The sequence below is a fragment of the Pseudomonas sp. G5(2012) genome, from assembly GCF_000408945.1.
Lineage (GTDB): Bacteria > Pseudomonadota > Gammaproteobacteria > Pseudomonadales > Pseudomonadaceae > Aquipseudomonas > Aquipseudomonas umsongensis.
This window is the reverse complement of record NZ_APIO01000063.1, coordinates 1-57,131: the sequence shown is the minus strand read 5'-3', so window position 1 is coordinate 57,131 and position 57,131 is coordinate 1. Positions and strand designations below refer to the sequence as shown.

Here is a 57,131-nt window from a genome sequence, read left to right as displayed (position 1 = left end):
TTGCCCATCAGCGTGCATCCGTTACTGGTGCTGCTGCCGAGCGCAGCGCTGCTCGGGCTGGCGGTGAACATCACCGCGGCCAGCTTCAAAAAATATCTTTGATTGCCAACCAGTGCGTGGCGGTGTTTGAAATCCCCCTGCGGACTGCACATGCTGCCGACCGAGGTACAGGTCGAACAGAGGATTAGCGCTTACGACGCGGTGGCGCCAGCAGCTCCGACCGTCCGATCGTCACACCTGACTTCTCTGCGGGCTCGGGGTCGGAGAATCCTGCCGCCGCGATGGCAACATCCAGCCCCCTGAATTGCACCGCCCGTTTGGGATCGCGCAGTGACGACATGCCTTGGTTCCACGCATGCACCATCTGCTTGGCAACGGTGTGCCAGCGAGGCTCGTTCCTGGCCGCCTCGATCACCTCCTCACCCACGATCACGGCCGATTCGCACAGGCGCTCGATCATCTCGGCATAGCGCCGTGGTGCGATGCCCAACCGCGCATTGAAGAATCGCTCCAGCGTCTTCCCCGCCGCCCAGGTCTGGCGGCCGTCGATGGGCAGACCCGGAGGGTTGTTCGCGTAACGCGGGTAAGCCTGTGTCGTCACGATATCGTAGACAGGTGTGTAGCCCACGTCAGTCAGCGAGGTGTAGTACAACGCGATGTTCTTTGCATGACAGTCGGCATTGCGTACCACGTAGTTGATCAGCAGGTGCCAGCCGAGCTGCTCCAATTGCGCACGTACCTGCGCTGCCGGCAGATAGGCGCGCGTGGCATTGAGGATCTTCTCGGTGGTGGTCGCGTACTTCTCGTGCGGCGGCAAACCCAGCAGACCACAAGCGTCTTCGAGCCCGTGGGTGGGAACGCCGCGCTCATCGACGTCGAAGCGCTCGACCACCAGCACACGACCGTCGTCAGACATGCGCGTCTTGGCAACCGGCACGACATTGAGCCGCTCCAGCACACGCATGCTGTAGAACTCGTTGAAACCGAGATAGGGCGTACTGTCGTCCGAGCCCTTGATAATGTGATGGCTGGTGCGCAGCGTGGGTTTACCCAGCGGATCGGTCACGCCAGACAGAGCGTCTTGTGGCGCGATGAATTTGGGCACCACGCCCGAGATCGACGCGCGCGCGTAGCGGCGCACCAGCGCGGCGAAGTGCTCGGTGGTGTTATCGGCTGTCAGCAGGCGCTCGACCTGCAGCGGTTCCATATCGGCCCCCGGCTTGCCGCCTTCGGGCGTGAGCGTGACCCGTCCGATACCCATGCCCCCGACCACGGCCAGCAACGACAGATCGGTGCCATCGAGCAGCGGACCGAACTCCTCTCGAATGATGCCGAGCAGGTAGCCTTCGGGCAGGTTCTGGCGGAAGAAGGGATGCAGGTCGCGCGGCCAGCGCCAGGGTTCCTCGCGCACCGGCATGGTCAGGCTGACGAAATCGGCTGGATCGGTGCCGGGAAGGTACTTCAGGACGTACTCGTCACGCTCACGATAGAGCTGGGCCGTCGTCTTGCCGCCGACCTGCACGTCAAGCCTCATGAGGCATCACCTCGGCGTTGTTCGGCCAGGATGTCCTCTACCGTGCGTACATGGCCGGGTCTCACGAGCTTCAGGTCGTAGCCAGCCGCTTCGAGCAAGCGAACCAGGATCGATACGCTCATATCACCCTTGGCCAGGGTCTCCATACGGGCTACCGTAGAACGTGCAACGCCGGCCCGCTGAGCGAGTTCTTCCTGGCTCAGGTCGGCCTCCCGGCGAGCGGTTTTGAGCATCTCGGAGACGTCAGAAAGCGTTGTCACTGTAGCCCCCAGGCATCAAAATTATTCTATAAAGGCAATAATGTAGCCCAAAAGGCACAAAAACAAAAATTACTCACATACCCCAATCCGCATTGAGTGCCAACCTACCCCAGCCGTTCACCCCTGTCCCGGCATGATCCGTTCGTGGCTCGTCGTGATCGAGCACAGCCACCGACATCTCCACGCCTGCGTAGCCAACAAGCCGATCATGACCAATCCCGCATTCATTGCGGCATCAACCTCAATACATGAAGAACATTTCGCCATTCCTCGCACATCGTGGATTGGCAAATGTCGATGCGACTTCTCTCACCAGCCAACAGGCACCCCGCGCCCGGTCTGATCCTGGCACTGCTGCTCGGCCTGCATGTTTCCGGCCACGCCTGCGCCGACGACTCCACGCCCGAGCACGCCCGACTCGTCGCCGCACTGCGTCAGCTCGACAGCATCGAACGGCTCGTCGCTCAGCAAGCCGCGCAACCGCACGACGAACGTGCCCGCTACCACTTCGACTACGCCCGCCTCGCCGCCGACCTCGAACGCATGCGCGCCGGCATCCGCGACTACCTGAGCCCATCGCGTGCCCAACCGCGTGACCCCGCCGTGCTGCTCGGCGACTACCGCCAGAGCGTAACCCCGCCTCCTGAAGCGGACGCCGCGCCATGAACGCCGCGCAGACCGCCGCCTTCCAGGCCAACAGCGGCGTCACCCCGTCCGATGTGTCCGTCGTGCTGATCGGTGCGGTGTTCGCCGTGCTGCTCGTGTGGGGTGTCTGGGCGATGCGCTCGGCCTACGTCGGCTGGGCAGATGAACAGCTTTCCCAACGTCAGTTCCTGGTCGTCGTGGTGCGCTTTGTCGTGCTGTACCTGGCGCTGACCTTTTTCCTGCTCTCGTAAGAGGTCGCCATCATGCAGCCGCTCTACCCTGTCTTGCGCCCCCACCGCTTCGCCCACCGGGTCACGCTGTCGATGCTCGGCGTACTGGGACCACGCGCCCATGCCGCCCTGCCCACCCTGGAAAGCCCATCGCGCGGCACTGGCACGGGCATCATGCAAACGCTGCAGAACTACGGCTACGACATCGTGATGCTCATTGCGCTGCTGGTGGTGGCCTCGATGTTCGTCGGCGTGTGCTACCACGCCTACACCCGTTATGCCGAAATCCACATCGGTCGCTCGACCTGGGGCCAGTTCGGCCTGACCGTGGCCGTTGGCGCAGTCCTGCTGGTCGTCGGCATCTGGCTGCTGACCGAAGCCATCGGCGTTCTCTGAACCGAGGATGCCGGCATGACTGAAGACATCCGCCCGGACGGGACGGTGGCATTCCTGCCCCACCGTCTCAACCGTCACCCGGTGGTGGTTCGCGGGCTGACGGCGAATGAACTGTGGGTCTGCGCTGGCTCGTCAGGTGTGATCGGCCTCGCCACCGGAATTCCTCTGGCCGTCCTGTTCGCGACTATAGCCATCGTCCCCACGACCATCCTGCTGACGGTCGCCGCTGGCATTTTCATCGGTGGCGGTACGCTGCGCCGGCTCAAGCGTGGCCGCCCCGAAACCTGGCTGTACCGGCAGTTGCAGTGGGGGATCGCCGTTCATCTGCCGCTCCTCGCCCCCTTCAGCGGCGGTCACAGGCTGGTGATTCGCTCCGGCTGCTGGAGCACACGCAGGAGCAAAGCGCTGTGAGCCGGTTCAAGAACGAGGTGCTGCGGCTCGAAGCCCACATCAAGACCCTGCGCATCGGGGCTGTCGTGCTCGCCGTGCTGGCGCTGGTCATGGGTGTCGGCTGGTGGAACGCGCCGCGCGACCTGACCATCCATGTACCGCCGGACCTGCGCTCCGGCAGTACGCGCAAGTGGTGGGACGTGCCGCCCGAGAGCGTTTACGCCTTCACCTTCTATGTGTTCCAGCAGCTCAACCGCTGGCCCACCAACGGCGAAGAGGACTACGCGCGCAACCTGCATGCGCTCTCTCCGTACATCACCCCGGCCTGCCGCGCCTTCCTGCAGGCCGACTACGACTACCGCCGCAACACCGGCGAACTGCGTCAGCGGGTGCGCGGCATCTACGAGATTCCGGGTCGCGGCTACGGCGATAACCCCAGCGCACGGGTGCGGATCCTGTCTGATCGGGACTGGGTGGTGACGCTCGACCTCAGCGCGGACGAGTACCACAGTTCGGAACAGGTCAAGCGGGCGCTGGTGCGCTACCCGATCAAAGTCGTGAGCGTGGATGTCGACCCGGCGCACAACCCGTTCGGTCTCGCGCTCGACTGCTACGAGGGAGCCCCACAGCGCATCGCCACTCCCGCACCGGAGACACCCGCCCGCAGCGGCCTGGGGCAGCAAGGAGAAACGCCATGAAACATCGAGCTCTCACCTGGCTGGGCGCGCTGGCCATGCTGGCAACGCCCATCGCACAAGCGGTGGAGATCCTGCGCTGGGAACGCCTACCGCTTACCGTACCGCTCGTGATCGGCCAGGAACGCATCGTGTTCGTCGAGCGCAACATCCGCGTGGGCGTACCCGCATCGGTTGGCAACCGCCTGCGCGTGCAGAGCGCCGCCGGTGCCCTCTACCTGCTGGCGAGCGAACCAATCGAGCCGGTACGGCTGCAACTGCAGGACGCCGATACCGGCACCGTGCTCCTGCTCGACATCGCCGCCGAGCCCGCTCAAGAGGGCCAGCCGCCCCTGGAGCCGGTGCGCATCATCGAGACCGCATCACCCGCCGCACGCACTGATGCAAGCGAAGCAGGCAACGACAGCGCCGCGGCTGCCCAGCCCGTGCGCGAGACACCGCAGCCCGTCGTCCTGACCCGCTACGCGGCGCAGAACCTCTACGCACCGCTGCGCACCGTCGAACCCGTGTCGGGTGTCACACGCGCCACTCTGCGCCGTGACCTCCCGCTGGACACCCTGCTGCCGACGCTTCCGGTGCAGGCCCAAGCGCTCGCGGCATGGCGTCTGGACAGCCTGTGGGTCAGCGCCGTGCGCCTGCGCAACACCGCCTCGCACTGGATCGACCTCGATCCGCGCGCGCTGCAGGGCCACTTCCTCACCGCGACCTTCCAGCATTCGACCCTGGGGCCGCGCGGCACGCCGGACGACACCACCGTCGTCTACCTGGTCACCCGTGGGCACGGGCTGGTGCAGGCCCTGCTGCCGACCCTTGCACCGGTCGATGCGTCACTCAACCTGCCGGTGCCGCAAGCACCCGGCTTCGACGATGGAGGCCGCAATGCACAGTAACGGCCTGCTCAAGTGGTTGATGATCCCGCTGGCGCTCTTGTTGCTGTTCGTCGGTGTCAGGCTGTTCTCCGGCAGCAGCGACGCGCTCATGGCGCCGGAGGAAGCGGTCCGGCTCACGCCCGATGAAGCCAAAGCGCTCGGCATCGAGGGCGACACCCCGCGCGACACCGTGGCGACCTTAGTCGCCCAGGTCCGCCAACTGCGCACCGAGCTGCAGACCGCGCTGAGCGACAACAAGACCCAGCGCGAAGAAAACCAGCGCCTGCGGCAACGCGAAGGTGCCATCGACCGGCGCATCCAGAGCGCACTCGAAACCGAGCGCAACCAGTTGCACCAGGACCGCGAACAGGTCGCCAGCGAGCGACAGCAAACCCAAGGCCTGCTGCAGCAATTGCAGCAGCGCCTCGACAGCATTGGCAAGGATGACCCCGCCGACCTGCCGGTGGGCCTGGGCCTTGAACCGGGCGACGGCCTGGGTGGCGACGCGCTGCGCTGGATCGAGCCGGACGACCGGCGCGACGACGGCCAGCAGCGCACCTCCGGCAATGCCGGCGACCCCAGCTTCCCGACCCGCTTCGGGCCGGCACAGAAGACCCTCGAAACCACAGCTGCCTCAGTCGTCGATTCCGGCCGCCGCGCGGCGGGCGTACCGGAGACGACGGCCGTCTACACCGTGCCGAGCAACGCCACGCTGATGGGCTCTATCGCCATGACGGCACTGATCGGCCGCGTGCCGATCGACGGAACCGTCAACGATCCCTACCCCTTCAAAGTCCTGATCGGGCGGGACAACCTCACGGCGAACGGCATCGACATTCCCGACGTGACCGGTGCCGTCGTCAGCGGCACGGCGTCCGGTGACTGGACCCTCTCCTGCGTACGCGGACAGATCCGCAGCGTCACATTCGTCTTCGAGGACGGCACCATCCGTACCATTCCAGAAGACGGCCAACGCGGTGCAAACCGCCAACAGAACAACAACGGCAACAACACGCAGGACGGCCTGGGCTGGATCAGCGACCCGCACGGCATCCCCTGCGTCAGCGGCCAACGGCGCAGCAATGCCCAGCAGTACCTCGGCACCCAGGCGCTGATCACCGCCGCCGGTGCCGGCGTCGCGTCGTTGATCGACTCCGACAGCGGCCAGGTCTCCTACATGAGCAGCGACGGCTCTGTCGGCACCGTGGGCATCGGCGCGAACGAAGCCATGGGCCGCATCCTCGCCGGTGGCGTGCAGGACATGTCCGCCTGGGTCAATAAGCTGTACGGCCAAGCGTTCGCGGCGGTCTACGTCAAGCCCGGTGCCAAGGTGGCCGTACATCTCGAAGAACCCTTGACCATCGACTACGACCCGAAAGGTCGCCGGGTCGATCACCGCCTTGGAGGACTGCCCCATGTGCAAGATCTGGACTGACGGCCTGGCGTTGCTCGGCATCGCGCTCGTGCTGGGTGGTTGCGCCACCAGTAAGGAGGATCTGTTGCCACACGACGACAGGACCATGCTCGACATCTGGAACGTCGAAACCAGTGGCAGCGCGGGCGGCGGTCCGGCGGCCCGGCAGTTGCTCGATGCGCGCCAGGCCCTGCGCCGGCCGCTGACCGAGGCCGACGTGCAGGCCACGCCGGGTGTGCAGGCGCGCTACACCCGCACGGCGGCCAACGAAATCCACCGGCAGTTTCACCGGCTGCCGAACCCCGATCTGCTGATGTATGTGTTCCCGCACCTGGCCGGCAGCGACCCGGTGCCGGTGCCCGGTTACACCACAGTGTTCCCCCTGTATCAGCGGGTGCAGTACGCACTGCCTGGCGAACGGGTGGAGGACTACTGATGGCCTGGCCCCTGTTCAAGCGCCGGCCGCAGACCGAGGCACCGGGTCCGCCTGCTGATGCCTGGAGTCGTCACGTCGAGGCGCTGCGCGCCCACGGCATTGCCGAGCCCGGCACCACACATACCCGGCACCGGCCCGCAACCCAGGCTGACGAGCAGGCGTGTTACGACGTCGCTCCCTCTTTTACCGACCTGCTACCGTGGGTGGAATACCTGCCCGAATCGGGGTGCGTGTTGCTGGATGACGGCACCTCGGTGGCGGCCTTGTATGAGCTGCTCCCGGTCGGGACCGAGGGACGTGAACCCGACTGGCTGCTTCAGGTCCGCGACACCCTGGAGAACGTGCTGCAGGACTCATTCGACGAACTGGAGGACAACCCCTGGGTCGTGCAGCTCTATGCCCAGGACGACACCAGTTGGGATCGCTACCTGGATGAGCTGCGCGGCTACATCCAGCCCCGCGCCCAGGGTACCGCCTTCACCGAGTTCTACCTGCGCTTCTTCGCCCACCACCTGCAGGCCATCGCCAAGCCAGGTGGGCTGTTCGAGGACAGCACCGTCACCCGCCTGCCCTGGCGCGGCCAGGTGCGGCGCACGCGGATGGTCGTCTACCGTCGTGTCGGCCAGGCACCGCAGCGCCGCGGGCAGACGCCCGAGCAGGCCCTCAACCGGGTCTGCGACCGCCTCGTCGGCGGGCTGGCCCATGCCGGCGTGCGCGCCCAACGCCTTGGCGCGGCAGACATCCACGCCTGGTTGCTGCGCTGGTTCAATCCCAATCCAACCCTGCTCGGCCCCGCCGCCGAAGACCGCGAGCGGTTCTATGCACTGACCCGCTACCCGGACGAACAGGAGCCCGGCGAGATCGAGCTGGCCAGCGGCAGGGATTTCAGCCAGCGCTTGTTCTTCGGCCAGCCGCGCTCGGATGCCGCTCAGGGCTTGTGGTACTTCGACGGGATGCCGCACCGCGCGATCGCCGTCGATCGCCTGCGCACACCGCCGTCGACCGGCCACGTCACCGGCGAAACCCGCAAGGGCGACGCGATCAACGCCCTGTTCGACCAACTGCCGGAGGACACGATTCAGTGCCTGACGCTGGTCATCACCCCGCAGGATGTGCTCGAAGCACACCTCAACCACCTCGGCCGCAAGGCCGTGGGCGACACCCTGGCCTCGGAACAGACCCGCGCCGATGTGCAACAGGCCCGTGGCCTGATCGGCAGCGCCCACAAGCTGCACCAGGGGGCACTCACCTTCTACCTGCGCGGCCGCGACACGGCGGAGCTGGAGGCCCGCGGCCTGCAACTCGGCAACGTGCTGCTCGGTGCCGGACTGCAGCCGGTGCGCGAAGAAGATGAGGTCGCACCGCTCAATACGTACCTGCGCTGGTTGCCCTGCGTCTACGACCCGGCGAAAGACCCACGCCAGTGGTACACGCAACTGATGTTCGCCCAGCACGCCGCCAATCTGGCACCGTTGTGGGGGCGCAGCCAGGGCACGGGCCACCCGGGTATCACCTTGTTCAACCGCGGTGGCGGCACCATCACCTTCGATCCGCTGAACCGCCTCGATCGGCAGATGAACGCGCACCTGTTCCTCGCGGGGCCGACCGGCTCCGGCAAGAGCGCGACCCTCAACAACCTGCTCAACCAGGTCACCGCCATTTATCGGCCACGGCTATTCATCGTCGAAGCGGGAAACTCGTTTGGCTTGTACGGCGACTTCGCCGCGCGCCTGGGGCTCACCGTCAATCGCGTGAAACTCGCCCCCGGGGGCGGAGTCAGCCTCGCCCCGTTCGCCGATGCGCACCGGCTGGTGGAAACACCCAGCCAGGTACAGACGCTCGACGCCGATGCGCTGGACGAAGACGAAGACGACGCGGCGGCAGACGGCGACGAGCAGCGCGACGTGCTCGGCGAGCTGGAAATTACTGCGCGGCTAATGATCACCGGCGGGGAAGACAAGGAAGAAGCGCGCATGACGCGCGCGGATCGCAGCCTGATCCGCCAGTGCATCCTCGACGCCGCCCAGCATTGCGTGACCGAGCAGCGCGCAGTACTCACGCGCGACGTGCGCAATGCGTTACACGAGCGCGGCCGCGACACGACCCTGCCCGAGAGCCGGCGTATGCGTCTACTGGAAATGGCCGATGCGATGGACATGTTCTGCCAAGGCAGCGATGGCGAGATGTTCGACCGGCCGGGCACGCCGTGGCCCGAAGCCGACATCACCATCGTCGATCTCGCCACCTACGCCCGCGAGGGCTATAACGCCCAGCTCTCCATCGCCTACATCTCGCTGATCAATACGGTCAACAACATCGCCGAGCGCGACCAGTTCCTGGGTCGCCCGATCATCAACGTGACGGACGAGGGACACATCATCACCAAGAACCCTCTGCTCGCGCCCTACGTGGTGAAGATCACCAAGATGTGGCGGAAATTGGGCGCATGGTTCTGGCTGGCGACGCAGAACCTGGACGACCTGCCCAAGGCCGCCGAACCGATGTTGAACATGATGGAGTGGTGGTTGTGTTTGAGCATGCCGCCGGACGAAGTGGAGAAAATCGCCCGCTTCCGCGAACTCACCCCGGCACAGAAAGCCTTGATGCTCTCGGCGCGCAAGGAATCTGGAAAATTCTCGGAAGGCGTGATTCTGTCGCGCAGCACAGAACTGCTGTTCCGCGCAGTGCCACCCAGCTTGTATCTTGCGTTGGCACAGACCGAACCCGAAGAGAAAGCCGAACGTCACCAACTCATGCAGGAGTACGGCATCAGCGAGCTGGATGCCGCCCTCAAAATCGCTGAAGTCATCGACCGGGCGCGCGGTATCACTCCACTGTCGCTGGACTGGGCCACCCACTGAGGAACGCCACCATGAACAAGGCCCCCATATCTGGCAACATGCACCCACTCCATCGAAGCCGACCTATCGCAATGCCTTTGTCCTACGAGGTCGTACAGCTCTTCACGTCGCCGCAGGGCCATCTGGTCGAGATCAAACTTCTCGATCGACAGGACGACAGACCGGAGCCCGCCCACGAATGGCTCTGGGTCACCGATCAGTCCGTTACCACGCTGCGCCCGCGGCTCAGCGATGGCGAAACGCGGCAGGTGCGAACTTTCCGCGAAGCGCGCCTGCAGCTCGATGGCCAGCGCGCCGAGCTGACATGGTTCAATGACGAGCAGTTCGCCCTCACCGCAAGCCCGATGCGGGCGCTGCCCACCCTGCAACACCAGCTCATCCACAACCATCTGAGTTGAAGCTTTGGCTGGCCAGGGTCTCTCATGGGCAGGACAACCAGCGCTCATTGCCCTCGGTTGATCTCCTGCTCCAGGGAGGACAGGCGCTCGACGATGCGATCGAAGGGCAGCGTCTCACCGTAGAACATCTGTGCGGCCAGCATCGCCTGGTAGTCCTCCCGCAAGGCGTTGAGCAGCGCCGGTTCCGGCACCAGCCTCAGCCCGCCCGTCATGCAACGGCCATAGTGGCTGTAGCCGCTGCGGTAGAACGTCTCCTTGATGTTCAGCACGTCCCGCAGCAGCTCGGTGTCGGGCACGGCCTGGCGGCCGACGTCATGGTCTGCCAACCGTGCCAGATCGTACCAGTGCCGCGACAGCCGCTCGGCACCTGTGCGTATCTCCGGGCGGTGGCACTCGACATGGATCAGCGTGGCCTTCTCCCAAAAGGTGCGCATGGGTGACAGCACGGCAACTTCAGCGCTCGGGAACACCAACTCCGGTACATACGTGGCCATGTCCGGCACGATGGTTAGCGTGTTCTGCGGCAAGGTGGCGTTGCGGCCGCCGAATTCGATCAGCACGCTCGGACGCAGATAGGCATCCGTGTTTTCCACGGCGCTCGGGTAGTAGAGCCAAAGCTTCTCCCCATCCTCGCTGACCTCGATGGTGATCTCCCACCCTGGCACGCCCTGCGCCAGCGCCTCGCGCAACGCCGGCACCAGTTCGCGGCTCACATGCTCCGCCAGCGCCGCCTTGAGCGTGTCGGACAAACGCCGGCGCTGGTTGCTGCCGAGCGTCGCCAGCTCGGGCACGTCATCAACCAGGCTGCGGTAATCAATCGTGACGTCAATGTCCTCGGAAAAGCGCTCGATGGCCTGGTAGACCTTGGACAGCGACGTGCCCCCCTTGAAAGCCATCGGCTTGCGGCACGGCAGGCTGAACAGAATTCCCAGCGCCTGGCACAACCAAATGTCCTTCTCCAGGATTTCGGCACGCCGCCCCAGCACGGGTGCCAGGCCGTTCAGCAGTTCAGCCTGCTCTGCCAGGGGAAGCTCGAAATAACGCTCGGGGCTATCGGCCATACGCAACCTCGCCACGCTCGTAGCCGATCAGCGCAGCGATCATCCAGGCCGGCATCACAGTCTTCGCCTTACGCAGGGCCTCGAACTCGCCGCCCGGCAGCTTCTCGGCGATACGCCGGAAGGTGGCCGGGGTGACCTGGTGCCGCCCCAGGTACCACAACGCGGACAGCGCCAGTCCCGCCGGACGACCCGCCAGTGCCAGCTTACGCGGTGCCACATGCTGCAGACGTACGACCAGCTTGCCCAAGCGAACCGTGTGCGACGACCCCGAGGTATAGAACACCGGCTGCGCCGGTACCTGCGTCGAAAAGCCGAGCCGCCGTGCTGCCTCAGCGCCATGCACCTCGATGGTCGCGCCCTCGCTCGCCGCGAGCGTCTGCGCCACCTTCTCGGGTGCAGGCATGGCCTTCACTCCGAAGCGCCCGATCCTGGGCACGCTGTACAGGCCATGGCCGATGCGCTCGATCTGGCCGGCCTTGGTGAGCCTCATCAGGGCCTGATCGATGGCCGCACGCGACCCCAGCCCAGCGAACAGGGCTGGAGTAAAGGGTTCGCCAGCAGGGTGTGCGGCAATGTGTTCGCGTATGGCTTTAGCAGTGGTCATGAAGGACCTCCATTTGTTAGATATTTTGCATATAAATCTAACAACCTGCAAGCAGTCAGCGGAATAGCTTCAATAAGGAAGACAGCGCTCTGCCGCATTGGCACCCAACCTGCGCGCGAAGAGGTGCTCGACTCATGCCCTCGCCCCGCCCCGCCTGGCTGGTGGCTGCTGTGGCGCTGATCCTGGCGCAGGCCTGGCACCTCGGCACGCTGCCGCCCCCCTCCTCCTGCGAATGGCACCCGGACAGACGTGCAACTACCGACCGGGCCTGTCTGGACAGCGGCCACCCGCAGGCCGCCCAAGCTCTGTGCGATGGCATCACCGCCACACCGGCGCTATACGCCTGCGCGAAGAGCTCAGCGACCAGTCCCTGCTGTTGCTCGGCCCGTTGGAAGGCGATGCACTGGTGTCCGCGTTCAATCCGCTCTCGATCCGCGAAGAGTCTGGGCCCACCACCCTCTTTTCGCCCTTGGCGCGACAACTGCGGATCAGCCGCCCTCAAATCGGGGCGACCTGCTTGCCGATTCGTTGTAGTTCCCTGCCCTGGGTTGCGTTCGACTAGCGCCGCAGTCCACAGAGAATGTCCGCCGTTGTTGTCGGCGACATGCCCAGGTAGCCCTGGTCTTCAAGGTTACGGCGCTGCCGCGCTGACCATCCCGTTCGCTGCGCATCCATGAAGGCGAACACACCACCGCCCGCCATGCGGTGGACGGATGCCCATTTATCAGCCGTTTTCTCAATCATCCCCCGGAGGGCTTGCCCTCTTACGGGGAAACCTCCGTCCCTTTGGTTTCAGGAGGTTTCCCATGCCCATGTCACTCACCGTCATCGACGCGCAATCGCGCATTTCATCATCTAACGAGAACGACAACCGCATCATCCAGCAGGCCATCTCGCTGTTGGAGCATCGGCTGTTCGCCCAGGGTCCACTGTTGCAGAGCCCGCAAGACGCACAGGACTACCTGCGATTGGCGCTGATGCAGGAGCCGAACGAGGTGTTCGTTGCCTGCTTCCTTTCTTCGCGGCATCAGGTCATCGCTTGCGAAACGCTGTTTCGAGGCACCATCGACAGCGCCACAATTCATCCCCGCGTGGTCGTCCAGCGCGCTCTGGAGCGCAACAGCGCGGCCCTGATCATCGCGCACAACCACCCCTCGGGGGACACCGAGCCGTCCTCTGCGGACAAGGTGCTCACCCAGCGTCTGAAGACGTCCCTGGAGTGCGTGGATATCCGCCTGCTGGACCACTTCGTCATTGGCAGGGGTATTCCCTTCTCGTTCGCCGAGGCCGGCCTGCTGTAGCCCACGGCGTCACTCACGGGAGCCTTGCGGCTCCCGTTGTTCTTCACGCGCCCCAGGACATTAATCGGGCAGTGGCCGTTCCCGTTTGTTTGTCGCCGCGATTTCCCTCGTCGAGTCAACTACCGCCACAACCAACTCACGGTAGTTCGACATGCCAGCGCCGCATCCTTGCCTGCCTCCATTGCACAAGTACCCACTTGCCGCAGCGCTTTACGCCGGGCTGCTCAGCCCACTGGCGCAGGCCGACGACATCCTGGTCATCACCGACAGCCAGCATCCGGTAAAGGTGCCCATCAGCGCTCGGCTTATCGAGCTGGATCAACCTGCTCGAATCAAGGCCGAGTTGGGTGCCCATCTACCTACCGACCCTACGCGCGGTGCCGCCCTCGTGCAGCGGCGGCTGAAAGACGGTGGCAACGCTCTACAGACGCGTATTGGTACTGCTTATCAAGGCGTGGTGGATGCCTGGAGCCTGGGAATCGTCACAATCCCCGCTGTAGTGGTCGACCAACGTTATGTGGTTTATGGCGAGCCGGACGTCGCCAAGGCGGTTGCGCTCATCGAAGCGCACCGGAGGACGCAGCCATGATGTGTTCTCGCCGCCTGCGCGCCGGCATCGCCGCCATCCTGCTGACGACGGGAGCCCCGTCGTTCGCGCTCAACACTGCAACCATCGCCTCCTCGACGCTCTCGCCGGACTGCCTGGAGTATCGCGTTGCCGGAATCTGCTTCTGGCTGTTCTGCACGAATTTCGGTTGTTCCGTGGAGACCTCGGTCAAGGTCAGGCACTACGTACCCGACGCGGTGGTGTCCAGCTATTCCAATACCGGTGCCAATCCCTGGGGTGAGGTTCAGTCGATGAGCCAACCCAATGCCACGGCACAAGCCGGCGGCGACGGCACCACGAACGAGGACCACGAAAACAACCTGGCGAAGTTCAAGAACGCCGACGTGATCGGCCATCCCGGCGGCTATGTGTTCAGCCAGTTCGCCTCCAGCTTCGGCTACAGCTGCGAAGGTGCCGGTACCGCCTTCATGCCTTACCTGCTGAGCACCCTCGACACCATCGCGTGGCGCTACAACGTGCCCGAAATGGCGTACCCGGAAGCCCTGATTCCCGGCGAGCGCGAGATCGGTACGCGCGCAGGGCGCAATCTCTGGGGCAACGTCTATCCACGCGGCGGGTTCCTGCACCAGACCGACGACTACAAGTCCGCCGCGGTGGTGGCTCAGCGCGCTGGCGACATCGTGACGCGACGCGGCCAGCTCCACGTGTATCAACCGCTGCTGGTCAACGCCCGGGACGGCTACTGGCCGGCCGGCGCACTGATCGAGAGCGACGCGGCGACGGGCAAGTGGCAGGAGCTGACCCCCACGCGGTCGCGCTCCTGCGCGGTCTTTCCTCACACCGAAACCCGCGTGCAGGCACAGCGAGGCGACTACGCCTGGGCGCTGTGGCGCCCCTATAGCTGTTGCCGCAGGCGTGGCCAGACATTCCTTGGCAGCACGGATTTCAATTGAGGCTAGCCATGACGATCCACCCTGCTATCACGTTCTCCGAAACGCTGCGCACTGCCCTGCTGGCCGCCGCTCTGGTCCTGGCCTGCACCGGTGCATCCGCCCAGACCAGCGTCAACCAGTATGGCGCGCAACACCAGGGCGCCGTGATCGGTGGCGACGTGCTGTATTCGATTGGCGGCGGGCGCGCCGTGTCGATGACGCCCGTATCAAACATGCGCGCCATCGGCGTAGGCGTTGGCTGGAACAGCAACCTGACCTGCGGCGACATGTCGATTTCCACGACCATCCAGAACCAGTTGAACGGCTTGACCAACGGGTTCCAAACCATCATGTCGTCGGTCATCCAGAACGCCACGGCCGCCGTGGCGTCATTGCCGGCATTGATCATCCAGAGGGCGGATCCGGGGCTCTACAACCTTCTCACCAACGGCGTACTGCAGGCCCGTCTGGATTTCGATCGCTCCAAGCTAACCTGTCGCGCCATGGCGGAGAAGATGGCCGACGTGGCCGGCGGCCAGGTTGGCTGGAGCCAGCTCGCCGACGGCATGGTGCTCAAGCAAGCCGTCGCCAGTACCGACGCGGTATCCGCCATCGAGCACACCGAAACGAGCCGGGGCAACGAAGGGGTGACCTGGGTCGGTGGCGACAATGCGGGAGGCGTCGGGCAGCGCCCGATCCGCGTCGTCAGCGACGTCACCCGTGCCGGCTACAACCTGGTCAACGGGCGCGATGTCGACGACACCAGCTCGATCGATCCGAGCAGTTGCGCCGGCAACCTGACCTGCCAGACCTGGAGCTCGCCTGCGGCTGCCGCCGCCTGGGCCGTGCGGGTGCTGGGCGAACAGGAGCAGCGCACCTGCGAAACCTGCAGCAAAACCGTTACCACGCCGGGAGTCGGCTTAACGCCGCTGATTCAGGAGGAGTACGAAACCAAGCTGGAAGCGCTGCAGGAGTTGATCAGCGGCAGCCGCCCCCTGAGCTTCGACAACCTGCAGGCGGCCGGCAGCGCCTCTCTGCCCATCACCCGCGGCGTGATCGAGGCGCTGCGCGACGAACCGGACCAGGACATTCTGGCTCGACGCCTCGCCTCGGAAATCGCGCTGTCCAGTGTGCTCGAAAAAGCACTGCTGCTGCAGCGCACGCTGCTGACCGGGCGCAAAGAGCCAAACGTCGCGGCCAACGAGCTGGCGCAGAAAGCGGTTTCACACGAGAGCGACCTGCTCGACCGCGAGATCCACAACCTAAAGACCGAGCTGGAACTGCGCCGCGAGCTGGCGAGCAATTCGCCCACCGCCATCATCCAGCGTCACAGCGCACGCTCTGCCGGCTCGCGCGGCATCTATCAAGGCGACCCGACCCGCGATCGGCTCGATCAGCTGCAGCGCCCAGCGAGCGGTGGAGGCACCCCGTGAGCATGAGCGCGGGGCGATCGCAGCACTGGCTGCGGCGCGTGGCCCTGGTGCTGCTGTGGGCCATCCTGCTGCTGGTGGCAACGGTCGCCGCCAATGTCGTCGGCATCCACCTGGCCGGCAGCATCGAGGGCTGGCAGCAATGGCTGACGGCGCATACCGGCCATTTCCTGGCCTGGCGGCTGTGGCTCTATGCCGGCACCGCCTGGGGCTGGCTCTGGATGCGCCGCCGGGTGCTGGCACGCGAGCCGGAAGCCGGCAAGCGCCTGCTAAGGGCCGAAATTGCCGCCATCGCTGCGGTGGCGGCACTGGAAATCGGCCAGTTCGTACAGGCCGGATGAGCGGAGACGGCAATGACCCTCTACACCACCGATTACCTGGAGTATTACCTAACCCTGGTAAGCTGGATCGTCCACAACGGCATCTGGGCGGTGCTGGTCGCCAGCGGCGTATTCGCCATTCCGTTTCTGGCGATCATCCTTCAGGAATGGCTCAAGGCCCGCGCCGAAGGTGCCGACGAAGGCAACAAAGGCGCACTGTCGGCCGTGCGCATCGAGAACCGCATCTTCGTCGCCATCGTGGTCATCCTGTTCGCCGGCATCCCGTTCATCGACGTGGATTTCAACACGCTCCGGTTCGATCGCACCCGCTCCATCCAATGCCAGGTGAACGTCCCGGAGCCTGCGCAGACGGGCTGGTCGCAGTCTTTCAGCACGCTCAACAACCAGTCGGCCAAGGTGCCGGTGTGGTGGTTCTTCATGCACGCGATTTCGCGCGCCGTGACCGGCGCCTCGGTTGCCGCTATTCCGTGCGGGACGGACTTACGGCAGATCCGTATGGAGGTCGATGCCACGCGCATCGACGATCCGGTGCTGGCCCAGGAGGTGAGCGATTTCACCCACGACTGCTACGGGCCAGCGCGTGCCAGGCTCTTCATGAATCGCCCGGACCTGGACGAGGAGCAGATGTACGACGTGACCTGGATCGGCTCACGCTTCTTCCTCGACACGCCGGGCTACTACGACACCTACCGCGCGAAGACGCCACGCGAGGGTTGGCCTTACGACAGTGCCCGCGACGCTGGGCTGGCCGAGGTGCCCAGCGGTGCGGGTTATCCGACCTGCAACCAATGGTGGTCCGACGGCACGAATGGACTGCGTGCGCGCCTGCTCGGCCAGGTCGACCCCAGCCTGCTGACCCGAATCGGCGGCTGGGCCGGCTTCCTGTCCCAGGATCAGGTCAACGATTCGGTAATCCGTGCCATTGCGTCACCCCGGCAGCAGAAACTCAACCAGGGTGCGATCTATAGCGACTACGGCGGCCAGATTGAAATGACCGTCCCTAACGTCGCCACCCGTGCCGCCAGTGACGTCGGGCTGGCTATCGGCTCCATCGCCTATTTCCCCGCGATGGACGCAATGCGGCAGGCACTGCCGATGGTGCTGGCACTGCTCAAGATGGCATTGGTCATCTGCATCCCGCTCGTGCTCGTCATTGGCACCTACGACCTCAAAACCGTGGTCACGATTAGCGTCGTGCAGTTCGCGCTGTTCTTCGTTGATTTCTGGTTTCAGCTCGCGCGCTGGATCGACTCGACGATCCTCGATGCGCTCTATGGTTGGGGCTGGGGATGGAACCGGCCGCACACGAATTTCGATCCGCTGATCGGACTCAACAACACCTTTGGGGACATGCTGGTGAGCTTCGTGATGGCGACGATGTTCATCGTGTTGCCTACGTTTTGGGTAGCAGCTCTGGGGTGGGCTGGCGTGAGCGCTGGCGTGATCGCTCAGAATCTCGCCGTCGGCTCCAAGGATGCCAAAGACAGCACTGGCGCAGGCGTGAATAAGGTAACGGGCAAGGTGTTGTAACGAGGCTCGCTATGCGACTTCTATTCGTCGTATGGGTTATTCGGGTCGTGAGGGTCGATGCGCTGCCCACTGGACGAATACAACCCATAGCCAGCCTCACCATGACGCAGCTCGTCTTTGGGTGTCCAAAGGTCTTCGTCCTGCTCATGTTGCGCAAAACCACGAGCAACCAGCAGCACAAAAACCAGTAGCAAGACGAACCAGAACGCGACGTACAGCAGCGCACCGAGCACCACCAGCTTGACGACCACCAGCGTTGCCTTGGCAAGACTGGCCGGCAGACCTTGAGCAACCAGCCAGCCACTCACCTTCCGCTCCTGGCGCATATACGCCCGCCACATCCGGCCCAACACTTGGCCCAGGCGCTCCGCAAATGAAGTCTGTGCAGAGGGTTTCATGGTGGCTACCTCATGGTTGTCCTGTCGTGTTCTCTCAATGCCTGTTCCATCGCACGCATGATTGAATTCTGTGATGTTTTTCTAACCAGATACGAATTGCCATGCAATAACTAATCAGCGCCTGCGCACAAGGTTCGGTATCAGCGCTGCATCCTTGCCGCTACTGCCGCGTCGATTTCAGCAATGCCTTCCGCGGGCGGCACGTTAGCAAAGCCTTCCGCGATTCGGTCGCTCAGTGCATCGAAACGATCGTGCATGCGGCGAATGCGGCCGAACAGAGCGGCATTAATTTCGTAGACCATCACCGTCCTCCAATCGTTCATCCTGCTATGTCGCCGACTCGTCCGCAGCACAACCGAGTGCGACCTCGCGTTGCTATGATGCGCGCCACTCCGCCTGGCTCGCCGCTACCAGAGCCGCCCAATCGTCAGGCGGGTTGCCTCGTCCGAGCATCTTCTCGAATACGGCATAGGGGTCGGATTTGCTTCCCGCCGACCTCAAGGTCTGTTCGTCGTTGACCCAGGCGAACACGATGGCCTTCGCCTTGGAGTCGTAGCGAAAGAACAGTCGGAATCGCCGCCCGATCTTCGCGCGCCGCCAATGGCGGTACGCCACCCCCAAGGTGTTGCCCTGGCGGAACTCGTCGCGTGAGGGATCGCTTGGCACGACTTCCATGATCAATTGGCTCAACGCCCGAAACAGCTTGACGTTGGCGTTGCCCTCGAAGCCTTGCGGGTCGTTCTGTTCAGCCCGCTCCGCGGCCACCTGCAGCTTGCGCAACTGCTCGATCACGCCCTCATGGAACAGCAGGGTCCAGCCATGCCGCTGCATCAGAGCGCCACTTCGCCTTCGATGTCCTCATCGAGGTTCACCGCGTGGCCTGCATTTGCCAACAGGGACAGGGCAAGATCATTCGGCAAGGACCGGACATGTCGGCCGGCCCGGATGTCCGCTTCCAGCAGGCCCAGGAAGGCTCCGATCGCCGGGTCTTCGTGCTCGGCGTCCGCTCGGGACACAATGACTTCACCTCCGCGCAGATCGAAGGCCACCTTTGCGCCGGTGTCCACACCCAGCGCCTGCCGAATGGGCTTGGGCAGCGTAATCTGGCCCTTGGAGGTCAGCGTGGCGATTTCATGGATCTCTGGCATCGTAGCTCTCCCGATAGCAATGCCCATATGGTAAGGATGTTTCCTTACAACGTCAATCTGACTGAGCATGGCACCCCCATCTGCTCGAAAAGGAAGGTGCCATCGTAGGTTCGGCACAGGTCGCCTTCCCGCCGCAATCCGACTTGGGCCAAGCCGCATTGGTTGTGGTTCGGCAGGATCCGCGGCCCTATACCCAAAGACTTCCGTAACGGCCAAAGGGTTGGGAAGGGGCAAGGGAATGGGGTCAAGGGGAAAGGCCCTACCCGAAAAGGCCAAAAGGCTCCCCTGAGCAGCCCGTCACCGGGGTTCGCCATGCTCTCGCTGCTCCAGCGCAAACGGGTATCACCAACCACCGGCGCACAATCCACTCCAGCCATCGAGCCCCCCAAAGGGCTGACGCGGCCGGAGTCGGCCGCCTCCCTGCTGTCCACACCGCGCCGGCAACGCCTGCTGGAACACATCTGGCAACGTACCTCGCTCTCACGCAAGCAGTTCGCCTCGCTGTACCTTGCACCACTGGAGCGCTACGCCGAGTTGCTCCAGCAACTCCCCGCATCCGAAAGCCACCACCACGCCTACCCCGGCGGCATGCTGGACCACGGCCTGGAAATCGTCGCCTATGCGCTCAAGCTGCGGCAGTCGTATCTGCTGCCCACCGGCACCACGCCGGAGGATCAAGTCGTGCAGGCGGAAGCCTGGACCGCCGCCATAGCCTACGCCGCACTGCTGCATGACATCGGCAAGGTTGCGGTCGACCTGCATGTCGAGTACGGCGACGGCAGCCATTGGCACCCCTGGCACGGCCCACTGGCCCGTCCCTACCGCTTCCGTTACCGCCAGGACCGCGAGTACCGTCTGCACAGCGCAGCAACGGGCCTGCTGTACCGGCAGGTGCTCGACTGCGAAATTCTCGACTGGCTCAGCAGCTATCCCCCGCTCTGGTCCGCACTGCTGTACGTCCTGGCCGGTCAGTACGAACACGCCGGCGTCCTCGGCGAGCTGGTGATTCAGGCCGACCGTGCTTCGGTGGCCCAAGCCCTGGGCGGCGATCCAGCACGTGCCATGGCGGCACCGAAGCACGCCCTGCAGCGCAAGCTGCTCGACGGGCTGCGCTACTTGCTCAAGGAAGAACTGAAACTCAACCAGCCCCAGGCGTCGGATGGCTGGTTGACCCAGGACGCCCTCTGGCTGGTCAGCAAGACGGTGTCGGACAAGCTACGCGCCCACCTGCTGGCACAGGGCATCGACGGCATCCCCGCCAACAACACCGCCGTGTTCAACGTGCTGCAGGACCACGGCATGCTCCAGCCCACGCCGGATGGCAGGGCGATCTGGCGGGCAACCGTCACGAGCGAAGCTGGGTGGTCGCACACATTTACGCTGCTGCGGCTGGCCCCGGCCCTAATTTGGGAGGGAGACGATCGGCCGGCACCGTTCACCGGCACCGTGGCGGCGGAGCTGAAGCCCCAAGATGACGCCCCCGCACCACCACCAGCCGATACCGGCGACCTCTCGCCCGCCGCTGCCGCAACTGCTCCGTCCGCAGGACCCGCTATCGATAGCGTCGATGCCCTGCTGACATTGCTCAGCACCTCCGATAGCGAACCGACCGAGCAGGGGCCGGCGATTGAACCGTCACGAGCAATCGGCGTCGATGAGCCGTCCGCATATTCCCACGGGGCCGACCCAACGTCGCCACCCGCCCCAGCGCTCCCCTCCTCCTCGAACAACGAAATCACGCGGGAACCACCTTCCGGCGAACACTTCATGGCCTGGCTGCAGCAGTGCGTCCAGAGCCGCAAGCTCATCATCAATGACGCCAAGGCCCTGGTGCATACCGTGGCCGACACGGCGTTCCTGGTCAGCCCTGGTGTGTTCCAGCGCTACGCGCAAGAGCACCCGCAAACGGCCACACTCGCCAAGCAGGACCAAGTCGCCGACTGGCAGTGGGTGCAGAAACGTTTCGAGAAGCTGCAACTGCACCGCAAGCAAGCTAGTGGCCTGAATATCTGGACGTGCGAGGTGACGGGGCCACGCAAATCACGGCGACTGCATGGCTACCTGCTGGCAGATCCGCAGTATCTGTTTGATGATGCCCCTCCCGCCAACCCCTACCTACAACTGTCTTGTAATCAATAGGCCCCGGGGTCGCCCTGATTGGGCGATACTGGAACCATATAAATCAAATGGTTACGTGAAGTCGTAGCCCTTTTTGTGGCCAAAGATCAGCTAAGGGTAGGTTTAGGGTTCACTGGCCGCGACCAGGGCCACTTCCCGTTCAGGAGGACGCGGTACTCGAGGCACTGATCGTCCAGCGTTACAAGGACTGAAGGTTTTCGTCGACCAATCAATGGTGGCTCAGCAGCTTACGCAACTGCGCACCATCCTTGAGCACTGGAGACTTGATGACGATATCGATGAAGTACTTGGGTATGCCGATGTTCTTGTCCAGCAGCCACGCCATCACTTCCTGGTAGTGCTGGATACTGCGGGTCATGAAACGCGGCAGTTAGTCGTAACCGCCGCTGATCAAATGGCATTCAAGACCTCATCTAACAGGCGGATTATTGGACTCGAACATGGTGAAGTCTTCGCGGCAGTCTGATCGGATTAATGTTCACACGGTCGCACGCTCACTGGGAGAATGCTGCCTAAGCAGTCGATAAAGTAGAATCGGTACCACGATCAGCGTAAGTATCGTCGCGGACAGTGTGCCGAAGATCAGAGAAATCGCCAGCCCACCAAATACCGGGTCGCTAAGCATGATCATGCTGCCAAAGATGATCGCCAATGCAGTCAGAAGAATAGGACGCAGACGCACCGCCCCTGCTTCCAGGATGGCTTTGCGCAAGCTCATACCCTGGTGCCGATAATCGAGCACAAAGTCTATGATCAGCAGCGAGTTTCGCACCACCACTCCAGCCAGGGCGATGACTCCGATCAGGGAAGTGGCGGTGAAGGATTGACCCATTAGCCAGTGCCCCGGAAAGATACCCACCAGCCCCAAAGGAATCGCAGCCATGGCAACCAGAGGGATGGCGAAGGACTGATAGTAGGCCACCAGCATTAGATAAATGAGCGTAAGAGCCAGCCCCAGTGCACCGAGCATGTCGCGATAAGTGTCCAGCGTCATGCGTATTTCTCCATCCCACAGCAGATGGTAACCATCGATGGTGTCAGGCACCGCAGGAGTAAGACGCAAATTCCCGGTGCCCAGGCGTTCGTCGTTGGCAAGCAGCAAACCGTCCAGCCGCCGGTCCAGATCCAATACGGCGAATACTGGGGCTGTACTGACAAGCTCACCGCCGACATACAGGACGCGCTCGCCGTCTTTGTGCTGGATGGGACGTTCGGTCAGGGTCGACTCGATACGAACCAGTCCGGACAAGGGCACGCTTTTACCCTCCCGACCAGCCAGGTGAATCCGCGACAACAATGCCGGGTCGATTTGGTGACGGCGAGGAATTTTCAGACGGATGGGAACGGCGTTCTTTTCTCCGGCAATGTGCACTCGCCCGAGCTCTTCACCGTCCAGCAGACGCCGCAAGGCAATCGCTACCTCGGCGGTGGTCACACCGGACAGTGCAGCTTTTTCCCGGTCCACCACCAGCCGATACTCCGGTACATCATCCGGTTCGGAGTCATTCACCTCGACCATGTCGTAAGTAGCCCTGAAAGCCTCTTCGACTTGCTTGCCGATCGCCCTAAGTTGCGCCAGGTCTGACCCGTAGATTTCGGCCACGACCATGGCGCGCACTGGCGGCCCAGGGGAATCCTCAAGCAACTGGATGACGCTACCGGGGTAGCGTGACTGAATGGCCAGAAGGCTTTGACGCAGATCTCGGACAATTTCAATTGACGTCGTGCTGCGCCTTGCCTTATCAATCAGGTTAACCCGTATTTCCGCTATGTGTGGCCCGGTCTTGTTGCCGGTGCCGCGCAATAGGCCATTGAAATCGACCACACCGGCCTCACCGAGCCAGCTCTGATAGTTAAGGATAAAAGTGTTTTGCCGCAATACGGCACCGATCTCTCGTACGACCCGGTCGGTGGTTTCTAGCGGGCTGCTCTCGGGCATGGCAAGGACAATATTGAAGGTGTTCTTGTTGTCCTTTGGCAGCATGGCCATCTCGACGCCAAGCCAGGACTGCGCTCCGCTTATTCCCGCAGGGCGCATGAACTGCCACGCCGGTTGCAGCAGAGAAAGCAGGATAGCAGTAGCCACGCCCAGCAGAACGCCTCGACGCAACCGCGGACGATCGATCAGCGGTGTCATCAGGGCGTGGTAGAAACGGTGTAACCGATCCTTGCTGTTGTGATCTTCAAGATCATGTCCCTCGCCAGGCTGGAGCCAGCGGTTGGCAGCCCAGGGGGTAATGGTATAGGCCACCAACAGCGAGGCCAGCATGGCAACGGGCACGGTGAAAGCAATCGGGTAGAAATATTGCCCGAGCATACCGGTTACCATCATCAGCGAGATAAATACCAGCATCACGGCGATGGTCGCCAGATTCGTAGGACTACCGATTTCATTGGTAGCCTGTACCGTGACCGCACGCTTATCACTCCGCCCCAGATGAGCGTAGCGCCGGTGGATATTTTCAATAACCACGATGGCCGCATCCACCAGCAGGCCGAGGGACAGGATCAGGGCGAATAGAGTCAGACGGTTGATGGTGGGGCCGAACAGGTAATTCACGCCCAGGGTCAGCCCCAAAATCAGGGGGACGCTAAGGCCCACGATTAAGGCTTCCTTCAGACCGAGAAAAAGCACCATGACCAGAAAAACTGAAAAGACCGCGATACCCAAGTGCTCAATCAACACATTCACGGCGGCATCAGCTTTTTGACCATCGTTACGGGTAACCACGAGTTCCACCCCAGCGGGGATAAACTGTTGCCGCATTCGCTCGATGCGGGCGAGTACCTCGTCAGCGACAACCACCGCGTTGGTGCCAGGTTTTTTGGCAACCGCTAGAGCAACTGCGGGCATTTCAGGATCCGAATTTTTGCCAAAACGCGGGTCTGCAGGGCCGAAGGTAAAACGTGACAGCTGAGTGCGTTCCTCGGCCGGGCCGTCAACGATGACCGCTACATCGTCAAGGTAAATGGGCCGACCAGCATGACTACCAACAATTAATTGTTTCAGGTCATCCTCTGAGGTGAGATAGCCATCGAGAAATACACTGCGATTATGGCCCTGCTGCACCACACTCCCCAAGGGAGCCGAGACATTGGCAGTGGTAAGGAAAGCGCGAACCTGATCGACGGTTACGGCGAACGCCTCCAAGCTATCCGGCTCAAGCTCCACGCGTACCTCCCGGTCGCGTCCGCCCTTGATATAGGTCGCGGAAACTGACTCCAGACTGCGTAAGCCGTCAAGCAAGCGATCAGCCAACCGCTTCAAAGCGTAATCATCATACGTTTGCGAGGCCAGAGTCACCGTTACGATGGGTACGTCATCCACGTCCACGCTAATAATGAGTGGTGCACTGGCATCGGCGGGCAGACGATCGCGCTGACTGAGAATCCGGTCGTAGAGCTTGACCAAGGATTTTTCCTTGTCCTGACCTACCTCGAACTGCACGGTAAGAAAGCCGACGGAGTTCATCGATGTAGCGAAGGTATGGTCGACGCCGGGGACTTGCTTGACAATGTCTTCCAGCGGACGAATCACCAGTTGCTCCACCTCAACAGCGGAAGCACCAGGCAGCAATACCCGCACCTGCGCACCGGGGACGATGATTTGCGGGTTTTCCTCGCGTGGCGTGAGGAGGATGGCCAGCATGCCGAGCACGGCGCAGGCAAGCATGAATAGTAGAGTCAGTTTTGAGGTGACGAAGATTTCGGCCAAGTGCCCCGCGATATTGACTTTGCGCTGGCTCATGGATATTCAGCACTAGTGATGCGGTCACCTTCGCGCAGGCCAGGAGCGACCACTGCGACTATCTGCTCACCCACCAGAAGGCCTGCTGCGATCTCAATACCCTTGGGCCACTCGCGGCCCGTGCGTAACCAGCGAAAACGTGCCAGCCCTGCGTCGTCAACCAGGAACACTCCGCGCAGTCCACCTCGTTCCACCAGCGCCTGCGGCGGAATTAGCACAGCCTGGCTGTCCCCGATGACAAAACTGGCACGGCCGAACATGCCCGGCAGCAGATTCTTGGTATTGGGCAGCGCGATTTTCAACTGATAGCTGCGGCTGACCGGGTCACCCGAGGGCACGACACGGCTCACCATACCTTGTAGCACCTGAGGCAGCACATCGATCTTCACGCGTACCGAACTCCCTACAGCAATCGCAGCAACATGGGCTTCGCTGACAGACGTGTCGAACAGCAAGGTACGGCCTACCTCCAGGATGAGCATCGGTTCGCCCGGCTGGGCCATATCACCGGCACGCTTCAAGCGAGCCACCACCACGCCGTCGCCTGGACTCCTTATTTCGATGTAGGCGCGCTGTGCATCCGCCGTCTCCTGCGCAGCTTGCGCCTGATTCAGTAACTCTTTGGCAACATCACGCTTGAGGCGGATCTTGCGCCACTCATACTCGGAAATATAACCCCGCTCATAGAGGCGCTTAAAACGCTCGAAATCGATCTGGACATCGGCAAAGGCTGAGTTAGCCGCACTAAGTTCCGCCCTGCTCTGGCGGATGCCACCTTCGATGTTGGCACCATCGAGTTTGGCAATGATTTCTCCACGCTGCACCCGGTCACCCTCCCGCACCTGCAACTCATGGATGTAACCACTCACCTTGGACGTGACCTCTATGCGCTGGTCGGACACCACGGAGCCGACGGTCGTGTAGTCAATAGGGACATCGACAGCAGCCACTGTAAAAGTACTCAGATTCCAGCTTTTTAGACCTACAGTTGAAGGCGTATCCGCAGACTGCCCGCATCCTGCCAGCACGCCAGAAGTCAATACCAGCAGTATGGTGTGGATGGCTCTATTCACAGGGGGTGTTCCTTCTTTGCAGGCTTCGCAAGATATGGGGTGATAGTGAGGCCAATTGCCGCTGAGTGTGTCCATAACCGATGGCAATAATTTCCTCGGCGTGGCCGAAGTCCAGAAAACGGATGTGTCCCAGCGGAGGCTGGATGAGCAAATCCGGTCGATCCAAGCTCAAGCGCGATTGGGTGATGCTCGTTTCCATGATGTTAATCGAGGCTAGCAACACGTCGAAAATATTGGGTAGCGGTTCCTGGGAAAGCCATGTCCTGAATTGCATCGAGACGGAATCATCCCCAGCAATCAACTTGCGCTGTATATCCGTCATGCTTAGCCGATAGTCGCCTACCCAACATGAAAACTTGTCTGCCGGACCGTCTCCTGTACTGGTCGAAGCATCACAACCCTGCACCGGTTTGAAGTTCTTTCCGGGGACGATTTGTTGATTGAGGTCGACTGCGATCACTGGGCCGGCTCCCATAGCGCGCACGACGCTTATCGGCACGGGATTGGTGAGTCCGCCATCTACCAGAATTCGACCGTTGCTGCGCACCGGGGTGAAGATGCCGGGTACCGAGATGCTTGCACGCACAGCCTCGATCAGGTCGCCCGAGCGGATCACGATCTCCTCGCCGTTGACGATATCGGTTGCCACGCAGGCAAAGGGCGTAGGCAATGCCTCGATAGTCTTGGCCTGAACGTGCGCGCGTAGCAAGGCGCTAACTTTCGCACCGTCGAGCAAGCCCGACCTAGGCAACACTACATCGAAGAAAGAAGCCGTCATTTTCCAGTCGAACGACTGAAAGGTGGTTTCCAGTTCTTCCAGTTGGCCGGCAGCCTGGATCGCCCCGATCAGTGCACCGATACTGGTGCCAGCGATGACGTCCACTTCGATGCCGGCTGCTTCGATGGCACGGATCACACCAATATGAGCGAGCCCACGCGCCGAACCGCTGCCCAGCGCCAGGCCTACTTTACGTGATTGCCCTGGTACTACACCGCAGTCGGAATGGTCCGTATCCTGCGAAGAGGTCATGTCGTTATCCTTCTGATCTAACGCTCGTGACAAATAACTCGGCTGACATTTTGTCTATTCATTCCTTGCTGCCGCTGGGCCAGATGTAGTTAAACAACCAGATACTGCCAGGGATGGCATCGATGAAGCCAAGCAGACCAAATAAAAGGCAGTCCCTTCAAAATCGGAGCGCCGTACACAAACACGACGATTAATGAACCTATACTCAGCACCGCTGACAACATTAGTTCACCCACAGGGGTACCTGTTTATTTTGCAGGATGGCAATTCTTGTGAGTCGCTGATTTGTAGACGAATTTTATGGCTGTCACATTGACAACCACAGGCACGGCCACGCTAGACTTGAATTGTGACTTCCACACCCGTTCGCTAAGGCCGCTCGGTGCCGCTGTCTTTAGCCTTGCACGCTACTACTGCTCATAGGCCATAATCGGAAACAACCGCCGCCACACGCAGCATCTAAGTACGGTCGACACGAAACCTTAAAAACCGCACTTTTAAAAATTACAGAGCAATCTAAAATCAATCTAACTTAAATATCTCTACAGCCCCACCCAAACTGCCAGCCAATTTAACTAAAGATTGATTTACTTCCGTTATCCTGCCACTACCCAGCTCAATTCCCGCAGCAATGTCTCTAATAACATTCGCATTACCCAACATATCTTCTACAACTGCGCTCTGCTCTTCTGAAGCGGCTGCAACTTGTGAAATCTGCAACATTATTTTGGATACAGAATCTACAATCTCATAAATTAATCTACTAGCTTCGTCAGCTGCAACGACACTATTTTTTGACTCAACCACACAATGTTTAATTACATCGAGAGCAACTAATATGCTTTTATTTAAAGACGCGATCATTGCCTGTATTTCATAGGTGGAATTATTTGTACGCTGAGCTAAGCTTCTAACTTCATCAGCTACAACAGCAAACCCTTTCCCAGCCTCGCCGGCATGTGCCGCCTCAATTGCCGCATTTAAAGCCAGAAGATTTGTTTGATCTGTGATTTGATCAATAATATCAACAATTGTACCTATTTTTGCAATATCAGTTTCAATGCACTTAATAGCCATGCATGAATCATTAACCCATTCTGACAGAGCATTTATAGATGAGACAGCGTTACCAATAGACTCTTGACCAAGAACCGCCAACCGCTGCCCCTCAGATGACAGTACTTCAGACTTACTTGCCGCATTGGATGTTTCCGTTATTGCGGAAGAAATCTGTGATAATGCACTGACAAATTCGTCAACCTTAGTTGACTGTTTACATAGATCACTAGACGTACCTTGTGAAACCCTTAAAGCCTCAAGTGCTGAATTAGACAGATCAACTTGTACGTTTTTTATTGATTCAATCAAGACGCGCACTCCGGCAGCCATAGCCATGACGGATAACTGCATTTTACCTACTTCATCATTTCTCGGTGCAGCACAGTATGTAAGATCACCTTTTGACATGCCATCCATCACATGAATCATTCCAGTTATTGACTCAAGGGTTCTCTTCATAAGAAGATAAATAATGAAAAAGAAGAGACCATTAATTACTAAAAAAGTGAAAAAAACATAAGACTTAACACGCCGCGAAATATCTGCAAGCTCAACCCCAAAGCGATCAGAGTTATTATACGACCAACTCACAAGCCGTTTCATTTCCTCAATCTGCTCAGAAGAAATCCTATCTTTATAAATACCACTTGCATACTCAACGAACTGCCCAAGCCTTTCTGATGAAGTATCAGAAAGCTCTAGGATCAACCCCTTCCCTAATAGTTTTAAAAGAGCCTTGTCACCCTCCCACATACCATTTACAGATACAGCTTGCCTGCGCGCCCTCCGAACCTGTTCCATTATATAAATAATGTTTGCTTCTTTTTTCTGTAACTCATAATGTACATTACTCAAGGCAACAACATGCTCCCTCTCATAATAAGAGAACTCAGTCAACTTATACATTAATCGCATCCCGAACAGCGCAACCAAAAACAAAAATCCTGCCATAGCAACAATCAATAAAAAACGATACCGCAGCGAACTATTGATACTCATACCCCCTCCATTAGAAGAAAATTCGACCTAAATAAACACCATAAAATTTAAATACTTATATTAAAAAAAAGTATTAACAGCACTCTTTACAGCCTAAAGAATGCTGTTAAATGAAGAACAATAAATAATTAGAACATATATGATGCCCCGAGGCTCAGGATGAAAGGATCAACCTCAATCTTGGTAGAAGCAGGCGCCGATCCAAATGTGCCAGAGACATCAGTTTCGAACGGAATATAGCGTAGATCTGAATTTAGCATCCATGAGTTACCAACATCATATCTAAGTCCGACCTGAACAGCAGGTGCCCATTTATCTTCGATATCAAATGAAGTCAAGGCACCATCAGTTTTGTCAAAGAAAAATACCCGCCCGACACCCAACCCAACATATGGATAAAATCGTTCGAAATTATCGAAATGATATTGGAGTGATAAAATTGCAGGACCATAGTCAACTTCACTGACTCTTCCCAGTGCAGAGATGGAACCTTCACCTTGAAATTTAGCTCTAGCTGGAACTCCCACAAAAAGATCCAGCGCCACTTTATCAGTAATAAAGTAGGAAATATCAAAAGTAACTGTTGTGTCATTGCCAATGCTTACAGCAGCGCTAGGCACAGTAGCCCCGCCTATATTTAGCGGGCCCAATGTCTCATCGACATAAACTTTAGAAAGATTTAAGCTTGCAACCCAGTCGCCCTTATTGTAACCAGCTCCTCTCGAATAGGTTTCGCCTGACAACGCGTCGGCGGCACCTAACACAGAACCACTTACCGAAATCCACATTGAGATATTTTTCACAAAAGTCGGACTCATGATGCATCTCCATTTTTATTATAAAAATAAATTCATGAAACAAGTTACTACATTTCACAGAGACTGACTTTTAAAAAAATCAGCCCGAGTTCGCACCGAAAGCGTCACGCTAGAATATCAGCGTATTTCTCACGCAAACGATTCTTCAGAATTTTACCAGTTCCATTGCGCGGCAACTCATCAACAAATATAACAGCATCAGGAATTTGCCATTTAGCCACTTTTCCTTCGAAATAATAAAGCAAATCATTGTCCGTAAGACTTGAATCTGGGGCTCTGACTACAACAAGAAGCGGACGTTCATCCCACTTTTCGTGCTTTACCGCTATGACTGCAGCATCAACTATCGCTGGATGCGAAATCGCAATACCTTCTAACTCTACTGTACTAATCCACTCGCCACCGGACTTTATAATATCCTTTGCGCGATCACAAATCGTCATGAAGCCATCGTGATCAATAGTGGCCACATCACCAGTTGGAAACCATCCATTCGAGAGGGTTGTACCAATAGTGCTACGAAAATAATCTTTAATAACCCAATGACCTCGAACGATAAGATTGCCTTTGCAGACACCATCTTCAGGCAGTGTGGCACCCTCATCATCAACTATCTTCAGTTCGACACCATAAGGTGGACGCCCCTGGCTTTGGCGCAGTGCAAGTTTCTTATCCAATGGCAAATTCACTTGATGCCCGAGCAGCGTATTTGCCGTACCAAATGGAGAAAGCTCAGTCATACCCCAAGCATGAATAACTTCAATACCATATAGATCGTTAAATTCTTTAATCATAGATGGAGGGCACGCTGAGCCTCCTACAACAGTTCGAGTAAGGCTTTCTGCTTTCGATCCACTTTCTGCTAAGGAGGTTAACAACCCCTGCCAAATAACAGGCACTCCAAGAGCAATACTGACACGTTCCTGGTCAATTAGCTTCGCTAAGCTAGCGCCATCAAGCGCAGGGCCCGGAAGAACTAATTTTGCACCCACCATAGCAGCTGAGTATGGAATACCCCACGCATTTACATGAAACATCGGAACGACTGGTAAAATTGTATCTCGCGCAGACAAATTTAGCGTATCTGGCATTGCAGTCGTCATCGAATGTAGAACTGTGGAGCGGTGTGAGTAAAGTACGCCCTTAGGATTCCCCGTAGTACCCGAAGTATAACAGAGACTAGAAGCCTCACTTTCATCGACATCAGGCCATACATAGTCATCATCACCTTGTCGAATCAGATCTTCGTAGAAAAGCAATCCTGGTATCTTGGCGGAAGCTTGTAAATCTGCACATCCCATCAAGACAAAGGCTTTGGCCGTTGTTAATAGCCCATCCAGCTCAACAATTATAGGCAAGAATGTCTCATCAAAAAATACTACTTTGTCCTCCGCATGATTTATCACATAAGCGATCTGCTCTTTGAATAGCCTAGGGTTGATTGTATGGCACACCATCCCAGCACCTGAAATACCGAAGTAAATCTCAAGATGGCGAACATTGTTCCAGGCAATGGTTGCACAACGATCACTTTGTGTGAGCCCCATTTTGCCTAGTGCGGACGCAAGCTTACGGGCACGCTGCGCCACCCCAGACCAATAAGTCCTTGTTACTTCGCCAGAGGTTTCAACAGAAACTACCTCTGTACTACCATGGTATCGCTCAGCATGATCAATAAGTGAACTAATGATCAACTGCTTATGCATCATATTACCAATCATAGCGCGGTTCCAGATTCACGATTAAAAATATTTACAGCAGTTACTTCAGTAAAACGCTTACTCATACATTGAGTGAAAACCAACGCTAAAGCAGTTCTGGCGAAAAATTATTGTGTCTAAAATTAATGCTCGCATCCAATGAATCCATATCAATTTTCCGCAAAATTATTTCCGCAGCATTTTCAGCAATCATAATCGTCGGAGCGTTTGTATTCCCGGCGACTAGATTCGGCATAATGGATGCATCAACAACTCTTAGATTTGTTAAGCCACGCACTTTCAGGCTTGGATCAACAACTGACGATGGATCTTTACCCATTCTACAAGTACCTACTGGGTGATAGATTGTCTCAGCTCTACTACGAATATCTGCAACTATTTCATCATCGCTGGTAACAGCAGGACCTGGGACTATTTCCCGTTTAAAATGCTGAGCCATGGACGGGGCCTCAAAGATAGCGCGGCCAATCTTAACGCCAGCAATCATAGTTTTAATATCTTCAGGGTCACTAAGATAATTGGGTTCAATTAGTGGATCATCCAGTGGGTTAGCACTTTTGAGACCAACCCTTCCTCGACTTTTAGGTAAAAGATCACATATGTGTAGCGTGTAACCATAACCAACAGCTATTTTACGACCGTGATCCTTTAAATAGGTTGGCAGGAAGTGAAACTGCAGATTAGGTCGATCACGTTCAGGAGAGCTTTTTACAAAGCCACCTGACTCTGCCACATTGCTCGTCAGAAAACCCTTACGCTTAAAAATATAGGACAATAAACCCACAACCGCACGCGGTATGAAAGAGAACGCCACGCCTATCGGTGCTTGGGAGTTTGCAGCACACATCAGAGTAATATCCAAGTGGTCTTGAAGATTTTGTCCAACTTCAGGAAGGTCGTGCACTAGGGTAATGCCATGCCCCTTAAGCTCGGCTGCCGGTCCAACTCCAGACAGCATTAAAAGTTGAGGTGTATTGACCGCACCAAGAGAAAGAATCACCTCACCACTATCTGTAGTCTTAACCTGATGATTCATATTGCGTTTTATATAAGACACCCCTACTGCCTTACGATCTTCAAAAAGTACTTTTGTAGCATGCGCTTCAGTAATGATATCTAGATTAGGTCGATCAATTACATCATGCAAAAATGCACGAGCGGAACTCCAGCGCTGCCCATGCTTTTGGGTTACTTGATAAAAACCTACGCCCTCTTGGTGAGCACCGTTGAAATCACCGTTGAAGCTAATTTTAGCCTCCATACCAGCTTGGACAAATGATTTACTCAGTGGATTTATATCCTTTAAATCACTAACAACCAGTTCTCCGCTCGTACCATGGTAGTTTGATTTATCAAACCGCTGGTTGCGCTCAAGTGTTTTGAACAACTCGAAAGCACGGTTCCATCCCCAATAAGCCCCACCCGCGAGCTCCCAAGCATGGTAATCATTCTCATGACCCCGGATATAGACCATCGCATTGATCGAACTTGAACCACCTAGCGTTTTCCCTCGGGGCCAAAATAGACTGCGCTCATTAAGTTGTTGCTGCGGTGCAGTTTGAAATGCCCAGTTAAGTTTTTTACTATTAGAAAGTAAAGCAATACCTAGCGGCATATGGATTAACGGGTTTGTATCTCGCGGCCCGGCCTCAAGTAAGCAAACACGCTTCAACGGATCGGCTGAAAGGCGATTAGCGAGAACACATCCAGCGGATCCAGCACCAACAATTATATAATCATACATATTCATGTTACCCCTAAAAGAAAATTATTGCAGTACCACTTCAGCTCAAGTACCTTACCGTCATGTTAATTAATCGCTTAACCTTTTCCGTATAAGGGGGAAACAACAAGTGTGTAATTGATAACTTATCCTGCAAAATTGGCTTCTCGTGTGAAAAAGCCTGAAAACCATAAAACCCATGAGCACTGCCAATACCGCTATTATTAACCCCACCAAAAGGAAGATTGGGATGCAAAAATTGAACGACACTTAGATTTATTCCAACTGACCCAGAACTCGTGCGAGCCACAATATCTTGAGCAAATCTTATATCTTCAGAGAAAATATAAAGCGCCAGAGGCTTAGCGTTATCGCGTATCTGATTAACCACATAGTCTATATCATCATATTCAATAATAGGCAGTAATGGACCGAATATTTCCTCTCGCGAAACATCCATCTCCGGAGTTATTTTAGATATTAAAGTTGGCGCTATAAATCTTTCCTGCGCATCAATCTCACCTCCCTGTAAAATTTCCGCTCCTTTTGCTTTTGCGTCACCTATGAGATCATAAAGCCTATTGAAGTGTTGATCACTTACAATCCTACAATAGTCCGGCGATCTCTTCTGCGCCTCAAAATCTTTTCCATAAACCCGCATAATTTCCTTTATGATGATTTTATTAAAATCATGGGCTATACTTTTGTGCACAAATACATGGTCAGGCGCGATGCACGTCTGTCCATTATTCGAAAACTTTCCCCAGACAATGTTACGAGCAGCTTTTTTTAAGTTTGCTGTCGGGCCAATAATCGTTGGGGACTTTCCGCCTAGCTCCAATGTAACCGAAGCCAGTGTTTTCGCTGCGGCTTGCATTACTAATTTCCCGACTCGCGGGCTACCTGTAAAGAAGATATGGTCAAATGGTAGCGCCAACAGCTCTTGAGAAACAGTGGCGTCGCCCTCCACCACAGCGACTAAATCCGCGGAAAAGGCTTCCCGAATGATAGAATCTATCAACTGAGCAGTATGCGGGGTCAACTCAGATGGCTTTATAATAACGCTATTGCCAGCTGCCAGCGCAGAGACAAGTGGGCCAAAACTAAGATTGAAGGGATAGTTCCAAGGCGCAATGATTAAACAAACCCCCTTTGGCTCGAAACAAAGTCGTGCTTTGGTGCCCAGCACACTAAGTGCTGCCCTCACCCTTCGTGGCTTCATCCAAGTTTTCAGGTTGCGTTTTGCGTGACTTATTTCTTGCAATACCGGAAATATTTCTGTCAGTTTTACCTCGCTCGCCGGCTTACGGAAATCTGCCGCAAGTGCAGCGATAATTTCTGACTCACGCCGCTGAATTATTTCTTTAAGTACATCAAGAGCAGCCGTACGCTCTGCTAAACTAAGTGTCCCCCGGCGACCGCTACTTGCCTTTTTTTGCGAATTAAATATTTCAATTATCGAGTTTCTTTCAGTACTTAAACTGTACCCGGCTAGCCCAGTGTGCATATTCATTTTTATTATTTTCCTGAAGGACTTTAAATGTATTAGGCTGATTTTTCTTGGTAGAGCACATAGTCTTCTTTAGTGGCCCCACAATCCGGACAGCACCAGTCATTAGGGATATCCTCAAAACGAGTACCTGGAGCAAATCCCTCGACCTCGTCACCTAACTCCTCGTCATATATATGACCGCAAGTAATACAGATCCATTTAAGTAATGCTGCTCCGCTCTGTGGTTTAGTTACCTGTGACTTACTTTGTCCCTCTAGTTTCTGCTCTTCAACTGCAACGTCAAGCGCGCTCTCTACGATCATCGTCGCATTTGATATTCCAGCGTTTACATCAGAACCACCCATTTTATTCAGACCTGATAGAGTACTGCTTGGCCTGATATTTACTTCCCCTGCGACCCCCTCAATCATTACAAAATCTAGCTTGTCTCGAACGGCGCAATCTGGACAACACCATTCTTCAGGAATGGCGACCCAAAGAGTATTTGGAGCAAACCCTTCATGCGGCTCACCCTTACTTTCATCATAAATATATTTACAATCTGGACACTTATAGCTAGCCATGGTTGTCACCCTATTAATTAACTTCACCCTTAAAGGATGTTCATTATTTTTTTTTCTTTGCGGAAGACCTACGTACAGTTTGCGTTTGGCTTCGCCGCTGATTTATGGTGACCACCTCAAGCTCATCGGCCAAACTTATTTTTTCAGCCTTTTTTTTTGGTTCAGAACTCGTTTTTTTGAGCTCTAATAACATATATTCGGCAGTGTGATTTTCATTTTTAATTCCAAGATCGTTGCTCTCTTGTTGTACGAGTTCGCACTGCGGATCACAAATTATCTTAAAGTCAATTTTGTCTCGAACGGCACAGTCTGGGCAGGCCCAATTTTCGGGAATTTCATCCCAAGTAGTACTGGGCTTAAACCCTTCGTGCGGCTCCCCTCTACATTCGTCATAGATATACTGACAGTCTGGACACTGGTACTTAGCCATTATTCTCCCTCTTGTAGAGCCTGTGTTCGCAGTCCATCGACCTGCGTCTACACTGCACAAGACAAACTCTCGAAAATACTGTTATCGGGTGCTGCCGACAGATTCAAAAACCTAAACCTGTCGGCACTTTCAACTGCAGAACTGACCTTCAAGGCATCTATTACACCATTGCTTTTACGCCTTGATTATCACTAGCCTCAACATGAGCAAACTTCTTCATGTACTCTGCACGCATTGAGTCGTCAATTTGAATCTTGCTCAGGTCGCCATTTGCCCAATTCACCACTTTAGGATCCATGACCGACCGAAACCACTGAGGGATCATTGCCATGAGAAATACACCGGGGTAACCAGTCGGGAGTGCGGGTAGGCCTGGGAAATCACGTAATGATTGGTATGAACGAGTTGGGTGTGCGTGATGGTCAGAGTGACGCTGAAGGTGGAACAGAACTAGATTCGAGACTATGTGATTACTGTTCCAAGAGTGATGTGGCTTTTGATGTTCATATCGCCCATCTGCCATTTTTTCACGCAGTAAACCGTAATGTTCAATATAATTGGCACTGGTCAACTGCCACCACCCAAAGGCCAACTGGATTGGAAGGAACACCAGCATTTTCGGACCAAAGAAGGCAAGGAGGAGAGTGTAGAGGATAACGGTGATAACCATTGGTTGGAGAATCTCGTTCTCTAAACTCCAAACGCTTTGGCCACGGCGCGAAAGGCGTTGCTCCTCAAGTCCCCACGCACGACGAAACGCCCCTGGAATTTCACGGGTCGAAAATTTATAAATATTTTCCCCCATACGTGACGTCGCAGGATCCATCGGTGTAGCAACATCTCGGTGATGACCTTTATTGTGCTCAATAAAGAAATGTCCGTACCCGACAACAGCCAGAACAATTTTCGCCATCCAACGATCAAATGCTTCTTTTTTGTGGCCCAACTCATGACCAGTATTAAGCGCTAGACCATTCACGATGCCCAGTGACAAGGCAAGCGCGCCGATTTCGAACCACGACATAGGCTGAGTCCCGACCCACCAAGCAGACACGATTAGTGCTGCGTAATGCATTGGAACTGTTAGATAGGTTAAAACTCGATAGTAACGCTCCTTCTCCAGCTTCTCGACTACCTCTTCAGGTGGATTATTAAAGTCCTCACCGAATGCCGCATCAAGCAATGGAAGAAACCCGTACCATACAGCCAGAACTAGACCATAAAAAACACCCCATCCTGTCTCATTGGCAAGCCAGATCCCAATCATCGGAGTTGCCGGCCAGAAAGTTGAAAGCAGCCAAAAATATTTCTTTTTGTCCACGTATTCTGGAACTAAATCCAGAACGTTGTTTTTTCCAATCATTTTTATTCTCCTATTTTTCAATAAGTCTCTGCGAGCACCACACAGCCTGATTCCTACCCCAACAGGGAAAATCCAGCTATCTCCTCCCACATTTGACATGGTCAAAATCGCACTCACCTTAGACTCTCCTCAACTACCCATTGGTGTAGTTCTTTGGATCTCGGTAGGAATGGCAGTCACCTGCCCCCCCCCGCACAGACTGTTGTGGTCAACGAATTCTGGACACTGGTTTAGGGCCTGTTGCCGCTGACCGAAAACTGACCAGTAGGGGCTGTTCTGCCGACTGAAAACTGACCGGTCGCTATAGGCCATCGACGTATTTGGTGGTCAGCAACATCGCCAAAACGCTGGAGCTGGCCATGCTCTTTTCGATCAGTTGCACCGGTTTTTCAGCAGTGACCAGCGCGGTTTCACAGCCACGGCAGGCGTAGACCTTACGCACATGTTTGATCACGCGGATTTGCATCGGCACGATCTCAAGCTGCTCGCTGATTTCCTCGCCAATGCTGTGTTTACGGCAACCGCAGGCACAGCTCAGCTCGTGATCGGGCAGTTCGTGAATGACTTCGATACGCGGAAGATAGGCGGGCAGAGGCTTGCGTTTACCCCGTCGTTTGGTCGGGTCGCGGTAGGGACGGCAGTTACCTGCCGCCCCCGCACAGATCCGTACGTGCGGAACTACCGCATAAAATGTGGCTGAGCACATTTTATGCGGGGTGACTCTCAAGTACGGTTCTTAGGGGAGGCAGGAGTGGTAACACTCCTGCTTTACCCGACTGAAGGCTCATATCGGCGTGGACGTCGAGTCTGGCCTGGTGCACAGCGTGGTAGGCACGGCGGCCAATGTGGCGGATGTCACCCAGGTCGACAAGCTGTTGCACGGAGAGGAAAACATGGTGGGGGCCGATGTTGGATATACAGGTGTCGAGAAGCGTCCTGAGCATGGGGGCCGTCAAGTTATCTGGCAGGTTGCCGCACGCCGCAGCACCTACAAGAAACTCGATAAGCGCAGCGCGCTGTACAAAGCCAAGCGCAAGATTGAGAAGGCCAAAGCCCAGGTGCATGCCAAGGTCGAGCATCCGTTCCGGGTGATTAAACGTCAGTTCGGTTATGTGAAGACGCGCTTCCGTGGCCTAGCCAAGAACACTGCGCAACTGGTGACGCTGTTCGGAAAGCGCTCCATAAACCCCATCTACCCAGTTCAGGCAGTTTGGTTTTAAATCGCCTTCAGGTTCCAGGGCAGTAGCGCTTCATAGTCCTCAACGGTAGTGGCTTGGGGCAGGAGCTCGAGGATATGGCGCAGCCAGGCATAAGGCTCCTGACCGTTGGCTTTGGCGGTTTCCACCAGGCTGTAGAGCTGCGCGCTGGCTGTCGCTCCTTTTGGCGTGTCGCTGAACAGCCAGTTCTTGCGCTTATGCCAAGCTTGGCATAAGCGCAATTATCCTCACTCGGAAATTATGCTCAGTTCGCCTGTGCTCGGTTTCGTGATCGCATAGTCCACCTGCTGTCCGGGTCTTCCGGCGCGTTTCGGACACGCCATAATTTTTGGTGGTTTTCTGTAGAGCCCGTCCCCTCTACAGGAGCACACCATGTCTGCGGATCAATACCTGGCGAGACTTTCTTGCCGCGACGAGCTCAACGACAGTCCGCTCAGCGCTACCGTCGTTCCTTACGTCGAAGCCCTACTTGTCCAGCGCTACGCTAAGCGCACGATCGGCCTGTATTTGCATGCTCTGGCCCACTTCGGTCACTGGATGAAGACCGAAGCGCTGTGTGTGGAGAGCATCGACGCAGCGCTCACCGAGCGCTTCGTGCGCGAGCATTTACCTGCCTGTACCTGTTCTATGTCGCTGCATTCCGGCACGGTCAATACTAGGGCGGCACTCCGGCACTTGCTAAAGCTGCTGGCACAACGGCGACCAGTGAAATCATCCACAGATGATCCGATCACAACTGAGCTTGACCGGTTTGGCGATTATCTTCAGAACATCTGCGGGGTGGCCCCCCAAACAAATGCTCGTCGATGCAAAGACGTCGGGGTACTTCTCGTTTACTGCTTCGGAGCCGAGCCGCTTGTTCTATCGCCACTGTCCGTTGCCCAGATTGACGCATTTGTAGCTACCTTGATCCCGCGCTTGCGACCGGCATCGTTGCGGACGGGGTGCAACAGTTTGCGTAGCTATTTTCGTTTCCGCGCCTTGCTGGGGGAGTCGACCGACGCACTCTCGGCGAGCCTCCCGAGAGTCGCGGACTGGCGGCATGCCACCTTGCCCAAGGCGCTCTCGGATGCTCAGCTGGCGGCGTTTCTCAAGGTGTTCGATTGCTCAAATCCGGTCGAACTGCGTGATTACGCCATCGCACGCTGCCTGCTTGACCTTGGTTTGCGTGGCGATGAAGTGGCTCACCTGACACTGCAGTCGGTCGACTGGCGCAACGGCACGCTTACGCTCGGCACTAGCAAGAGCAAACGCGTGCAGCAATTGCCCCTTCCAGTGCCCACCGGTGAGGCGATTGCCCGCTATCTGCGACAGGGACGACCGCAGACGACCGACCGCAATTTGTTCGTGCGCCATCGCGCACCCGTCGGCATACCGCTCAGCGTGGCTGCCCTCCGTAGCGCCATGAATCGAGCCTTTGTACGCTGCGGCTTGCGTGATCAGTTCTGCAATACCCATGTCCTGCGCCGTACCACGGCGACCCGGCTGCAGCGCGCAGGGGCGTCGGTCAAGGAAATCGCCGATCTGCTGCGCCACCGAAGCATCGACACGGCCAGCGCTTACGCCCGCGTCGACCTGGAAGGTTTGCGCGCCGTCGCATTGCCCTGGCCCGGGAGTCGCTCATGAAGACGCCGATCTCCTGGATGTCACACGTCGAGGCGTATTTGGCGCATCGGCGCGGCCTCGGATTCAAGCTGACGAATGATGAAGCGCGGCTCAGATCATTCGCCCGCTTCGCTGACCAGATCAGCACGGCGGATCATCTGACGGTGGCGCTTGCCGTCGCCTGGGCCCGCGCTTCGCGGTGTCCAAGTCCGCTCACATGGGCTCGTCGCATCGAGGTTCTGCGTGGTTTCGCCCGATTCTGCCAGCGTCTCGATCCGGCTACCGAGATACCACCACGCGATCTCTTCGGTTCTGCTCACCGGCGCCTGGTCCCGCACATCTACACTGCTGCGGAGCTGGTCGCGCTCCTCAAGGCTACCGATGAACTCATTCCGATCAACGGGCTGCGCGCCGCAACCTGCCGTACCGTATTTGGATTGCTGGCCGCGAGCGGGCTGCGTATCGCCGAAGCGCTTGCGCTCACGCGCGCAGACGTCGATCTGGCGAGCGGGGTGCTCTGTATCGAGGAGGCCAAGTTTCATCAGCGGCGTCTGGTGCCGCTGCATCCGAGCGTTACCGAGCAGTTGCGCGCATATGCCCGGCAGCGTGACCAGCTCGTGCCGCGGCCCGCGTGCGAACGGTTCTTTCTGCGCGATGACGGCCAGCCGGCCAATCAGCGCGCAATGCTGTACGCCCTACAAACGCTGTGCCGACAACTCGACTGGCAGCCGCGCGGGAACCATGTCCATCACCGTTTGCACGATCTGAGACACACCTTTATCGTGAGCAGCATGCTGCGCTTCTACCAGCAGGGCATCGATGACGAGCACGCCGTACTGGCGCTATCGACGTACGTGGGGCATGCCAGGGTGAGCGATACCTACTGGTACTTCACTGGCGTGCCGGAGCTGATGGCGATTGCGGCTGAGCGCTTCCACCGCTATGCACTGGGAGCATCGCAATGAACCCCTTGCTGGCCGATGCTGCCGAATTTTCTGCCTTGCTCCAGCGCTTCTTTGCCGAACGCCTCATGCAACAAAAGAACGTGAGCCCGAGAACGGTGAGCGCTTACCGCGACACCTTCCGTCTGCTGCTTCGCTACATCGAGCGCGAGAGGGGCAAACCGCCCGCCAAGCTGACGCTGAATGACTTCGATGCAACATTGGTGCTCGAGTTTCTGGCCCATCTTGAAGCCGAGCGGCATAACTCGGTGCGCAGCCGCAACGCGCGCTTGGCAGCCGTGCGAGCCTTTGCCCACTACGTGGCCTTGCAATGCCCGCCAGCTCTGCAGTTGGCCCAGCAAATATTGGCCATCCCGATGAAGCGCTTCGACAAACCACTGCTCGGGTTTCTTTCCCGCGACGAGGTTCAGGCGCTGCTCGCCGCGCCCGATGCCAATACATGGTGCGGCCGGCGCGATCGTATCCTGATCGCGCTGCTCTACAACACGGGAGCCCGAGTCTCCGAGTTGATCGGCATTCGCGTGGCTGACGTGACGCTGGAAGTCACCCCCTCGGTGTGTCTGCACGGCAAGGGGCGTAAGCAGCGAACCGTGCCGCTGTGGAAGGAAACGGCCGTCGAGATCCGTCACTGGCTGCAGTCCGTCGGCTTGCGGGCGGAACAGCCCCTGGTACCCAGCCGACGCGGACTGCCGATGACGCGCTCGAATGTGGCTGAGCGGATTGCCTTGGCAGTCACTGCCGCGACAAAAAAGTGCCCCCAGTTGCAGCAGCGCAAGGTGTCACCACACACGCTGCGGCATACGACGGCCATGCACCTTCTGCAGGCCGGAGTGGACATCACCGTCATCGCGCTATGGTTGGGCCACGAAAGCCCGGTCACCACCCATGGATATGTCGAGGCTGACCTGGCCATGAAGGAACGTGCGCTTGCCACCATCGGCCCACCCGAAACCAAGCGCACGCGCTATCGTCCGACTGACGCCCTGCTGAAGTTTCTGGAAAGTCTCTGAAATTATGCAAAGTCGGCAGTGGTTGGCTGCCAGGCGCGCCGTCATCCACTGCTGCATACCCGACATAATTTCCGAGTGAGGATAATTGCGGCCGATGACGAAGGGCCGGATGGCCCGCTCGGCAGCGTTGTTGTCGATCGGCAGGTGGCCGGCCTCGATGTAGCGCTCGAGTCGGCTCCAGTTGCTCGCCAAGTAGTTCACTGCTTTGCCCAGGGCATTCTGCGCGGTGACCTGCGGCTGGGTTTTCTCCAGCCAGGCCTTGAGTTGGGCGAGCAACGGCCGGCTGTGTTGCTGACGGCCGTGGTGGAGTGCCTCATCGCTGACGTCCTTGAGTTCGCGCTCGATGCCGTAGAGTTTGTTGATCATCCCCAACGCGATGTCGGCGCGTCCGGTTTTGCCCTTCGGTTGCACCTTTTGCGCTTCGACGAATTTGCGCCGTGCATGCGCCCAGCAGGCCAGACGTTCAACACCCGACTGTGCGGCCACAGCGTTGTAGCCAGCGTAGTCGTCGGTCATCAAATAACCGCGATAGCCGGCAAGCAGGCGCAGTGGTACCTCCTGGGCACGGCTGGCGGTGTACTCGAAGAGGATCACCGGCTTGTTCGGCGGGCCGCCGGTTTGCACCCACATCCAGGAGTGGCTGCTCGGGTCGCGCCCCGGCTCTTTCAGCACCTGCACACGGGTTTCATCGCAATGGATCACCGGGCTGTCCAGCAGCTTGTCGCGCATCAGGTTGAGCAAGGGTTGTAACTGCGCACCGCACTGAATCACCCAGCGCGCCAGGGTCTGGCGGGGGATGTCGATGCCATGGCGGCTCAGAACCGTCTCGAAGCGATACAGCGGCAGGCCGTCCGCATACTTGGTGGTCAGCAGCATGGCCAAGACGCTGGGGCTGGCCAGGCTTTTCTCGATTAACTGCGCCGGCTTATCGGCGGTGACCGGCGCGCGTTCGCAGCCCTTGCAGGCGTAGGTTTTGCGGATGTGTTTGATCACCCGGATCTGCATCGGGATGATCTCCAGTTGTTCGCTGGTTTCCTCACCCATGACGTGTTTGCGGCAACCGCATTCGCAGGTCAGTTCGTGCTCGGGCAACTCGTGAATGACTTCGATGCGAGGCAGTTCGGCCGGCAGTGACTGGCGCTTGCCACGCGGTTTGCTGACGGCGACAGGGCGCAGTTCGACCGTTTCGACGTCGTCCTGACCATCGCCATTGGGCTGCTCGGCCAGCACCTCGGCCTCGTTGAGCAAGGGCAATTGCGGCGACTCGGGATCGCTGGTCTGCTCGGACTTGCGGCCAAACAGGCGATCACGCAGCAAGGCAACCTGCTCTTGCAGTTGCGTGATCTTGCCCAGATTCGACTGACGCTCCAGCAGCACGTCAGACAGCAGCTGCTTGAGCGTTTCGGGGTCGTCAGGAAGGGTTTCGGGCACGGAAATCATGCCGTGGATTATACCGGCTCAGGTCACGAAACGCGGCGTCAAAACCTGATGCGGGCGGTTGCGCCACAGGTCAAAACCATCCAGCAGCCAGTTCAATTCCTGGACCGTCAGCACGATGGCTTCGTCTTGATCGTCAGGCGATGTTTTGAATCGCTCGGCATCAAGGCGCTTGAGCCACAGACAGAAGCCATTGCGCTCCCAGTACAAGATCTTCACCCGGTTACGCGACTTGTTGAGGAAGACGAACAGCACCGGATCGAACACCGCCACCTTGATATCCAACTCGACCAGAGCAGCCAAGCCGTCGATGGATTTTCGGAAATCCACCGGCTTGGGGTAGAGATAGACTTTTTCGACTTTGGCGTCGGGGCGCATCATGGCGGCTGGCTCCAGAAAGAAATCGGAGCACAGCATTGGCTGGCCTGCGGATCATTTGAAGATGGGGTTTATGGAGCGCTTTCGCTGTTCGCCCTGTCGAATCTGTGGATGGCGCGCCGACATTTACTGACAAATGCAGGAGAGGTGCGCCCGTAATGTGGGCAATAGCCGCCGAGAGGTGCTCGCGGCGGCTAAAAACTCAGAAATGAGCGGGTGATCTAATCGATTTTTGTCGATTTACCGCTTTCAAAATCAGCGGAGGTTGAAGTCAGCCAGAAATGCATGGCTACTTCAGAGGATCCTTAGGATGTCCGATAATCATTGATACTCAGGCATTGTTATACTCTCGCCAAGTAAACCTTGACGTTTCGGCAAATTTATTGTCTCGGTTGCAATCAGTATTTCATTTTTATACGCAAGAACTTCTAGTTCAACAGCTTTTGTATTGGTTGCCACAACGAGTTTGTCGTAATCTTTTAGAGCGCCAAGTCCTTGTAGTGTAATCCCTTTAAGATCAGACCAGAACCGTGGCGGGGTTGGTGTGGGTCTTGACGTTCCACAAATACCGCTTGCGACAATTTGAGCTTGTGTAACAGCATTATGAATTGTTTCTAAACGTACCATTGCCTCAAAAAAAGGGTTCCTTGCTAGTGCGCAGTCGCCGATTGCATATATATTAATATCCGAAGTGCGCATTTGTTCATTAACCACAACACCATTGCTCACTTCAAGGGCTGCCTCAGCTGCCAATCCTAGTTCAGGTATAGCGCCGATTCCAACTACAATCAAATCTGTTTGAATTTTTTCGCCACTTGCTAATACGCATTTATCCACATGGCCATTCATGCCCTTTATGGAGGTTAATTTCGCATTTAACATGAACTCAACTCCTTCAACCTCAAGGCGGGCTCTGACCAAATTGGCTGCTGCTGGTGTTACAACGCGCGCCATTACTCGCGGGGCGGCTTCTATCACTGTAACCTTCTTCCCTAAGCCCACCGCAGCTGAGGCGACTTCAAGCCCGATCACTCCGCCGCCCAACACAACAACAGACGTACTTTCCGCAAGTTTTCTACGTAAATTTTTGGCGTCTTCTATGTTGCGTAAATAGCAAACTCCAGACAATTCAGACCCCTCACAGGTTAACCTGCGCGCGTTAGCACCTGTTGCAAGTATCAATTTATCATATGTGTACTCCTCCCCGTTTTTAGCAGAAACCACCTTGCGCTCCACATTAATTGATACAACCACTGTATTCAACGAAATATTAATGTTGTTGTTTTTATAAAAGTCTTCGGATTTTAGTGGTGGTGTGGATGCCGCAGTTTCGCTTGTCAGAAAAGCCTTGGATAGAGGAGGCCGCTGATAAGGCGCAACAGCCTCATTACTCAAAAGCCTAATTTCCCCTGTATAGCCATATTGACGAAGCCAGAACGCTGCGTTTACTCCAGCTGTCCCGGCGCCAACAATAACAATTTTCATATAATCTCTCCGATATATCTTCCATTGTTTTCACTTAGTGCCAGTCGCCTCAGATGAAACTCTGGCGCTCGGCTTCAATTATTGCTTGCGTGCGACTCTTTACATTAAGAAAGGTGAATATTTTCCTCATATGCCATTTTACAGTATCTTCGGTAACATACAGAGCGGCCGCTATTTCTTTGTTCGAATAACCATCCTTTACATATCTCAAGACGCTGATCTGCTTCAGCGTCAAAGACGTACCATCGTTATTCAACGGGGCGTTTATAGTGTCCACTATTCTTGACAGGCTCAAATTTGCAATCGTTTGGTCTACGTTAGCTACTGCGAAGATTTCACGTGATGCCGGTATTGCTATTTTAATTAAACGCATTTCATCAAGTACTGTTTGAAAACATTGAAGCTGCTTTGCCATTTCCAACGCGTAAGCTATGTTATGCCGGGCTTTATTTAGTGTGCCAGCACCGGATTGTGCTCCCGCTAAATATAATAATCCGCGGACTTCCAATTGGCCTGCGCCAATTTTTCGGGCTTGATGAATAGCCAATAACGCTCTGTGCGCGGCAAACTTAAAGTTATGAGATTGGGAGGACTCGATTGATCGAAAAAGCATTAGGCGTGCGCGGAGGGGGGGGGAGTGCGGCCCGGAGAAAACTTCTAATTCTTCACATTCTTGTAACTTATCTACATTCGTTACGCCTTGAAAAATTGAGCGCTGACAGATCTCAATTTGGCTCATAAATTCTAATCTAGGTAGATTTTTTTCAATCGCATGTGCCTTCGCCCACTCCAAAATCTCAATGGAACCATTGAGGTCATTCCTTCCAAGCCGCCAGGCTGACACAGTGCGGCATACGGAAAAGAACAAGTCTGTCACTCCGTGATTGGCAATGAACTCTAGAATTTTGGTAAGCTTTTCTTCTGATGTGTCCAAATGACCCAGTTCATAATTTATTTCAAGCTCTAGAGCATCCAACATTTTGGAAGTGAACGCGGTCTCATTACTCTGTGTGTCGCTGTCCGTGCGTGCTTGAGTCAAAATTTTCTTCGCCCTGATAATTTTACCGCTTGCTAGCGCTTGTTGGATCTGGGCGACATTCAGCCAACCAAAAGCAAATTTCTGGTTGGCAAATTTGTTCACGGCTTGAGCTTGGGCCAGCACCTTCTCTAACTCTGCAAACCTATACTCACTGGCAAAGATAAACGCCAAACAGGTCAACGCAGCCCCCTTGCCAACTGCGTTTGAATCCCCAAATAAACTAATCCACTTGTTACAGAGGTCCTCACTCGAAAGCATTTCATCATTCGTTGCTTTACCTATTGCTAACACAAGCTGCGGCCATCCTTTTTCTTGCCATTTGTTTGTTTTATCGGGCTGGAACTGGACAAGTAGATTTTCAAGTAATTTGGTTGCTCGCGCGCCCTGCAGACTGAAAAAACACACCCACGCGTAACCAATAACTATTGTGGGATGTTTGTACAACTCCTTCACCGGCATTTCCGATAGCCACTGTCTTAATGTAAATATTTCGCCCTGGCGAAATGCTAAATCTAAAATTATCTCTTCGCTCAGGCCGACTGCCCAGCGACTGTTATTCGCCCGAAGGGCTATACGTATAGCATACTGGAACTCGCCCCTACGCCAGTGCCAGAAAGCTGCGCGTTTAAGCAGGTAGGATTTTTTAGCAGGATTTTCAGTCCATGTAATACGTTGAAGAAAATCGCGCAATACTGGATGCAATGTAAACTGCGCGGCCTCACCTTTTACCGGACGAAACAACATGTAATCGACACTAAAAAATCTAATAAAATTGGTCGCATTGGTGCATTTGAACACGTAATTGTAGCTGTCATATGTCACGAAATCGAGTAACGAAGAGTTCACAAGAAAAACACGCTGCTGCTCGGAAAGCGCCTCAAATATTTCGTCATTTAAGTAATTATTTACTTCAAATACTTCTGAAATAGACTTGGCTGAAAGTTCACTTTTTAACAAAAGCCCTATAATAGCGGGCCATCCTTCCACCTCTTGTACCAAGGTCTCTATCTGCACCTTAGTAAGTCCAAGAACGGCCTCCGCCTCCGCTAACGCCACCGCCTCGTCTACGGTAAGGGCTAAGTCTTTCTCGGAATATTCCTGCATTGCGCCTGCAAGTTTAAGTTGGGATAGCCCTTTTATCGTATTACCTGCAACTGCAAATCTAATATTTTTTGGTGTTTCTAATATGAATGTTACAATCGCGTGCAGCACCGGGAGGCCCAAGTCGTGGCTTATATTATCCAAACAAATCAGCACCTCTATCTCATTGATTGAGGTGTTATTCCAAAGACTGGATGCAAGTTTTCGCAAGAGTGCTGGCTTGCTCTCGTTCTCTCTGACATGACTGAAGTTTACTAGCCCGAAAGTTTCAAGCTGCTCAATAATCTCTGCACAGATGTCAACTTCACTGTAAGAATCTTCTCCTAAAGAAATCCATACTGCAGGATGTCCGGTTGTTCTGTGGCGTAGCCATTCGAACGCTAGAGCCACGGTTTTTCCATATCCAGGCGGGGCTCTGTAAAAGCATACTCTGGCCGCAGTTTCATTCGCGCAACTCAATCGGGGTCTATATATGCGACTGTAGACCTTGGCACTTATTAGCGCCTCAACTTTACCCGACCTTGTTTTAGAAATCGGCAAACCATGATTTATTTTTCTTATTTTCACTTTACTATTTTGCTCCAGTGGAACAGCGCTCTTCTTATGATATTCCAATTGTTAAATGTATAAACTACACTAAAGTGTAGTAAATATTCTGGATAGTGGGAAATTTACGCACAGCGGTAAATAGCTCGACATGGCAGCTCTTATGACGCCCCAACCTATAGTTTCGATAAATCAGCTGACGCGACAAATAGCCTGACGCGGCAGGTATCGCACTGCCGTTGTCCGAGTGCAGTACCAGCGGCTGACCGGCCCGCCATTCGCGCAGACAGGCCTGGCGCAGTAGCTGGGCGGGCTGCTCGGCGCTTTCACTGGCATGCACCTCGCTGGCCACCAGCTTGCGGCTGTAGGCGTCCTTAATCATGTATCAGTAGAAGTAGCGGCCCTTGACCGTGGTCAGCAGCCAGGTGATGTCCCAGCACCAGAGTTGGTTCGGGCCATCGGCGACATGGGTCGTCAGCGCTCGCTTCACCGGTGGGCGGCTACGGCCGCGCGGATGCCGCTGCTCGGCTTCCCTCAGCACCCGGTAGAAGGTCGACTCCGAAGCCAGCCAGGTGCCCTGATCGGCCAGCCGCGCCACGATCTGATGCGGCGGCAGGCTGGCAAACTCGGGCTGGTTGGCGACTTCCAGCACACGGCGGGGCTCTTGCGGACTCAGCTCGTTGGCCGGTGCCGCACGCGGCGTCAAGGGACGCCGATCCTCCGGGCAGTGCTGCCAGCGCTAAAGGCTGCGCAACGACGGACCCAGTTCGGCACAGGCCTGCGCCCGCAGGGCTCCCGCCGCCACGGCTTCTTCGATCAACTGCAGGGTTTCGCGGCGATCCGGAGCGCTGATCGTCCTTCCCCCAGAGCGCCTCGGCTTTTTTTCGCAACACTAACAGGGCTGCGGTTTCTGCCAGCGCCGCGCCCTTGCGCCGCAGCTCACGCTCCAGCTGCTTGATGCGCTGCTTCGCGGCCTTCTCCTCTTCGCGCTAGCGCCGGTTTTTGCTCGGCTGAACCGGGCTGTTAGCCTGCTCGCAGGCTTCACGCCAAGCCTTGACCTGCTCGACATACAGGCCTTTGCGCCGGCAATACTCTGCCAGCTCCGTCTCCTTGAGACTGGCGCTTTCCAGCACCACCCGAAACTTGTCCTGGCTCGACCACTGATCGGCCTGATTACCCTCTCCCGGCACCACTGATTCCGCTGCTCTGGCCTGTTTGCGCCAAGCATACAGGGTGGCATCGGTAATGCCTGTCACCTCCACCAACTCCGGCACCGTCCGGTTCAGCGGCGGCATCATCTGCCGCCCCCCCCGCCACACTCCCGACGCTCTATCGAATAACGCGCCACACAGTTCTCACTTCCGCCCACCGACCAAGACTCATCGAATCAACTCACACGACAACTATCCTGACGCGGCGAGCTTCACCACAGACGAGATCAGAATCGGCGACACATCACACCCCTCGATTCGCCAGGTGCTTCTGCGCCTTCCTCCAGCGCCGGAATGCCGTCGATGCGGATAGTCAAATGCGCACACGCAGCTTTCACCTCCCCCTGCTCCAGCAGATCGAGCCGATCTGCCCAGTCCTGCATCATTTTCCGGCGAGGTTCCACGTAAAGGGCATGGTTGTAGGTGGCGCTGACTTTATTGGGATCAGCGTGCGAGAGTTGCGCATCCACCCAAATCTTGGGGTAGCCGACCTCGTTGAGCGCCGTGGAGAGCGTGCCACGGATGCCATGGCCGGTGAGCAGGTCCTGGTAGCCCATGCGCTTGAGCGCTCCATTCAGCGTGTTCTCGCTGATGCGCTTCTTGAGATCACCCCTGTGAGCCAACAGGTAACGCTGGGCAGGTTTGACCTGCTCCAGCAGGTAGCGAACGATCTCGATGGCCTGGACCGATAACGGCACGACGTAGGGCGGAATATCCTGCGGCCGCTGTCCACGCTTGCGCATACCGTCCTGCAGTTGCTTGACCACCTCGGGGGGAATGATCCACAGACCGCGCTCAAGATCAAACTGATCAGGGGTTGCCAAGCGCAGTTCGCCAGTCCGAACACCCGTCAGCAACAACAGACGAATACCAAGTCGTGTGGTGATCGTGCCTCTATAGCAACGCAGCTTATGCAGCAGGTCGGGCAGCTCAGATAACCGCAGGAAGGGATTATTGACCACAGGTGGTTTGGGGACAGCTACCACATCCAGATCCGATGCTGGGTTGCTCTCCAGTCCTTCGACTTTCACTATAGCAAAGCGGAACAACTGCCTGAACCAGGCGCGCACCTTCTCCGCAGTCGTGAATGCCCTACGCTGCTCGATCCGAGCAAGCACTGTCAGTAGATCGGGACGACGGACCTCATAGATGGACATGGCGCCCAAGGCAGGCAGCACGTCTTTATCGAAGATGCGCTGGATCTGCGAGAGCGTACTCTGCCGCCCCTCCTTGAGTTCCAGCTTGCGGTGTGCAAGCCACTGCAGATATACCGCCTTGAAGCTGTGCTCCGCCGCCAAACACGCAGCACGAAACTTCTTCTTGCGGTCATTCTTGGGATTGATGCCTTTCGCCAACAGAGCGCGGGCCTCATCGCGCAACGCACGCGCCTCCCGGAGACTGACCTCCGGATAGGTGCCCAGAGACATCCGCTTCTGTTTAGCAGCCCAGTAGTATCTGAAGTGCCAGGATTTACCTCCCGTAGCGGATACCGCCAGCGAGAGGCCATCGAAGTCAGGGAGGGTATAGTCTTTGCCAGTCGCCCGGGCTTGCCGGACAGAGACGTCTGTGAGTGCCATGGTATAGCTCCTGAACCTGGGTCAGGGCTAGATGCTTGTCTCGCAGGCCACACTCCTCCAGCAACAATCCGGAAACCACGCACCCCGTAAAGATGGACTTAAAAATGGACTTAAAAGCCCTGGCTGGGGGTGGTTTCCAGTGGATTTCGCTGGAACGAAAAAAGGGCCTTAGGCCCTTCTTTCAATGACTTACAGACTTCGGTGGACGTCTGTAGATCATAATTTGGAGCGGGAAACGAGACTCGAACTCGCGACCCCGACCTTGGCAAGGTCGTGCTCTACCAACTGAGCTATTCCCGCGTCTTGGTGTGGCGCATTCTATAGAATCCAGAAGCCCCGTCAACCCCTTGATTCAAAAAAGTTTTATTTCTTTTCCACGTCAGTCTTCAGATGCGGCCAGGCAGCCCGCAAGTACTGAACCATGGACCACAATGTCAGGCCGGCGGAGACCATCAGCAAGGCGTAACCCATCAAGACCCAGAAGCTGAAATCCGACGGATTGCCCAGCAGGATTACCAGCGCCAGCATTTGCGCGGCGGTTTTCCATTTGCCCAGGTTCGATACGGCCACGTGCGCACGGGCGCCGAGCTCGGCCATCCATTCGCGCAAGGCCGAGACCACGATCTCGCGACCGATGATCACAGCGGCCGGAAGCGTGAGCCACAGGTTGCCGTGTTCCTGGACCAGCAACACCAGGGCGACGGCGACCATGAGCTTGTCGGCCACCGGGTCGAGGAAAGCCCCGAACGGCGTGCTTTGTTCCAGGCGCCGGGCCAGGTATCCGTCCAGCCAGTCAGTGGCGGCGGCGAAGGCGAAGACCGAGGCTGACGCCAGGTAACTCCATTGGTAAGGCAGGTAGAACAGCAAAATGAAGATCGGTATGAGCAGGACGCGTAGAACGGTAATCAGATTAGGGATATTCATCGGCACAACTGGCTACGAGGTGAGGGGGCATTCTACTCGCTGTGCAGATTTGCATAAATCAACTCTGCGAGCTTTTTACTGATCCCGGGGGCTTTGGCGATTTCTTCGATGCTGGCACGAGACAGCTCCTGCAATCCACCAAAATGTTTGAGCAAATCGCGCCGGCGTGTCGGCCCGACCCCTGCAACGCCTTCAAGCGTCGAGGTGCGCCGGGTTTTGCCGCGTCGCGCACGGTGCCCGGTAATCGCAAAACGGTGGGCTTCGTCGCGAATCTGCTGGATCAGGTGCAGCGCGGGGGAATCACCGCGCAAGGTGAATTCGTGGGCGGCGTCGTTGAGGTACAGGGTTTCGAAACCGGCCTTGCGCGTCGCACCCTTGGCGACGCCGAGCAGGATCAGGTCGGGGACCGCCAGCTCGTCGAGCACGTCACGGGCCATCGATAGCTGGCCCTTGCCGCCATCGACCAGCAGGATGTCCGGCAACTTGCCCTCCCCGTCCTTGAGCTTGCTGAAGCGCCGGGTCAGCGCCTGGTGCATGGCGGCATAGTCATCGCCCGCCGTGACACCTTCAATGTTATAGCGCCGGTAATCGGACTTGATCGGGCCTTCGGGGCCGAACACTACGCATGAGGCTACGGTCGCCTCCCCGCTGGAGTGACTGATGTCATAGCACTCGAGGCGCTGGGGTGGCTCGTCCAGCTTGAGCACTTCGGCCAGGGCCTCGAACCGCGCGGCAACGTGTTGTCGGTTGGCCAGGCGCGCGCCCAGGGCCTGCTCGGCATTGGTCACCGCCAATTGCTGCCAGCGCGCACGCGTACCGCGCACTCGGTGGCTGATGGTCAGTTCGCGACCGCGCAGCTCGTCAATGGCTGCAATCAGTGTCGGAAAATCTTCGTGGACCACATTGACGATCAGCTCGCTCGGCAAGTCGCGTTCAGGACTGCTGACGTAGTACTGGCCAAGAAACGCCGCCATGACTTCAGACACGTCTTCTTCAATGCCCACCTGCGGGAAGAAGTTCTTGCTGCCCAGTACTCGCCCGCCGCGCACGCTGATCAGGTGAACACAGGCGCCGCCCGGGTTGACGAACGCGGCGATGACATCGACGTCGCCCGTACCGCCTTCCATGCTTTGTTGATCCTGGACCCGGCGCAGCAGCGAAATCTGGTCGCGCAGTTCGGCGGCACGTTCGAACTCGAGGTTGATCGCCGCCTCTTCCATGGCCGCGGACAACTCGTCGCTCAACGCATTGCTGCGACCTTCGAGGAACATCACCGAATGTCGCACGTCTTCGGCATATACCTGTGGGTCGACCAGGCCGACACAAGGCGCCTTGCAGCGCTTGATCTGGTATTGCAGGCAAGGCCGCGTGCGGTTCTTGTAATAGCTGTCTTCGCACTGGCGAACGAAAAAGGTCTTTTGCAAAAGGCTCAGGCTTTCGCGAATCGCACCGGCGCTCGGATAGGGGCCAAAATATTTGCCCTTGGCCTTCTTCGCCCCGCGGTGGATGCTCAAGCGCGGAAACTGGCCATCGGAGAGAAAGACATAAGGGTAGGATTTGTCGTCGCGCAGCAGGATGTTGTACGGCGGACGCCACTCCTTGATCAGCGTCTGCTCGAGCAGCAAGGCCTCGGTTTCATTGGCCGTGATAGTCGTTTCGACCTGGGCGATACGCGCAACCAGCGCAGCAGTCTTGGGCGCCAGGCCGGTTTTGCGAAAGTAGCTCGACAAGCGATTCTTGAGGTTCTTGGCCTTGCCGACATAGAGCAGGCGCGCATCGCTGTCGAACATGCGATAGACACCGGGGCGCCCGCTGACCGTTGACAGGAACGCGCTTGGATCGAAGGTTTCAGTCATTTTCAGAGGCTGGCATCAACCATGCCGTGTCGCACCGCCAACAGCGTCAACTCGACATCGCTGCTGATCGAAAGCTTTTCGAAAATGCGGTATCGGTAGGTGTTCACGGTTTTCGGGGACAGGCACAACTTGTCGGAAATGATCTGGACTTTCTGGCAGCCGACGATCATCAAGGCGATCTGGATTTCCCGCTCCGACAGGGCATCAAAGGGCGAGTCGTTGGTCGGCTGGAAAGACTTGATCGCCAGTTGCTGGGCAATTTGCGGGCTGATGTAGCGCTGCCCGGCAAACACCAGGCGGATGGCCTGGACCATTTCCGGCAGCCCGGCGCCCTTGGTCAGGTAGCCCGCCGCCCCGGCTTGCAACAGCCGCGTGGGAAACGGGTCTTCCTCGCACACGGTCACCGCAACGACCTTGATGTCGGGATGGCTGCGCAACAATTTGCGAGTGGCTTCAAGACCGCCGATGCCCGGCATCTTGACGTCCATCAAGACCACATCGGGTTTCAACTCACGCGCCTTGAGCAGGGACTCTTCCCCGGACTCTGCCTGGCCGACTACTTGCAGGCCATCGATGTCAGCCAGCATTCGCGTAATGCCTGTGCGAACGAGATCATGGTCATCGACTACTAGCACCCTAATCAAGCAGACACCTCGCGATATGATCTTATTTGGAATGCCCGCCACCTTAGCAAAAAGCAACTGGCAGACCTAGCGCCAAGCGCTATATAAAAAGTTTCCATTCGTCTTGCAGGGCTTGTCGGCAGCGTGTTTCAGCATGTCGCAAAGCAGACTTCACGCTCCATGCGCAGGAAACACTCGTCTTTGCCCACCACCTTAAAGCCCTTGCGTTCGTATAAGGCCCGCGCCGGATTATTTTCAAAAACGGTCAGGCGCAAGCACTGGCGCCCCTCCCTGCACGCCAGTGCCACTACTTGATCGATTACCCAGGAACCGACCCCCTGCCCTCGAAACGCCTGGCCAACATGCAGTTCGCGGATGTAAAGCGCCCTGGCATCCCGACTGAGACTGACGAACCCCAATTGACGTTCGCCGTGCACCATTACCCGATTGTCACGCCCGGCCCAGGCGACATCGAACGCTTCGTCCAGCCACACTAGATCGTGCTGGATGTAATAGCGCAGCATGTTGACGCACGTCAGGTCCCGGGCGAAATCGAGGTCGCAGTCCATTGCCCGGCGCCAGTCGAGATCCGGCAAGCCGCGGCGAACATCAGGTAATGGCGTCATGCTCGATCCTGGGAGGGTGGGTTGTTTTCAAAAACAGGGAGTGTGTGCCACAAGCGCACGGGCACTCAAGCGATAGAAATCGCCTTTGATGATCGATAGCATTTTCTGATTGAAACCTCGCACCGCCCTCTAGTAAGCTCGGTGCACTCATCGGAGATCGACCATGTTCAATGCCCACCCACCGCTTCGTACCGCCAGCGCCCCGCGCTCGGTTGCGTCTGCCCGGGTGAACGACGCGTGCGCTCCGGCAAGCTTTTATTTTGGGTATTGGTTTAGCCACTGGCGCGCCTGATACCCACACGGCGCCCACTTCAAACGGGTCGCCACCAGAGAATGTTCAACCCCCGGTCGGCCTCCCGACCGGGGGTTTTGTTTTTTGGGCCCGCCACTTATTTAGCGACAAACCGCCATCAAGAGGATTCACGAAATGAACTACGCCACTTATTACCGTCACGACAGTTTTAGCGCCTGGCGATTTACCACCCTCCGCTCGGGACAGCCTGCCGCCTCCGATCGGTCACCCACAGGTGGCAAGCACACACACGCAGCCAATCCGGCCAATTGTCGAACACCCCAGTAGGGCCGAGCGCGCGGGAACAACCCGCCGCCGCCCAGGAAGCCTGAACATGAACTCGTCCGTCTCTGCTCTGCCACTGTCGACCCTCAACCCTGCCAACGAAGCGCTGACCCTGCGCCTGCCAAGCTCGTTGCAACTCAAACAGCAATTGCCACTGAGCAACACCCTCGCCCTCCAAGTCGCCGCTCACCGCCAGGCGGTTCGCGCGATCCTCGACGGGAAAGACTCGCGCCTGTTGGTCATCGTGGGCCCCTGCTCGATCCACGACCCGAAATCAGCGCTCGAATATGCCGAGAACCTGGCCCGCCTGGCCGCCGACGTCAGCGACCAAATGCTCCTGGTGATGCGCGCCTACGTCGAAAAACCTCGCACCACGGTCGGCTGGAAAGGCCTGGCCTACGACCCGCACCTCGATGGCAGCGATGACATGGCCGGCGGTCTGACCCTGTCCCGCGAACTGATGCGTGAAATGCTCATGCTCGGCTTGCCGGTGGCCACTGAACTGTTGCAACCGATGGCCGCCGGCTACTTCGATGACCTGCTGAGCTGGGTGGCCATTGGCGCTCGCACCACCGAATCGCAGATCCATCGGGAGATGGCCAGCGGCCTGGGCATGCCGGTAGGCTTCAAGAACGGCACCGACGGCGGTGTCGGCGTGGCCTGTGACGCCATGCGCTCGGCCGCCCATCCACATCGCCATTTCGGTGTCGACAGCCAGGGCCATCCCGCGATCATCCAGACTCCGGGCAATGCAGACACCCACCTGGTGCTGCGCGGCGGTCATCACGGCCCGAACTACGATCGCGCCAGCATCGCCCGCGTGCACGCCGACTTGACCCGCCTGAAGATCCCGGCCCGGGTCATGGTCGACTGCAGCCACGCCAACAGCAGTAAAGACCCACTGCGCCAACCTGCCGTGTTCAACGATGTACTGGAACAACGCCTGCAGGGTGATCGCTCGCTGATCGGCATGATGATCGAAAGTCATTTGTTCGAGGGCTGCCAACCGCTGGGGCCGTCGCTGAAGTACGGTGTTTCGGTCACCGACGGCTGCCTGGGCTGGAGCGCGACAGAACAGCTGTTGCGCCAGGCGGCGCAGCGGCTGCGGGCACAGGGATAACGCCTGTAGGAGCGAGCATGCTCGCGATGGACTTCCGGGCGACGCGCTCATCCAGACAGGGCGCGTTATCGTTGACGTCCATCGCCAGCAGGCTCGCTCCTACAGGGGATCCAGGTGCACCCGTAAAAGTCAGGTCGGCTTTAAGGCCGCCTCGCTTTGCTGTTGATCGCGAGCGCCCCGTTAACCACGATGGCCGAACGCAGGCATTGCGCAGTGG

The 57,131-nt window shown here is 57.3% G+C and carries 52 protein-coding genes, 1 tRNA gene and 6 pseudogenes (1 of these 59 running past the window's edge); 24 read left to right on the top strand and 35 right to left on the bottom strand.

Going from position 1 to position 57,131, the window contains the following annotated elements; genetic code table 11:
* A protein-coding gene (locus tag PG5_RS19850) for a TIGR03747 family integrating conjugative element membrane protein (RefSeq protein WP_020798902.1) crosses the window boundary here: on the top strand, positions 1–102 show its 3' end. 648 nt of this gene lie to the left of the window's left edge; 102 of the gene's 750 nt are visible here — the last part of the coding sequence; its start codon lies beyond the left edge, outside the window; it ends in the stop codon at positions 100–102.
* 82 nt (positions 103–184) lie between these two features.
* On the opposite strand, the gene PG5_RS19845 is transcribed toward PG5_RS19850, so the two are convergent.
* Together PG5_RS19845 and PG5_RS19840 are read right to left on the bottom strand one after the other, a co-directional pair.
* A complete protein-coding gene (locus tag PG5_RS19845) occupies positions 185–1,534 on the bottom strand; it encodes a type II toxin-antitoxin system HipA family toxin (RefSeq protein WP_020798901.1) in 1,350 nt (449 codons plus the stop codon).
* The gene (locus tag PG5_RS19840; protein ID WP_042955529.1) at positions 1,531–1,794 is read right to left on the bottom strand and encodes a helix-turn-helix transcriptional regulator; all 264 of its coding nucleotides are present in this window, start codon (positions 1,792–1,794) and stop codon (positions 1,531–1,533) included. The genes PG5_RS19845 and PG5_RS19840 overlap by 4 nt, the downstream gene beginning before the upstream one ends.
* Positions 1,795–2,085: 291 nt before the next feature.
* On the opposite strand from PG5_RS19840, the gene PG5_RS19835 reads away from it, so the two are divergent.
* The 10 genes from PG5_RS19835 (at position 2,086) to PG5_RS19790 (ending at position 10,128) form a co-directional block, all read left to right on the top strand.
* Positions 2,086–2,460 (top strand): RAQPRD family integrative conjugative element protein, encoded by a 375-nt coding sequence (locus PG5_RS19835; RefSeq protein WP_020798899.1) that lies wholly within the window; start codon positions 2,086–2,088, stop codon positions 2,458–2,460.
* The gene (locus PG5_RS19830; protein ID WP_020798898.1) at positions 2,457–2,690 is read left to right on the top strand and encodes a TIGR03758 family integrating conjugative element protein; all 234 of its coding nucleotides are present in this window, start codon (positions 2,457–2,459) and stop codon (positions 2,688–2,690) included. Before PG5_RS19835 ends, PG5_RS19830 begins: the two co-directional genes overlap by 4 nt.
* Positions 2,691–2,762: 72 nt before the next feature.
* Positions 2,763–3,065, top strand: coding sequence for a TIGR03745 family integrating conjugative element membrane protein (locus PG5_RS19825; protein ID WP_238706179.1), 303 nt, complete (start codon positions 2,763–2,765; stop codon positions 3,063–3,065).
* A 15-nt stretch (positions 3,066–3,080) separates the two neighbouring features.
* Positions 3,081–3,476, top strand: a complete 396-nt coding sequence (locus tag PG5_RS19820; RefSeq protein ID WP_020798896.1) for a TIGR03750 family conjugal transfer protein — start codon at positions 3,081–3,083, stop codon at positions 3,474–3,476.
* Positions 3,473–4,153 (top strand): PFL_4703 family integrating conjugative element protein, encoded by a 681-nt coding sequence (locus PG5_RS19815; protein ID WP_020798895.1) that lies wholly within the window; start codon positions 3,473–3,475, stop codon positions 4,151–4,153. The genes PG5_RS19820 and PG5_RS19815 overlap by 4 nt, the downstream gene beginning before the upstream one ends.
* The gene (locus PG5_RS19810) at positions 4,150–5,040 is read left to right on the top strand and encodes a TIGR03749 family integrating conjugative element protein (protein ID WP_020798894.1); all 891 of its coding nucleotides are present in this window, start codon (positions 4,150–4,152) and stop codon (positions 5,038–5,040) included. The genes PG5_RS19815 and PG5_RS19810 overlap by 4 nt, the downstream gene beginning before the upstream one ends.
* Positions 5,030–6,454 carry a TIGR03752 family integrating conjugative element protein gene (locus tag PG5_RS19805; RefSeq protein WP_020798893.1) on the top strand — a complete coding sequence of 475 codons (1,425 nt, stop codon included), beginning with the start codon at positions 5,030–5,032 and terminating at the stop codon, positions 6,452–6,454. Before PG5_RS19810 ends, PG5_RS19805 begins: the two co-directional genes overlap by 11 nt.
* A complete protein-coding gene (locus PG5_RS19800) occupies positions 6,435–6,869 on the top strand; it encodes a TIGR03751 family conjugal transfer lipoprotein (RefSeq protein ID WP_020798892.1) in 435 nt (144 codons plus the stop codon). Before PG5_RS19805 ends, PG5_RS19800 begins: the two co-directional genes overlap by 20 nt.
* Entirely contained in the window at positions 6,869–9,730 is a 2,862-nt protein-coding gene (locus tag PG5_RS19795; protein WP_020798891.1) for a conjugative transfer ATPase, read from the top strand. Before PG5_RS19800 ends, PG5_RS19795 begins: the two co-directional genes overlap by 1 nt.
* A gap of 11 nt (positions 9,731–9,741) precedes the next feature.
* The gene (locus PG5_RS19790) at positions 9,742–10,128 is read left to right on the top strand and encodes a hypothetical protein (protein WP_238706177.1); all 387 of its coding nucleotides are present in this window, start codon (positions 9,742–9,744) and stop codon (positions 10,126–10,128) included.
* Between the two features lie 44 nt (positions 10,129–10,172).
* On the opposite strand, the gene PG5_RS19785 is transcribed toward PG5_RS19790, so the two are convergent.
* Both PG5_RS19785 and PG5_RS19780 read right to left on the bottom strand, forming a co-directional pair.
* Positions 10,173–11,204 (bottom strand): nucleotidyl transferase AbiEii/AbiGii toxin family protein, encoded by a 1,032-nt coding sequence (locus PG5_RS19785; protein ID WP_256228423.1) that lies wholly within the window; start codon positions 11,202–11,204, stop codon positions 10,173–10,175.
* Positions 11,179–11,793 carry a DUF6088 family protein gene (locus PG5_RS19780; RefSeq protein ID WP_020798888.1) on the bottom strand — a complete coding sequence of 205 codons (615 nt, stop codon included), beginning with the start codon at positions 11,791–11,793 and terminating at the stop codon, positions 11,179–11,181. The genes PG5_RS19785 and PG5_RS19780 overlap by 26 nt, the downstream gene beginning before the upstream one ends.
* 307 nt (positions 11,794–12,100) lie before the next feature.
* On the opposite strand from PG5_RS19780, the gene PG5_RS19775 reads away from it, so the two are divergent.
* From PG5_RS19775 to PG5_RS19740, 7 genes are all read left to right on the top strand, one after another.
* A complete protein-coding gene (locus PG5_RS19775; RefSeq protein WP_020798887.1) occupies positions 12,101–12,355 on the top strand; it encodes a hypothetical protein in 255 nt (84 codons plus the stop codon).
* Between the two features lie 244 nt (positions 12,356–12,599).
* Entirely contained in the window at positions 12,600–13,094 is a 495-nt protein-coding gene (gene radC, locus PG5_RS19765) for a DNA repair protein RadC (RefSeq protein WP_020798885.1), read from the top strand.
* Positions 13,095–13,245: 151 nt separating this feature from the next.
* Complete coding sequence (locus PG5_RS19760) at positions 13,246–13,683, top strand: TIGR03757 family integrating conjugative element protein (RefSeq protein WP_020798884.1); 438 nt, start codon at positions 13,246–13,248, stop codon at positions 13,681–13,683.
* Positions 13,680–14,615 (top strand): TIGR03756 family integrating conjugative element protein, encoded by a 936-nt coding sequence (locus PG5_RS19755; RefSeq protein ID WP_020798883.1) that lies wholly within the window; start codon positions 13,680–13,682, stop codon positions 14,613–14,615. The genes PG5_RS19760 and PG5_RS19755 overlap by 4 nt, the downstream gene beginning before the upstream one ends.
* A gap of 8 nt (positions 14,616–14,623) precedes the next feature.
* Entirely contained in the window at positions 14,624–16,027 is a 1,404-nt protein-coding gene (locus PG5_RS19750) for an integrating conjugative element protein (protein WP_020798882.1), read from the top strand.
* A gap of 2 nt (positions 16,028–16,029) precedes the next feature.
* Entirely contained in the window at positions 16,030–16,365 is a 336-nt protein-coding gene (locus tag PG5_RS19745) for a hypothetical protein (RefSeq protein ID WP_042955527.1), read from the top strand.
* Between the two features lie 12 nt (positions 16,366–16,377).
* The gene (locus tag PG5_RS19740; protein WP_020798880.1) at positions 16,378–17,895 is read left to right on the top strand and encodes a conjugal transfer protein TraG N-terminal domain-containing protein; all 1,518 of its coding nucleotides are present in this window, start codon (positions 16,378–16,380) and stop codon (positions 17,893–17,895) included.
* Between the two features lie 20 nt (positions 17,896–17,915).
* On the opposite strand, the gene PG5_RS19735 is transcribed toward PG5_RS19740, so the two are convergent.
* From PG5_RS19735 to PG5_RS19725, 4 genes are all read right to left on the bottom strand, one after another.
* On the bottom strand, positions 17,916–18,293 hold the full coding sequence (locus PG5_RS19735; RefSeq protein WP_042955526.1) for a DUF3742 family protein: 378 nt from the start codon (positions 18,291–18,293) through the stop codon (positions 17,916–17,918).
* Between the two features lie 140 nt (positions 18,294–18,433).
* Positions 18,434–18,595 carry a hypothetical protein gene (locus PG5_RS34245; RefSeq protein ID WP_020798878.1) on the bottom strand — a complete coding sequence of 54 codons (162 nt, stop codon included), beginning with the start codon at positions 18,593–18,595 and terminating at the stop codon, positions 18,434–18,436.
* Between the two features lie 73 nt (positions 18,596–18,668).
* Positions 18,669–19,124: a type II toxin-antitoxin system YhaV family toxin gene (locus PG5_RS19730; RefSeq protein WP_020798877.1), complete on the bottom strand. Its 456-nt coding sequence runs from the start codon at positions 19,122–19,124 to the stop codon at positions 18,669–18,671.
* Positions 19,124–19,441: a type II toxin-antitoxin system PrlF family antitoxin gene (locus PG5_RS19725; RefSeq protein ID WP_020798876.1), complete on the bottom strand. Its 318-nt coding sequence runs from the start codon at positions 19,439–19,441 to the stop codon at positions 19,124–19,126. Before PG5_RS19725 ends, PG5_RS19730 begins: the two co-directional genes overlap by 1 nt.
* 312 nt (positions 19,442–19,753) lie before the next feature.
* Here PG5_RS19725 and mobH point away from each other — a divergent pair, with 312 nt between their 5' ends.
* Complete coding sequence (gene mobH, locus PG5_RS19720; protein ID WP_020798875.1) at positions 19,754–21,580, top strand: MobH family relaxase; 1,827 nt, start codon at positions 19,754–19,756, stop codon at positions 21,578–21,580.
* A gap of 208 nt (positions 21,581–21,788) precedes the next feature.
* Here the strand turns inward: mobH and PG5_RS34960 are convergent.
* The 13 genes and pseudogenes from PG5_RS34960 to PG5_RS19655 form a co-directional block, all read right to left on the bottom strand.
* Positions 21,789–22,037, bottom strand: a pseudogene (locus PG5_RS34960) (Lrp/AsnC ligand binding domain-containing protein); the annotation flags it as partial.
* A gap of 21 nt (positions 22,038–22,058) precedes the next feature.
* On the bottom strand, positions 22,059–25,328 hold the full coding sequence (locus PG5_RS19710) for an efflux RND transporter permease subunit (protein WP_020798873.1): 3,270 nt from the start codon (positions 25,326–25,328) through the stop codon (positions 22,059–22,061).
* Positions 25,325–26,401 (bottom strand): efflux RND transporter periplasmic adaptor subunit, encoded by a 1,077-nt coding sequence (locus PG5_RS19705; protein ID WP_202979493.1) that lies wholly within the window; start codon positions 26,399–26,401, stop codon positions 25,325–25,327. The genes PG5_RS19710 and PG5_RS19705 overlap by 4 nt, the downstream gene beginning before the upstream one ends.
* Positions 26,394–27,431 carry a patatin-like phospholipase family protein gene (locus PG5_RS19700; protein ID WP_020798871.1) on the bottom strand — a complete coding sequence of 346 codons (1,038 nt, stop codon included), beginning with the start codon at positions 27,429–27,431 and terminating at the stop codon, positions 26,394–26,396. The genes PG5_RS19705 and PG5_RS19700 overlap by 8 nt, the downstream gene beginning before the upstream one ends.
* Before the next feature lie 522 nt (positions 27,432–27,953).
* The gene (locus PG5_RS35380; protein ID WP_371106615.1) at positions 27,954–28,508 is read right to left on the bottom strand and encodes a methyl-accepting chemotaxis protein; all 555 of its coding nucleotides are present in this window, start codon (positions 28,506–28,508) and stop codon (positions 27,954–27,956) included.
* Positions 28,509–29,617: 1,109 nt separating this feature from the next.
* Positions 29,618–30,307 (bottom strand): OmpW family protein, encoded by a 690-nt coding sequence (locus tag PG5_RS33680; RefSeq protein ID WP_077748602.1) that lies wholly within the window; start codon positions 30,305–30,307, stop codon positions 29,618–29,620.
* Between the two features lie 104 nt (positions 30,308–30,411).
* Positions 30,412–32,028 carry a long-chain-fatty-acid--CoA ligase gene (locus PG5_RS19685; protein ID WP_020798868.1) on the bottom strand — a complete coding sequence of 539 codons (1,617 nt, stop codon included), beginning with the start codon at positions 32,026–32,028 and terminating at the stop codon, positions 30,412–30,414.
* Positions 32,029–32,113: 85 nt separating this feature from the next.
* Positions 32,114–33,772 (bottom strand): GMC family oxidoreductase, encoded by a 1,659-nt coding sequence (locus PG5_RS19680; RefSeq protein WP_042955523.1) that lies wholly within the window; start codon positions 33,770–33,772, stop codon positions 32,114–32,116.
* Positions 33,773–33,812: 40 nt separating this feature from the next.
* Positions 33,813–35,264 (bottom strand): aldehyde dehydrogenase family protein, encoded by a 1,452-nt coding sequence (locus PG5_RS19675; protein WP_020798866.1) that lies wholly within the window; start codon positions 35,262–35,264, stop codon positions 33,813–33,815.
* 32 nt (positions 35,265–35,296) lie between these two features.
* Complete coding sequence (locus PG5_RS35375) at positions 35,297–35,827, bottom strand: rubredoxin (RefSeq protein ID WP_042955522.1); 531 nt, start codon at positions 35,825–35,827, stop codon at positions 35,297–35,299.
* Between the two features lie 43 nt (positions 35,828–35,870).
* On the bottom strand, positions 35,871–36,257 hold the full coding sequence (locus PG5_RS35370) for a rubredoxin (protein WP_042955521.1): 387 nt from the start codon (positions 36,255–36,257) through the stop codon (positions 35,871–35,873).
* Positions 36,258–36,417: 160 nt separating this feature from the next.
* The gene (locus tag PG5_RS19660) at positions 36,418–37,620 is read right to left on the bottom strand and encodes an alkane 1-monooxygenase (RefSeq protein WP_042955520.1); all 1,203 of its coding nucleotides are present in this window, start codon (positions 37,618–37,620) and stop codon (positions 36,418–36,420) included.
* 304 nt (positions 37,621–37,924) lie between these two features.
* Positions 37,925–38,242, bottom strand: a pseudogene (locus tag PG5_RS19655) (IS66 family transposase zinc-finger binding domain-containing protein); the annotation flags it as partial.
* 154 nt (positions 38,243–38,396) lie between these two features.
* Between PG5_RS19655 and PG5_RS19650 the strand changes: the two are divergent.
* Positions 38,397–38,789, top strand: a pseudogene (locus PG5_RS19650) (transposase); the annotation flags it as partial.
* A gap of 47 nt (positions 38,790–38,836) precedes the next feature.
* Here the strand turns inward: PG5_RS19650 and PG5_RS19645 are convergent.
* Positions 38,837–39,031 (bottom strand): annotated as a pseudogene (locus tag PG5_RS19645) (transposase domain-containing protein); the annotation flags it as partial.
* A gap of 178 nt (positions 39,032–39,209) precedes the next feature.
* Here PG5_RS19645 and PG5_RS19640 point away from each other — a divergent pair.
* From PG5_RS19640 to PG5_RS33675, 3 genes and pseudogenes are all read left to right on the top strand, one after another.
* Positions 39,210–40,463 (top strand): site-specific integrase, encoded by a 1,254-nt coding sequence (locus PG5_RS19640; protein ID WP_020798860.1) that lies wholly within the window; start codon positions 39,210–39,212, stop codon positions 40,461–40,463.
* Positions 40,460–41,407, top strand: a complete 948-nt coding sequence (locus tag PG5_RS19635; protein ID WP_020798859.1) for a tyrosine-type recombinase/integrase — start codon at positions 40,460–40,462, stop codon at positions 41,405–41,407. The genes PG5_RS19640 and PG5_RS19635 overlap by 4 nt, the downstream gene beginning before the upstream one ends.
* Positions 41,404–42,249, top strand: a pseudogene (locus PG5_RS33675) (tyrosine-type recombinase/integrase); the annotation flags it as partial. The gene PG5_RS19635 and the pseudogene PG5_RS33675, both read left to right, overlap by 4 nt.
* Before the next feature lie 6 nt (positions 42,250–42,255).
* On the opposite strand, the gene PG5_RS19625 reads toward PG5_RS33675, so the two are convergent.
* The 13 genes and pseudogenes from PG5_RS19625 to PG5_RS19570 all read right to left on the bottom strand — a co-directional run bounded on the left by PG5_RS19625 (position 42,256) and on the right by PG5_RS19570 (position 55,217).
* Positions 42,256–43,854 carry an IS66 family transposase gene (locus tag PG5_RS19625; RefSeq protein WP_020798858.1) on the bottom strand — a complete coding sequence of 533 codons (1,599 nt, stop codon included), beginning with the start codon at positions 43,852–43,854 and terminating at the stop codon, positions 42,256–42,258.
* 18 nt (positions 43,855–43,872) lie between these two features.
* Positions 43,873–44,232: an IS66 family insertion sequence element accessory protein TnpB gene (tnpB, locus tag PG5_RS19620; protein ID WP_020798857.1), complete on the bottom strand. Its 360-nt coding sequence runs from the start codon at positions 44,230–44,232 to the stop codon at positions 43,873–43,875.
* A gap of 318 nt (positions 44,233–44,550) precedes the next feature.
* Entirely contained in the window at positions 44,551–45,714 is a 1,164-nt protein-coding gene (locus PG5_RS19615; RefSeq protein ID WP_020798856.1) for an NAD(P)/FAD-dependent oxidoreductase, read from the bottom strand.
* A gap of 49 nt (positions 45,715–45,763) precedes the next feature.
* Positions 45,764–48,244 carry a LuxR C-terminal-related transcriptional regulator gene (locus tag PG5_RS19610; protein WP_238706176.1) on the bottom strand — a complete coding sequence of 827 codons (2,481 nt, stop codon included), beginning with the start codon at positions 48,242–48,244 and terminating at the stop codon, positions 45,764–45,766.
* A gap of 241 nt (positions 48,245–48,485) precedes the next feature.
* A complete protein-coding gene (locus PG5_RS33670) occupies positions 48,486–48,782 on the bottom strand; it encodes a transposase (RefSeq protein WP_020798854.1) in 297 nt (98 codons plus the stop codon).
* A gap of 3 nt (positions 48,783–48,785) precedes the next feature.
* A complete protein-coding gene (locus tag PG5_RS34235; protein ID WP_138739045.1) occupies positions 48,786–49,052 on the bottom strand; it encodes a hypothetical protein in 267 nt (88 codons plus the stop codon).
* 337 nt (positions 49,053–49,389) lie between these two features.
* Positions 49,390–49,698, bottom strand: a complete 309-nt coding sequence (locus tag PG5_RS19600; protein ID WP_020798852.1) for a hypothetical protein — start codon at positions 49,696–49,698, stop codon at positions 49,390–49,392.
* 191 nt (positions 49,699–49,889) lie between these two features.
* Positions 49,890–51,188: pseudogene (locus PG5_RS19595) on the bottom strand (tyrosine-type recombinase/integrase); the annotation flags it as partial.
* A gap of 224 nt (positions 51,189–51,412) precedes the next feature.
* Positions 51,413–51,488: transfer RNA gene (locus PG5_RS19590), tRNA-Gly, on the bottom strand.
* Between the two features lie 63 nt (positions 51,489–51,551).
* On the bottom strand, positions 51,552–52,112 hold the full coding sequence (gene pgsA / locus PG5_RS19585; protein ID WP_020798850.1) for a CDP-diacylglycerol--glycerol-3-phosphate 3-phosphatidyltransferase: 561 nt from the start codon (positions 52,110–52,112) through the stop codon (positions 51,552–51,554).
* A gap of 32 nt (positions 52,113–52,144) precedes the next feature.
* Positions 52,145–53,968 (bottom strand): excinuclease ABC subunit UvrC, encoded by a 1,824-nt coding sequence (gene uvrC, locus PG5_RS19580; protein WP_020798849.1) that lies wholly within the window; start codon positions 53,966–53,968, stop codon positions 52,145–52,147.
* A gap of 2 nt (positions 53,969–53,970) precedes the next feature.
* Positions 53,971–54,612 carry a UvrY/SirA/GacA family response regulator transcription factor gene (uvrY, locus tag PG5_RS19575; protein ID WP_008015884.1) on the bottom strand — a complete coding sequence of 214 codons (642 nt, stop codon included), beginning with the start codon at positions 54,610–54,612 and terminating at the stop codon, positions 53,971–53,973.
* A gap of 128 nt (positions 54,613–54,740) precedes the next feature.
* A complete protein-coding gene (locus tag PG5_RS19570; protein WP_020798848.1) occupies positions 54,741–55,217 on the bottom strand; it encodes an N-acetyltransferase in 477 nt (158 codons plus the stop codon).
* Between the two features lie 626 nt (positions 55,218–55,843).
* On the opposite strand from PG5_RS19570, the gene PG5_RS19565 reads away from it, so the two are divergent.
* Positions 55,844–56,914 carry a 3-deoxy-7-phosphoheptulonate synthase gene (locus tag PG5_RS19565; RefSeq protein WP_020798847.1) on the top strand — a complete coding sequence of 357 codons (1,071 nt, stop codon included), beginning with the start codon at positions 55,844–55,846 and terminating at the stop codon, positions 56,912–56,914.
* The last annotated feature ends 217 nt before the right edge of the window (positions 56,915–57,131 follow it).

What these genes read in the sequence shown, in the direction of transcription:
- PG5_RS19725 (WP_020798876.1), bottom strand. Translation starts at nt 19,441, where the DNA reads ATGCCAGAGATCCATGAAATCGCCACGCTGACCTCCAAGGGCCAGATT.
- PG5_RS19835 (WP_020798899.1), top strand. Translation starts at nt 2,086, where the DNA reads ATGTCGATGCGACTTCTCTCACCAGCCAACAGGCACCCCGCGCCCGGT.
- PG5_RS19685 (WP_020798868.1), bottom strand. Translation starts at nt 32,028, where the DNA reads ATGATTGGTAATATGATGCATAAGCAGTTGATCATTAGTTCACTTATT.
- PG5_RS19625 (WP_020798858.1), bottom strand. Translation starts at nt 43,854, where the DNA reads ATGATTTCCGTGCCCGAAACCCTTCCTGACGACCCCGAAACGCTCAAG.
- PG5_RS19700 (WP_020798871.1), bottom strand. Translation starts at nt 27,431, where the DNA reads ATGACCTCTTCGCAGGATACGGACCATTCCGACTGCGGTGTAGTACCA.
- PG5_RS19730 (WP_020798877.1), bottom strand. Translation starts at nt 19,124, where the DNA reads ATGCAGCGGCATGGCTGGACCCTGCTGTTCCATGAGGGCGTGATCGAG.
- PG5_RS19825 (WP_238706179.1), top strand. Translation starts at nt 2,763, where the DNA reads ATGCTCGGCGTACTGGGACCACGCGCCCATGCCGCCCTGCCCACCCTG.
- uvrC (WP_020798849.1), bottom strand. Translation starts at nt 53,968, where the DNA reads ATGACTGAAACCTTCGATCCAAGCGCGTTCCTGTCAACGGTCAGCGGG.
- PG5_RS34245 (WP_020798878.1), bottom strand. Translation starts at nt 18,595, where the DNA reads ATGGTCTACGAAATTAATGCCGCTCTGTTCGGCCGCATTCGCCGCATG.
- PG5_RS19565 (WP_020798847.1), top strand. Translation starts at nt 55,844, where the DNA reads ATGAACTCGTCCGTCTCTGCTCTGCCACTGTCGACCCTCAACCCTGCC.
- PG5_RS19635 (WP_020798859.1), top strand. Translation starts at nt 40,460, where the DNA reads ATGAAGACGCCGATCTCCTGGATGTCACACGTCGAGGCGTATTTGGCG.
- PG5_RS19750 (WP_020798882.1), top strand. Translation starts at nt 14,624, where the DNA reads ATGACGATCCACCCTGCTATCACGTTCTCCGAAACGCTGCGCACTGCC.
- PG5_RS19745 (WP_042955527.1), top strand. Translation starts at nt 16,030, where the DNA reads ATGAGCGCGGGGCGATCGCAGCACTGGCTGCGGCGCGTGGCCCTGGTG.
- PG5_RS19795 (WP_020798891.1), top strand. Translation starts at nt 6,869, where the DNA reads ATGGCCTGGCCCCTGTTCAAGCGCCGGCCGCAGACCGAGGCACCGGGT.
- PG5_RS33670 (WP_020798854.1), bottom strand. Translation starts at nt 48,782, where the DNA reads ATGATTAAGGACGCCTACAGCCGCAAGCTGGTGGCCAGCGAGGTGCAT.
- mobH (WP_020798875.1), top strand. Translation starts at nt 19,754, where the DNA reads ATGCTCTCGCTGCTCCAGCGCAAACGGGTATCACCAACCACCGGCGCA.
- PG5_RS19660 (WP_042955520.1), bottom strand. Translation starts at nt 37,620, where the DNA reads ATGATTGGAAAAAACAACGTTCTGGATTTAGTTCCAGAATACGTGGAC.
- PG5_RS19710 (WP_020798873.1), bottom strand. Translation starts at nt 25,328, where the DNA reads ATGAGCCAGCGCAAAGTCAATATCGCGGGGCACTTGGCCGAAATCTTC.
- PG5_RS19830 (WP_020798898.1), top strand. Translation starts at nt 2,457, where the DNA reads ATGAACGCCGCGCAGACCGCCGCCTTCCAGGCCAACAGCGGCGTCACC.
- PG5_RS19810 (WP_020798894.1), top strand. Translation starts at nt 4,150, where the DNA reads ATGAAACATCGAGCTCTCACCTGGCTGGGCGCGCTGGCCATGCTGGCA.
- tnpB (WP_020798857.1), bottom strand. Translation starts at nt 44,232, where the DNA reads ATGATGCGCCCCGACGCCAAAGTCGAAAAAGTCTATCTCTACCCCAAG.
- PG5_RS19805 (WP_020798893.1), top strand. Translation starts at nt 5,030, where the DNA reads ATGCACAGTAACGGCCTGCTCAAGTGGTTGATGATCCCGCTGGCGCTC.
- PG5_RS19640 (WP_020798860.1), top strand. Translation starts at nt 39,210, where the DNA reads ATGTCTGCGGATCAATACCTGGCGAGACTTTCTTGCCGCGACGAGCTC.
- PG5_RS19790 (WP_238706177.1), top strand. Translation starts at nt 9,742, where the DNA reads ATGAACAAGGCCCCCATATCTGGCAACATGCACCCACTCCATCGAAGC.
- PG5_RS19600 (WP_020798852.1), bottom strand. Translation starts at nt 49,698, where the DNA reads ATGATGCCGCCGCTGAACCGGACGGTGCCGGAGTTGGTGGAGGTGACA.
- pgsA (WP_020798850.1), bottom strand. Translation starts at nt 52,112, where the DNA reads ATGAATATCCCTAATCTGATTACCGTTCTACGCGTCCTGCTCATACCG.
- PG5_RS19740 (WP_020798880.1), top strand. Translation starts at nt 16,378, where the DNA reads ATGACCCTCTACACCACCGATTACCTGGAGTATTACCTAACCCTGGTA.
- PG5_RS19570 (WP_020798848.1), bottom strand. Translation starts at nt 55,217, where the DNA reads ATGACGCCATTACCTGATGTTCGCCGCGGCTTGCCGGATCTCGACTGG.
- PG5_RS33680 (WP_077748602.1), bottom strand. Translation starts at nt 30,307, where the DNA reads ATGAGTCCGACTTTTGTGAAAAATATCTCAATGTGGATTTCGGTAAGT.
- PG5_RS35380 (WP_371106615.1), bottom strand. Translation starts at nt 28,508, where the DNA reads ATGGCTATTAAGTGCATTGAAACTGATATTGCAAAAATAGGTACAATT.
- PG5_RS35370 (WP_042955521.1), bottom strand. Translation starts at nt 36,257, where the DNA reads ATGGCTAAGTACCAGTGTCCAGACTGTCAGTATATCTATGACGAATGT.
- PG5_RS35375 (WP_042955522.1), bottom strand. Translation starts at nt 35,827, where the DNA reads ATGGCTAGCTATAAGTGTCCAGATTGTAAATATATTTATGATGAAAGT.
- PG5_RS19820 (WP_020798896.1), top strand. Translation starts at nt 3,081, where the DNA reads ATGACTGAAGACATCCGCCCGGACGGGACGGTGGCATTCCTGCCCCAC.
- PG5_RS19800 (WP_020798892.1), top strand. Translation starts at nt 6,435, where the DNA reads ATGTGCAAGATCTGGACTGACGGCCTGGCGTTGCTCGGCATCGCGCTC.
- PG5_RS19735 (WP_042955526.1), bottom strand. Translation starts at nt 18,293, where the DNA reads ATGAAACCCTCTGCACAGACTTCATTTGCGGAGCGCCTGGGCCAAGTG.
- PG5_RS19760 (WP_020798884.1), top strand. Translation starts at nt 13,246, where the DNA reads ATGCCAGCGCCGCATCCTTGCCTGCCTCCATTGCACAAGTACCCACTT.
- PG5_RS19615 (WP_020798856.1), bottom strand. Translation starts at nt 45,714, where the DNA reads ATGAAAATTGTTATTGTTGGCGCCGGGACAGCTGGAGTAAACGCAGCG.
- PG5_RS19780 (WP_020798888.1), bottom strand. Translation starts at nt 11,793, where the DNA reads ATGACCACTGCTAAAGCCATACGCGAACACATTGCCGCACACCCTGCT.
- radC (WP_020798885.1), top strand. Translation starts at nt 12,600, where the DNA reads ATGCCCATGTCACTCACCGTCATCGACGCGCAATCGCGCATTTCATCA.
- PG5_RS19845 (WP_020798901.1), bottom strand. Translation starts at nt 1,534, where the DNA reads ATGAGGCTTGACGTGCAGGTCGGCGGCAAGACGACGGCCCAGCTCTAT.
- PG5_RS19680 (WP_042955523.1), bottom strand. Translation starts at nt 33,772, where the DNA reads ATGTATGATTATATAATTGTTGGTGCTGGATCCGCTGGATGTGTTCTC.
- PG5_RS19755 (WP_020798883.1), top strand. Translation starts at nt 13,680, where the DNA reads ATGATGTGTTCTCGCCGCCTGCGCGCCGGCATCGCCGCCATCCTGCTG.
- PG5_RS19675 (WP_020798866.1), bottom strand. Translation starts at nt 35,264, where the DNA reads ATGAATATGCACACTGGGCTAGCCGGGTACAGTTTAAGTACTGAAAGA.